This window comes from Streptomyces sp. NPDC020192 (genome assembly GCF_044388685.1).
In the GTDB taxonomy this organism is placed as follows: Bacteria; Actinomycetota; Actinomycetes; order Streptomycetales; family Streptomycetaceae; genus Streptomyces.
This window is the reverse complement of sequence record NZ_JBIRXG010000027.1, coordinates 56039-103003: the sequence shown is the minus strand read 5'-3', so window position 1 is coordinate 103003 and position 46965 is coordinate 56039. Positions and strand designations below refer to the sequence as shown.

General features: G+C 72.6%; 49 protein-coding genes. 20 read left to right on the top strand and 29 right to left on the bottom strand.

Annotated features, from left to right (window positions below; translation table 11 throughout):
* Nucleotides 1-182: 182 nt before the first annotated feature.
* On the bottom strand, nt 183-839 hold the full coding sequence (locus ACH47Z_RS37330; RefSeq protein ID WP_158925899.1) for a response regulator transcription factor: 657 nt from the start codon (nt 837-839) through the stop codon (nt 183-185).
* Between the two features lie 294 nt (nt 840-1133).
* The gene (locus ACH47Z_RS37325; RefSeq protein ID WP_399081879.1) at nt 1134-1811 is read right to left on the bottom strand and encodes a DUF3000 domain-containing protein; all 678 of its coding nucleotides are present in this window, start codon (nt 1809-1811) and stop codon (nt 1134-1136) included.
* A gap of 97 nt (nt 1812-1908) precedes the next feature.
* On the opposite strand from ACH47Z_RS37325, the gene hemE reads away from it, so the two are divergent.
* Nucleotides 1909-2976 (top strand): uroporphyrinogen decarboxylase, encoded by a 1068-nt coding sequence (gene hemE, locus ACH47Z_RS37320; protein WP_399081877.1) that lies wholly within the window; start codon nt 1909-1911, stop codon nt 2974-2976.
* Nucleotide 2977: 1 nt separating this feature from the next.
* Here the strand turns inward: hemE and ACH47Z_RS37315 are convergent, their stop codons facing one another.
* A complete protein-coding gene (locus tag ACH47Z_RS37315; protein ID WP_399081875.1) occupies nt 2978-3802 on the bottom strand; it encodes a rhomboid family intramembrane serine protease in 825 nt (274 codons plus the stop codon).
* A 91-nt stretch (nt 3803-3893) separates the two neighbouring features.
* Between ACH47Z_RS37315 and ACH47Z_RS37310 the strand changes: the two genes are divergently transcribed.
* Nucleotides 3894-4163: a hypothetical protein gene (locus ACH47Z_RS37310; RefSeq protein WP_399081873.1), complete on the top strand. Its 270-nt coding sequence runs from the start codon at nt 3894-3896 to the stop codon at nt 4161-4163.
* Here the strand turns inward: ACH47Z_RS37310 and ACH47Z_RS37305 are convergent.
* Together ACH47Z_RS37305 and ACH47Z_RS37300 are read right to left on the bottom strand one after the other, a co-directional pair.
* Nucleotides 4160-5566 carry an FAD-dependent oxidoreductase gene (locus ACH47Z_RS37305; RefSeq protein ID WP_399081871.1) on the bottom strand — a complete coding sequence of 469 codons (1407 nt, stop codon included), beginning with the start codon at nt 5564-5566 and terminating at the stop codon, nt 4160-4162. The genes ACH47Z_RS37310 and ACH47Z_RS37305 overlap by 4 nt on opposite strands.
* A gap of 27 nt (nt 5567-5593) precedes the next feature.
* Nucleotides 5594-6559: a DUF4349 domain-containing protein gene (locus ACH47Z_RS37300; protein WP_399081869.1), complete on the bottom strand. Its 966-nt coding sequence runs from the start codon at nt 6557-6559 to the stop codon at nt 5594-5596.
* Between the two features lie 157 nt (nt 6560-6716).
* Between ACH47Z_RS37300 and hemG the strand changes: the two genes are divergently transcribed.
* Nucleotides 6717-8171 carry a protoporphyrinogen oxidase gene (hemG, locus tag ACH47Z_RS37295; RefSeq protein WP_399081867.1) on the top strand — a complete coding sequence of 485 codons (1455 nt, stop codon included), beginning with the start codon at nt 6717-6719 and terminating at the stop codon, nt 8169-8171.
* Between the two features lie 5 nt (nt 8172-8176).
* Nucleotides 8177-8908: a hydrogen peroxide-dependent heme synthase gene (gene hemQ / locus ACH47Z_RS37290; protein ID WP_399081865.1), complete on the top strand. Its 732-nt coding sequence runs from the start codon at nt 8177-8179 to the stop codon at nt 8906-8908.
* On the opposite strand, the gene ACH47Z_RS37285 is transcribed toward hemQ, so the two are convergent.
* The 7 genes from ACH47Z_RS37285 to ACH47Z_RS37255 form a co-directional block, all read right to left on the bottom strand.
* Nucleotides 8905-10539 carry an alpha/beta hydrolase gene (locus tag ACH47Z_RS37285; protein ID WP_399081863.1) on the bottom strand — a complete coding sequence of 545 codons (1635 nt, stop codon included), beginning with the start codon at nt 10537-10539 and terminating at the stop codon, nt 8905-8907. The two genes, hemQ and ACH47Z_RS37285, sit on opposite strands and share 4 nt — an antisense overlap.
* Nucleotides 10540-10668: 129 nt before the next feature.
* Nucleotides 10669-11445, bottom strand: a complete 777-nt coding sequence (locus ACH47Z_RS37280) for a TIGR04222 domain-containing membrane protein (protein ID WP_399081861.1) — start codon at nt 11443-11445, stop codon at nt 10669-10671.
* A 93-nt stretch (nt 11446-11538) separates the two neighbouring features.
* Nucleotides 11539-12249 carry a DUF4142 domain-containing protein gene (locus tag ACH47Z_RS37275; protein ID WP_399081859.1) on the bottom strand — a complete coding sequence of 237 codons (711 nt, stop codon included), beginning with the start codon at nt 12247-12249 and terminating at the stop codon, nt 11539-11541.
* Between the two features lie 225 nt (nt 12250-12474).
* Nucleotides 12475-13809 (bottom strand): DUF692 domain-containing protein, encoded by a 1335-nt coding sequence (locus tag ACH47Z_RS37270; protein WP_399081857.1) that lies wholly within the window; start codon nt 13807-13809, stop codon nt 12475-12477.
* Between the two features lie 155 nt (nt 13810-13964).
* Nucleotides 13965-14573 carry a TIGR03086 family metal-binding protein gene (locus ACH47Z_RS37265; protein WP_399081855.1) on the bottom strand — a complete coding sequence of 203 codons (609 nt, stop codon included), beginning with the start codon at nt 14571-14573 and terminating at the stop codon, nt 13965-13967.
* A gap of 76 nt (nt 14574-14649) precedes the next feature.
* Nucleotides 14650-15288: a TetR/AcrR family transcriptional regulator gene (locus tag ACH47Z_RS37260; RefSeq protein ID WP_399081853.1), complete on the bottom strand. Its 639-nt coding sequence runs from the start codon at nt 15286-15288 to the stop codon at nt 14650-14652.
* A 9-nt stretch (nt 15289-15297) separates the two neighbouring features.
* The gene (locus ACH47Z_RS37255) at nt 15298-15990 is read right to left on the bottom strand and encodes a peptidyl-tRNA hydrolase (protein ID WP_399081851.1); all 693 of its coding nucleotides are present in this window, start codon (nt 15988-15990) and stop codon (nt 15298-15300) included.
* A gap of 43 nt (nt 15991-16033) precedes the next feature.
* On the opposite strand from ACH47Z_RS37255, the gene ACH47Z_RS37250 reads away from it, so the two are divergent.
* Both ACH47Z_RS37250 and ACH47Z_RS37245 read left to right on the top strand, forming a co-directional pair.
* The gene (locus ACH47Z_RS37250) at nt 16034-16906 is read left to right on the top strand and encodes an ATP-binding cassette domain-containing protein (RefSeq protein ID WP_399081849.1); all 873 of its coding nucleotides are present in this window, start codon (nt 16034-16036) and stop codon (nt 16904-16906) included.
* Nucleotides 16903-17574, top strand: coding sequence for an ABC transporter (locus tag ACH47Z_RS37245; RefSeq protein ID WP_399081847.1), 672 nt, complete (start codon nt 16903-16905; stop codon nt 17572-17574). Before ACH47Z_RS37250 ends, ACH47Z_RS37245 begins: the two co-directional genes overlap by 4 nt.
* Here the strand turns inward: ACH47Z_RS37245 and ACH47Z_RS37240 are convergent.
* The 7 genes from ACH47Z_RS37240 to zapE form a co-directional block, all read right to left on the bottom strand.
* Entirely contained in the window at nt 17566-17784 is a 219-nt protein-coding gene (locus tag ACH47Z_RS37240) for a hypothetical protein (RefSeq protein ID WP_399081845.1), read from the bottom strand. The two genes, ACH47Z_RS37245 and ACH47Z_RS37240, sit on opposite strands and share 9 nt — an antisense overlap.
* Nucleotides 17785-17805: 21 nt before the next feature.
* Complete coding sequence (locus ACH47Z_RS37235; RefSeq protein WP_399081843.1) at nt 17806-18354, bottom strand: YbhB/YbcL family Raf kinase inhibitor-like protein; 549 nt, start codon at nt 18352-18354, stop codon at nt 17806-17808.
* 10 nt (nt 18355-18364) lie between these two features.
* Entirely contained in the window at nt 18365-19309 is a 945-nt protein-coding gene (locus ACH47Z_RS37230) for a slipin family protein (RefSeq protein WP_399081841.1), read from the bottom strand.
* Between the two features lie 107 nt (nt 19310-19416).
* A complete protein-coding gene (locus tag ACH47Z_RS37225) occupies nt 19417-20913 on the bottom strand; it encodes a SulP family inorganic anion transporter (RefSeq protein WP_399081839.1) in 1497 nt (498 codons plus the stop codon).
* Nucleotides 20914-20921: 8 nt separating this feature from the next.
* Complete coding sequence (locus ACH47Z_RS37220; protein ID WP_399081837.1) at nt 20922-21500, bottom strand: carbonic anhydrase; 579 nt, start codon at nt 21498-21500, stop codon at nt 20922-20924.
* Nucleotides 21501-21609: 109 nt separating this feature from the next.
* Nucleotides 21610-21954, bottom strand: coding sequence for a hypothetical protein (locus tag ACH47Z_RS37215; protein WP_399081835.1), 345 nt, complete (start codon nt 21952-21954; stop codon nt 21610-21612).
* Between the two features lie 165 nt (nt 21955-22119).
* Nucleotides 22120-23223, bottom strand: coding sequence for a cell division protein ZapE (zapE, locus tag ACH47Z_RS37210; protein ID WP_399081834.1), 1104 nt, complete (start codon nt 23221-23223; stop codon nt 22120-22122).
* A 361-nt stretch (nt 23224-23584) separates the two neighbouring features.
* On the opposite strand from zapE, the gene ACH47Z_RS37205 reads away from it, so the two are divergent.
* From ACH47Z_RS37205 to ACH47Z_RS37185, 5 genes are all read left to right on the top strand, one after another.
* Complete coding sequence (locus tag ACH47Z_RS37205; RefSeq protein WP_399081832.1) at nt 23585-24379, top strand: pyrimidine reductase family protein; 795 nt, start codon at nt 23585-23587, stop codon at nt 24377-24379.
* Nucleotides 24380-24509: 130 nt separating this feature from the next.
* On the top strand, nt 24510-24983 hold the full coding sequence (locus ACH47Z_RS37200) for an indole-3-glycerol phosphate synthase (protein ID WP_399081830.1): 474 nt from the start codon (nt 24510-24512) through the stop codon (nt 24981-24983).
* 77 nt (nt 24984-25060) lie between these two features.
* Nucleotides 25061-26452: a UDP-N-acetylmuramate--L-alanine ligase gene (murC, locus tag ACH47Z_RS37195; RefSeq protein ID WP_399081828.1), complete on the top strand. Its 1392-nt coding sequence runs from the start codon at nt 25061-25063 to the stop codon at nt 26450-26452.
* Nucleotides 26453-26466: 14 nt separating this feature from the next.
* A complete protein-coding gene (gene msrB / locus ACH47Z_RS37190) occupies nt 26467-26874 on the top strand; it encodes a peptide-methionine (R)-S-oxide reductase MsrB (RefSeq protein ID WP_399081826.1) in 408 nt (135 codons plus the stop codon).
* Nucleotides 26875-27507: 633 nt separating this feature from the next.
* A complete protein-coding gene (locus ACH47Z_RS37185; protein WP_399081824.1) occupies nt 27508-28767 on the top strand; it encodes a PP2C family protein-serine/threonine phosphatase in 1260 nt (419 codons plus the stop codon).
* Nucleotides 28768-28788: 21 nt separating this feature from the next.
* Here the strand turns inward: ACH47Z_RS37185 and ACH47Z_RS37180 are convergent, their stop codons facing one another.
* Together ACH47Z_RS37180 and ACH47Z_RS37175 are read right to left on the bottom strand one after the other, a co-directional pair.
* Complete coding sequence (locus ACH47Z_RS37180) at nt 28789-30219, bottom strand: sensor histidine kinase (RefSeq protein WP_399081822.1); 1431 nt, start codon at nt 30217-30219, stop codon at nt 28789-28791.
* The gene (locus ACH47Z_RS37175) at nt 30216-30908 is read right to left on the bottom strand and encodes a response regulator transcription factor (RefSeq protein WP_399081820.1); all 693 of its coding nucleotides are present in this window, start codon (nt 30906-30908) and stop codon (nt 30216-30218) included. Before ACH47Z_RS37175 ends, ACH47Z_RS37180 begins: the two co-directional genes overlap by 4 nt.
* A gap of 150 nt (nt 30909-31058) precedes the next feature.
* Here ACH47Z_RS37175 and ACH47Z_RS37170 point away from each other — a divergent pair, with 150 nt between their 5' ends.
* The 6 genes from ACH47Z_RS37170 (at nt 31059) to ACH47Z_RS37145 (ending at nt 36119) form a co-directional block, all read left to right on the top strand.
* Complete coding sequence (locus ACH47Z_RS37170; protein WP_399081818.1) at nt 31059-32396, top strand: ferric reductase-like transmembrane domain-containing protein; 1338 nt, start codon at nt 31059-31061, stop codon at nt 32394-32396.
* A gap of 197 nt (nt 32397-32593) precedes the next feature.
* Nucleotides 32594-32830: an FMN-binding protein gene (locus tag ACH47Z_RS37165; RefSeq protein ID WP_399081816.1), complete on the top strand. Its 237-nt coding sequence runs from the start codon at nt 32594-32596 to the stop codon at nt 32828-32830.
* Between the two features lie 4 nt (nt 32831-32834).
* A complete protein-coding gene (locus tag ACH47Z_RS37160) occupies nt 32835-33554 on the top strand; it encodes an FAD:protein FMN transferase (protein ID WP_399081814.1) in 720 nt (239 codons plus the stop codon).
* A 122-nt stretch (nt 33555-33676) separates the two neighbouring features.
* Nucleotides 33677-34804 (top strand): ABC transporter ATP-binding protein, encoded by a 1128-nt coding sequence (locus ACH47Z_RS37155; RefSeq protein ID WP_399081812.1) that lies wholly within the window; start codon nt 33677-33679, stop codon nt 34802-34804.
* Nucleotides 34801-35454, top strand: a complete 654-nt coding sequence (locus ACH47Z_RS37150; RefSeq protein WP_399081810.1) for an ABC transporter permease — start codon at nt 34801-34803, stop codon at nt 35452-35454. Before ACH47Z_RS37155 ends, ACH47Z_RS37150 begins: the two co-directional genes overlap by 4 nt.
* Nucleotides 35451-36119 (top strand): ABC transporter permease, encoded by a 669-nt coding sequence (locus ACH47Z_RS37145; RefSeq protein ID WP_399081808.1) that lies wholly within the window; start codon nt 35451-35453, stop codon nt 36117-36119. The genes ACH47Z_RS37150 and ACH47Z_RS37145 overlap by 4 nt, the downstream gene beginning before the upstream one ends.
* A gap of 3 nt (nt 36120-36122) precedes the next feature.
* On the opposite strand, the gene ACH47Z_RS37140 is transcribed toward ACH47Z_RS37145, so the two are convergent.
* Genes ACH47Z_RS37140 through ACH47Z_RS37125 form a run of 4 tightly spaced genes read right to left on the bottom strand, consistent with a single transcriptional unit; the run spans nt 36123 to nt 40110 of the window.
* Entirely contained in the window at nt 36123-36722 is a 600-nt protein-coding gene (locus ACH47Z_RS37140; RefSeq protein ID WP_399081806.1) for a GTP-binding protein, read from the bottom strand.
* Nucleotides 36709-37119 (bottom strand): DUF742 domain-containing protein, encoded by a 411-nt coding sequence (locus ACH47Z_RS37135; protein ID WP_399081804.1) that lies wholly within the window; start codon nt 37117-37119, stop codon nt 36709-36711. Before ACH47Z_RS37135 ends, ACH47Z_RS37140 begins: the two co-directional genes overlap by 14 nt.
* 37 nt (nt 37120-37156) lie before the next feature.
* Nucleotides 37157-37633, bottom strand: coding sequence for a roadblock/LC7 domain-containing protein (locus ACH47Z_RS37130; protein ID WP_399081802.1), 477 nt, complete (start codon nt 37631-37633; stop codon nt 37157-37159).
* Nucleotides 37630-40110 carry an ATP-binding protein gene (locus tag ACH47Z_RS37125; RefSeq protein ID WP_399081800.1) on the bottom strand — a complete coding sequence of 827 codons (2481 nt, stop codon included), beginning with the start codon at nt 40108-40110 and terminating at the stop codon, nt 37630-37632. Before ACH47Z_RS37125 ends, ACH47Z_RS37130 begins: the two co-directional genes overlap by 4 nt.
* A 233-nt stretch (nt 40111-40343) precedes the next feature.
* Here ACH47Z_RS37125 and ACH47Z_RS37120 point away from each other — a divergent pair, with 233 nt between their 5' ends.
* Nucleotides 40344-41309, top strand: coding sequence for an ABC transporter substrate-binding protein (locus ACH47Z_RS37120; RefSeq protein ID WP_399081798.1), 966 nt, complete (start codon nt 40344-40346; stop codon nt 41307-41309).
* 143 nt (nt 41310-41452) lie between these two features.
* Nucleotides 41453-42829 carry an MFS transporter gene (locus tag ACH47Z_RS37115; protein ID WP_399081796.1) on the top strand — a complete coding sequence of 459 codons (1377 nt, stop codon included), beginning with the start codon at nt 41453-41455 and terminating at the stop codon, nt 42827-42829.
* A 43-nt stretch (nt 42830-42872) separates the two neighbouring features.
* Here the strand turns inward: ACH47Z_RS37115 and ACH47Z_RS37110 are convergent, their stop codons facing one another.
* Nucleotides 42873-43868, bottom strand: coding sequence for an Lrp/AsnC family transcriptional regulator (locus ACH47Z_RS37110; RefSeq protein ID WP_399081794.1), 996 nt, complete (start codon nt 43866-43868; stop codon nt 42873-42875).
* A 37-nt stretch (nt 43869-43905) separates the two neighbouring features.
* Nucleotides 43906-44361 (bottom strand): tellurite resistance TerB family protein, encoded by a 456-nt coding sequence (locus tag ACH47Z_RS37105; protein WP_067124402.1) that lies wholly within the window; start codon nt 44359-44361, stop codon nt 43906-43908.
* A gap of 169 nt (nt 44362-44530) precedes the next feature.
* Here ACH47Z_RS37105 and ACH47Z_RS37100 point away from each other — a divergent pair, with 169 nt between their 5' ends.
* Nucleotides 44531-44893 (top strand): ArsR/SmtB family transcription factor, encoded by a 363-nt coding sequence (locus ACH47Z_RS37100; RefSeq protein ID WP_399081792.1) that lies wholly within the window; start codon nt 44531-44533, stop codon nt 44891-44893.
* Between the two features lie 206 nt (nt 44894-45099).
* On the opposite strand, the gene ACH47Z_RS37095 is transcribed toward ACH47Z_RS37100, so the two are convergent.
* Together ACH47Z_RS37095 and ACH47Z_RS37090 are read right to left on the bottom strand one after the other, a co-directional pair.
* The gene (locus ACH47Z_RS37095; RefSeq protein ID WP_399081790.1) at nt 45100-45558 is read right to left on the bottom strand and encodes a DUF6114 domain-containing protein; all 459 of its coding nucleotides are present in this window, start codon (nt 45556-45558) and stop codon (nt 45100-45102) included.
* A gap of 5 nt (nt 45559-45563) precedes the next feature.
* Nucleotides 45564-46262: a DUF6230 family protein gene (locus ACH47Z_RS37090; RefSeq protein ID WP_399081788.1), complete on the bottom strand. Its 699-nt coding sequence runs from the start codon at nt 46260-46262 to the stop codon at nt 45564-45566.
* Nucleotides 46263-46965: the final 703 nt, after the last annotated feature.

The window sequence follows — 46965 nt, the reverse complement described above, 5'->3', positions numbered from 1 at the left end:
GGGGGGGGGGGGGGGCGGTGGGCGGGGTGGGGGGGGGGCGGCGCCACCCGGCCGTGGTTCGCGTGTCCCCGGGGCCCCCGGTCGACGGAACGTTCCGTCGACGGGCGCCGGAGGGTCGTAAACCGGTCAGCTCGGGGACACACGCACGTCGCGTGGGTGAGGCGTGCGCTGCTCCGAACGGCTCAGTGGATGATTCCGGTGCGCAGCGCCACGGCCACCATGCCGGCCCGGTCACCGGTGCCCAGCTTGCGGGCGATACGGGCGAGGTGGCTCTTGACGGTCAGGGCGGACAGGCCCATCGAGACGCCGATCGCCTTGTTGGACTGGCCCTCCGCGACCAGCCGCAGCACCTCGACCTCGCGGCCGGACAGCTCACGGTAGCCGCCCGGGTGGCTCGGGGCACCCGGGGGGCGGCGGTGCATCCGGGCGGCGCCGAGGGGAGTGGCGCCGGGCCGGGTGGGCAGTCCGATGTTGGTACGGGTGCCGGTGACGACGTAGCCCTTGACCCCGCCGGCGAGCGCGTTGCGGACCGCGCCGATGTCGTCGGCGGCGGAGAGCGCCAGCCCGTTGGGCCAGCCCGCCGCGCGGGTCTCGGAGAGCAGGGTCAGGCCGGAGCCGTCGGGCAGATGGACGTCGGCGACGCAGATGTCGCGGGGGTTGCCGATGCGGGGACGAGCCTCCGCGATGGACGAGGCCTCGATGACATCGCGCACGCCGAGCGCCCACAGATGGCGGGTGACGGTGGAGCGGACGCGTGGATCGGCCACGACCACCATGGCGGTCGGCTTGTTCGGGCGGTAGGCGACCAGGCTTGCGGGCTGCTCGAGGAGAACGGACACCAGGCCTCCTGGGGTGGGGGGACGGGGCCGGCTTGTGGGGAAGAAGCCGGGACGAACGGTGCTTTCAAGGTCACAGTCGTCTTCGGCAGCAAACTCGTCCGCCTTTAGGGAATGATCACGATCTAGTGAGTAACAATCCGTGCAATTCGGACACGCGATCGATCATCCGAAGATCGAGTCGGTTCAAGCGGGTGTCATTCGAGGTTCGAAAGTGGCCGTATCGACAAAGAGATGGTCAATGTGGCGGCCATGAGGGGGACACCCCCGGAGAACCGGCGGGATCGTGTGATCAGCTCACCGCGACTGCGGCCCTCTGCGCTGCGGCAGCGTCACCACCGAGGCGTCCCCCGGACCGGCCGGCGGCAGACCCGCGACCTGGGCCAGCAGATCGCACCAGGAGGCCAGGTGGGAGGCCGTGTCCGGGACCCCGCCGAGGCCCTCGCGGGGCGTCCAGGAGGCCCGGATCTCGATCTGCGAGGCGGCCGGGCGCTCGGCCAGCCCGCCGAAGTAGTGCGAACTCGCGCGTGTGATCGTGCCGCTCGGCTCGCCGTAGCCGAGCCCGCGCGCCTGCAGCGCCCCGGTCAGCCACGACCAGCACACCTCGGGCAGCAGCGGATCGGCCGCCATCTCCGGCTCCAGCTCCGCGCGCACCAGCGTCACCAGCCGGAACGTCCCCTGCCAGGCCTCGTGCCCCGCCGGGTCGTGCAGCAGCACCAGCCGCCCGTCGGCCAGCTCCTGCTCGCCGTCGACCACCACGGCCTCCAGCGCGTACGCGTACGGCGCGAGCCGCTGCGGCGCACGCGTCGGCTCCACCTCGACCTGCGGCCGCAGCCGGGTGCCGCGCAGGGCGTCGACCGCGGCCCGGAACTCCGGCGGACCGGACGTACTGGAGTGCCGGTCCGCCTCCTCGGTGTCCTTCACATCGTCCATTCCGCCAGCGCTGTCCGACATTCGTCCGTGAGCCGCAGCCATGCGGGGAAGAGTAAGGGGAACGGAGCGCTTGCGAGAGCATGACACCCCCTGAGGGCTGCGGCACTTCTCCGTTCACGGCCGTGCGAGACTTGCCGTCGTGAGTGCCAACGGAAGCCCCTCGGGCCAGCAGCCGACCGCGACGTACGACAGCGCTTTCCTCAGGGCGTGCCGGCGCGAAGCCGTCTCCCACACCCCCGTGTGGTTCATGCGTCAGGCCGGCCGCTCGCTGCCGGAGTACCACAAGGTGCGCGAGGGCGTTCCGATGCTCGAGTCCTGCACGCGGCCCGAGCTGGTCACCGAGATCACGCTCCAGCCGGTACGGCGCCACAACGTGGACGCGGCGATCTACTACAGCGACATCGTCGTCCCGCTCAAGGCCATCGGCCTCGACCTCGACATCAAGCCGGGAGTCGGCCCGGTCGTCGAGCAGCCGATCCGCACCCGCGCCGACCTCGCCCGGCTGCGCGACCTCACCCCCGAGGACGTCTCCTACGTCACCGAGGCCATCGGCATGCTCACCCGCGAGCTCGGCGCCACCCCGCTGATCGGCTTCGCGGGCGCGCCTTTCACCCTCGCGAGCTACCTCGTCGAGGGCGGCCCCTCTCGCACGTACGAGAACGCCAAGGCGATGATGTACGGCGACCCCGAGCTGTGGGCCGACCTGCTCGACCGGCTCGCCGACATCACGGCCGCCTTCCTCAAGGTCCAGATCGAGGCCGGCGCGAGCGCGGTCCAGCTCTTCGACTCCTGGGCCGGCGCGCTGTCCCCCGCCGACTACCGGCACTCCGTCATGCACGCCTCGGCGAAGGTCTTCGACGCCGTCGCCGGGTACGGCGTCCCGCGCCTCCACTTCGGTGTCGGCACCGGTGAGCTGCTGAAGCTCATGGGTGAGGCCGGCGCGGACGTCGTCGGCGTCGACTGGCGCGTCCCGCTGGACGAGGCCGCCCGCCGCGTCGGCCCCGGCAAGGCACTCCAGGGCAACCTCGACCCGACGGTCCTGTTCACCGACAAGAACACCGTCGAGGCCAAGGCCCGCGAGGTGCTGGACGCGGCCGCCGGTCTGGAGGGCCACGTCTTCAACCTCGGCCACGGCGTCATGCCGAACACCGACCCGGACGCGCTGACCCGGCTCGTGGAGTACGTCCACACCGCCACCGCGCGCTGACTCACCACGTGTAACGGGGCCGCGCCCGTCTGCCGAACAGCAGGCCGCGCGGCTCCGGCGGGGGCGGGGTGCCTGGCTTGAGCGGCCAGGCCAGCAGCATGCCCGCCACGAAGCCGACCACATGCGCCGCGTACGCCACCGTGCCCGCCCCGGACACGCCGTGCCCGGAGGAGTACACCGCCTGGAGCCCGAACCAGAAGCCCAGCACCAGCCAGGCCGGCAGCCGGAGCGGCAGGAAGACCAGGAACGGCACGAGGACCCAGACCCGCGCCCTCGGCCACAGCACGATGTAGGCGCCGAGCACCCCGGCGATCGCACCGGACGCGCCGATCAGCGGGTCGGACGATGAGGCGTTGAGCAGCGCGAAGCCGTACCCGGCCGCGTAGCCGCAGACGACGTAGAAGAGGAAGTACCGGACGTGGCCCATCCGGTCCTCGACGTTGTTGCCGAAGATCAGCAGGAAGAGCATGTTGCCCAGCAGGTGCAGCCAGCTGCCGTGCAGGAACATCGCCGTGAACACCGACAGGGGCGGCGACTTGTCGTAGGACGGCGGTGCCACGACACAGCCCGGGCCGTGCGGGCCGACACCCGCCTGGCCGGTCGGCACCAGCCGCGGCAGCTGATGGTGGATCAGCTCCCTGGGCACCGCCGCGTAGTGGTCCATGAACGCCTGGAGATGGCACAGCCGCGCCAGATCACCGCCGCCGGCCACCGAACCGGCTATTCCGGGCGTGGTGACGAACACGAGGACGTTGGCGGCGATCAGCGCGTACGTCACCCAGGGGGTGCGGCGCACCGGGTTCACGTCATGGACGGGGATGACCACACAGGAGTACTGCCCGGGATGCGGCGGGCGAACCGGTGAACGCCGGCGGGCGGGTGTGCGTATCTGTTCTCAACCGATGTGAGGACAGGCGATGAGCGAACGAATCACTCCTCCGATGCATGCTCTGCCCGACGGTGAGGCGGAGATGTCCCTGGTCGTACGGCTTCCCTGGGAGGACGTCGCGCGGCTCGGTCAGGAAGCGGGGCGGCTCGCCTCGCAGATGGGGCGGCCGGTGACGCTGGACGAGGCGGTGAGCTACCGGCTGCGGTCCACCCGGCCGACGGCGTCTCATGCGAAACCCGCCGGAGAGCAGCCGCCGGCAGCCGTGTCCGCTCTGCCACGCATCAGCGGAACCGCCTAGGAGACCCGCACCTTCGCCGTCGCCTTTCTCGCCGCCACCAGGACCGGGTCCCACACCGGTGAGAACGGCGGGGCGTAGCCCAGGTCCAGGGCCGTCATCTGCTCCACCGTCATCTGTGTGGTCAGGGCCACCGCGGCGATGTCCACCCGCTTGGCCGCGCCCTCCCTGCCGACGATCTGCACGCCGAGCAGGCGGCCTGTGCGGCGTTCGGCGAGCATCTTGACCGTCATGGGGGAGGCGCCCGGGTAGTAGCCGGCGCGGCTGGTGGACTCGATGGTGACCGTCTCGAACCGCAGGCCGACCCGGTGCGCGTCCTTCTCGCGCAGGCCGGTGCGGGCGATCTCCAGGTCGCAGACCTTGCTCACCGCCGTGCCGACCACGCCCGGGAACGTGGCGTAACCGCCGGCGGCGTTGCTGCCGATGACCTGGCCGTGCTTGTTGGCGTGGGTGCCGAGCGGGACGTACTGCTCCTGGCCCGAGACCAGGTTCAGCACCTCCACGCAGTCGCCGCCCGACCAGATGTTCTCGTGGCCGCGCACCCGCATCGCGAGGTCGGTGAGCAGGCCGCCGCGGGTGCCGAGGGGCAGGCCCGCGGCCTCGGCGAGCGCGGTTTCCGGGCGGACGCCGATACCGAGGACCACCACGTCCGCCGGGTACTCGGCGTCCTGCGTGGCGACCGCGCGGGCCCGGCCGTCCGCGCCGGTGAGGATCTTGGTGACCTCGGCGTCGTTCACCATGGTGATGCCGAGGCCCTCCATGGCCCGGTGCACCAGCCGGCCCATGTCCGGATCGAGCGTCGACATGGGCTCCTTGCCGCGGTTGACGACCGTCACCTCGAAACCGCGGTTGATCAGCGCCTCGGCCATCTCGACGCCGATGTAGCCCGCGCCGACGACCACGGCCCTACGGCCACGCGCGCGTGCCAGCGTTTCCAGCAGGGCCTGACCGTCGTCCAGGGTCTGCACGCCGTGCACGCCCGGGGCGTCCGCGCCCGGCATGTCCGGCCGGACGGGACGGGCGCCGGTGGCGATCACGAGTTTGTCGTACGACGTCCAGGACTCGTCCCCGGAATCGACGTCACGCGCGCGTACCCGCTGTCCGGCCACATCGATCTGCGTGACCTCCGTCCGCAGCCGCAGGTCGATGTCCCGCGCGCGGTGCTCCTCGGGCGTGCGGGCGATCAGCTCGTCCCGCTCGGGGACGTCGCCGCCCACCCAGTACGGGATGCCGCACGCCGAGAAGGAGGTGAAGTGGCCGCGTTCGAAGGCCACGATCTCCAGCTCGCGGGGCCCCTTCAGCCGGCGTGCCTGCGACGCCGCCGACATGCCCGCGGCGTCACCGCCGATGACGACCAGCCGCTCCGTCCCGCCGCCCGTACCGCCCCGCCCACCGCTCATGGTCATGGGAACACGCTACGGGGCCATGGCATGTCAGTCCCGGTCGGGCTCGGGCGCGTCCGGGTCCGGCACCGCGCGCGCGTGCGGCAGCGGGCCCAGCGCGGTCATCGCAGGCGCCGGCTCCGGGCGGCGCGGCAGCCGGGGCCGTACGACCCGCAGCCACACCAGCGCCGGCAGGGCCGCGAAGGCCGCGAACGGCAGGGCGGCGCCGAGCGCGAGGACGATCCAGCGCAGCATCGTGACGAACACGTGCCAGCCGCCCGCGAGCGCGTCCACGACGCCCGGCGAGTCGCCCCCGGCGGCCTTGCGCACGGGCTTCTCGGACAGCGACAGGGTGATGGTCGCGAGGCTCGTGCGGTCCTTCAGGGACGCCTGCTGCGCCAGCAGGGCCTCCAGGTCGGCCTCGCGACTGCTCAACTCGCCTTCCAGGGAGACGACATCGCTCAGCTTGTCCGCCCGGCCCATCAGCGCGCGGATCCGGTCCACGCTGGCCCGCTGCGACCTGACGCGGCTGTCGACGTCCACGACCTGGTCGGTGACGTCCTCCGCCTTCGCGGTGCGCTCGACGAGCCTGCCGGTGCCCTGGAGAGCGGTGAGCACCTCGTCGTACGTCGCGCTCGGCACGCGCAGCACGACCTGGGTCCGCTCGTGCCCGTCGGCTTCGCGGCTGGTGCTCTCCTGGCCGACGTAGCCGCCCGCGCTCTCGGCGGTCGTACGGGCCTCGGCCAGGGCCTTGCCGGCGTCCTTGACCTCGACGGTCAGGGAGGCGGTGCGGATGATCGCGTTCTGGGTGAGCCTGGGCGCCTGCCGGGGGGACCTGGCGGCGCCCGCCGCGCCACCGCCCGCGCCCTGCTGCCGGGCCCCGGTGTCCGCGGCGGACTTCGAGGAGGCGCCGCCGGAGTCGGCCGCGCCGCCGCATCCGGCGAGCGCGAGGGAGGCGGCGAGCAGGAGACCGGCGAGCGGCCGGACGGAGCGTCGTGCGGATCGTGGTGTGCGCATGGGCGGTACCCCCGGGGCCGGTGATCTGGGACGCTCCTTCGACGCCGGGGCGGCCGGGAACGTTGGGGGAGCCCGGTCCCGATGCGGTCACGGTCCGGACTCGTCGCGATCACCGGGCCGCGGCCGGAGTGTCAGTGGGGTCTGAGAGAGTGGGGGCATGAGCGCAACGGGTACGCGTACGGGGCATGTCGTGGTCGTCGGAGCCGGGATCGCGGGGCTGGCCGCCGCCCACCGGCTGCTCGGGCGCGGCGCGCGCGTGACCGTGCTGGAGGCCACGGACCGGGTCGGCGGCAAGCTGCTGCCCGGCGAGATCGCGGGCGTGCGGGTCGACCTCGGCGCCGAGTCGCTGCTCGCCCGCCGACCCGAGGCGGTGACCCTCGCGCGCGAGGTGGGACTCGACGGGCGCCTTCAGCCGCCCGCCACCGCCACTGCCTCCCTCTGGACCCGGGGCGCCCTGCGGCCCATGCCCAAGGGCCATGTGATGGGTGTGCCCGGCACCGCCGCCGCCCTCTCCGGCGTCCTGTCCGACGAGGGCCTCGCCCGCATCGAGCGAGACGCCGACCTGCCGCGCACCGAGGTGGGGGACGACGTGGCCGTGGGGGAGTACGCGGCGGCCCGGCTCGGCCGCGAGGTCGTCGACCGTCTGGTCGAGCCCCTGCTCGGTGGGGTCTACGCGGGCGACGCGTACCGCATCTCGATGCGTTCGGCCGTCCCCCAGCTCTTCCAGGCCGCCCGCACGCACGCGTCCCTCACGGAGGCGGTCCGCGAGATCCAGGCGAAGGCGGCGGCGAACCAGCAGGCGGGCCCGGTGTTCATGGGCATCGAGGGCGGTGTGGGCACACTGCCGCTCGCCGTCGCCGAGTCCGTTCGCGCGCGCGGTGGCGAGATCCTCACCGGCGCCTCCGTGAGCGAGCTGCGGCGGGAGGCCGACGGCGGCTGGCGGGTGGTCGCCGCAGAGCGCGTGCTGCGCGCCGACGCGGTGATCGTCGCCGTACCGGCCCCGGTCGCCGCCCGGCTGCTGCGCGCCGAGTCCCCGGAGGCCGCCGCCGAACTGCGCGCGATCGAGTACGCCTCGATGGCCCTGGTCACCCTCGCCTACCGCCGCGCGGACGTCACCCTTCCCGAGGGCAGCGGCTTCCTCGTGCCCCCCGTCGACGGCCGCACCGTCAAGGCGTCCACGTTCGCCTCGCAGAAGTGGGGCTGGATCGCCGAGGAGGACCCGGACGTCCTCGTGCTGCGCACGTCCGTGGGGCGGTACGGCGAGACGGAGATCCTCCAGCGGGACGACGCCGGCCTGGTGGAGGTCTCCCGGCACGACCTGCGCGAGGCGGCCGGCCTGGACGCCGTGCCCCTCGAGACCCGGGTCACCCGCTGGACCGACGGCCTGCCGCAGTACCCGGTCGGGCATCACGCGCGCGTGGCCCGCATCCGCGAGCACGTCGCCAAGCTGCCCGGACTCGCGGTGTGCGGCGCCCCGTACGACGGCGTCGGCGTCCCGGCGTGCATCGCGAGCGCCTACGCGGCCGCCGACCAGCTGGACGGCGACCTGAGCGGAATCCGGGAGCTGACGGCCAACCCGGTGCAGAGCCTCCACGGCGGAGCGGGAGAATAGGGATTATGAGTGACGACGCCCCCACCACCGAGGCCGGCAGGATCCCGAATAAGGGCAAGCTGGCCAAGGACCTCAACGAGGTCATCCGCTACACGCTGTGGTCCGTCTTCAAGCTGAAGGACGTGCTGCCCGAGGACCGCGCGGGTTACGCCGACGAGGTCCAGGAGCTGTTCGACCAGCTCGCCGCCAAGGACGTGACGATCCGCGGCACCTACGACCTCTCCGGCCTGCGCGCCGACGCCGACCTCATGATCTGGTGGCACGCCGAGACCAGCGACCAGCTCCAGGAGGCGTACAACCTCTTCCGCCGCACGAGGCTGGGCCGCGCGCTCGAGCCCGTGTGGTCCAACATGGCGCTGCACCGCCCGGCCGAGTTCAACCGCTCGCACATCCCGGCGTTCCTCGCCGACGAGACGCCCCGCAACTACGTGAGCGTCTACCCGTTCGTGCGCTCCTACGACTGGTACCTGCTGCCCGACGAGGACCGCCGCCGCATGCTCGCCGACCACGGCAAGATGGCCCGCGGCTACCCCGACGTGCGCGCCAACACGGTCGCCTCGTTCTCCCTCGGCGACTACGAGTGGGTCCTGGCCTTCGAGGCCGACGAGCTGTACCGCATCGTCGACCTCATGCGTCACCTCCGCGGCTCCGAGGCCCGCATGCACGTCCGCGAGGAGATCCCGTTCTTCACGGGCCGCCGTAAGGACATCGGGGACCTGGTGGCGGGGCTGGCCTAACGCGGCAGCTTCGCAGGGCGCTTGGCGCGGCCGGCCGGAGTGTCCGGCTTGGGCTCCTGGTGCGGCGCACACGACGCGCGCCGCCCGGGAACCCGGCCCTCCAACAGGTAGGTCTCGAAGTAGCCGTTGACGCACGCGTTGGCGCCGCCCCCGATGCCGTGCGTGCCCGCGTCCCGCTCGGTCACCAGCACCGAGCCGGACAGCCGCCGGTTCAGCTCCAGCGCCCCCGCGTACGGCGCGGCAGCGTCCCGCTCGGCGGAGAGGATCAGCACCGGCGGCAGCTCACCCGGCCCGGTGCGCACGTCCAGCGGCTGCTGCCGGGGCGCCGGCCAGTAGGCGCACGGCAGGTTCATCCACGCGTTGTCCCAGGTCTCGAAGGGCGCGACCCGGGCGAGCCGGGTGTTGTCCCGGTCCCATGTCGTCCAGTCCGTCGGCCAGGGCGCGTCGTTGCACTCCACGGCCGTGTACACCGCGCTGGTGTTCTCCGCCTCCTTGGCGGTGTCCGTGTCCGGCGCGGCCAGCCGGACCAGCGGCTTCGGATCGCCCTTCAGATAGGCCGAGAGCGCGGCGGCCCGGCTCGGCCAGAAGTCGTCGTAGTACCCGGCGGTCAGGAACGCGCTCTGCAGCTGGCCGGGTCCGACCGTGCCGCCGGCCGCCTTCCCGGCCAGCCGCTCGCGCGCGGTGTCGTAGCCGCGCTGCACCTTCGCGGCGGTGTTCCCGAGCTTGTAGACGTCGTCGTGGCGGGCGACCCAGTCCTTGAAGTCCCGCCAGCGCTCCTCGAACGCGGCCGACTGGTCCAGGTTGGCCCGGTACCAGATCTTCTCCGGGTCCGGGTTCACCGCCGAGTCCAGCACCATGCGCCGTACGTGCGTGGGGAACATCGAGGCGTACAGCGTCCCGAAGTAGGTGCCGTACGACGCCCCCACGAACGTCAGCCGGTCCTCGCCCAGCGCGGCCCGCAAGACGTCCAGGTCACGGGCGTTGTTCAGGGAGGTGTAGAAGCGCAGCCTGCTCCCGGAGCGCTGGGCGCAGCCGCGTGCGTACGCCTTCGCCCGCGCGATGCGCTGCCGCTTGTAGGCCTCCGACGGGTGCTCCGGGGCCGCGGTGGGCGCCTTGAGGAAGTGCTTGGGGTCCTCGCACGACAGCGGCGCCGAACGGCCCACCCCGCGCGGGGCGTAGCCGACGAGGTCGTAGGCGGCGGCGATGCGCCGCCACTGCGGGACGGCGCCGATCAGCGGGAAGTACATGCCGGAGGCGCCGGGGCCGCCCGGGTTGTAGACGAGGGCGCCCTGCCGGGGCACCCGCCGCTTGCTGTTGTGCGGGTCCTTCTGGGTCGCCCGGGTCCGGCTGACGGTCAGCTTGATCTGTGTGCCGTTCGGGTGGGCGTAGTCCAGCGGGACGGTCACCGTGCCGCACCGCAGGCTGCTCGGCGCCTCCGGGACGTCGGCCGGGGAACACGCCCCGAAGCCGATGCCGGCCGCGCGGGCCCGGGCCGCGGCCACCATGGTGCCGCGCAGCTCGGCCGTGCCGGGCGCGGCCGGCACGGCGCCGAGAGCCTGTCCCGCCGGGGCGGCGGCCAGGGTGGTCAGGAGCAAGGACCCGGCGGCCGAGTACACGGCGGCAGCTCTCATCGCGTATCCCTTCGGTGCGGCGACAACAAAAGGGATATTTCGTTCCGTCGGAGGAGAAGACAAGCACCACGCGGCCGATGTCGGCGTCAATGCCCCCGATGCGCCCCCTGAAGCCCCTGGAAGCCGCCCTCACTCCCGCCAGGGCTGGTCGCGGTGGGTGAAGGCCGCGCGCAGCTCCGGCTCGCCGATCGCGCGGATGCCGCGGAGGGCGACGGAGGTCAGGAACGACCGCTCGTCCCCGGCGGGCCTGCGGGTGAGCGCGCCCAGCAGCCGTAGCCCGGCGGGGGAGGCCCAGCGGGAGTACGGATGTACCTCGAAACGGGCGATGACCAGGCAGCTCAGGCAGAGCGTCACGGGCAGGGCGAACCACAGGCCGACCAGCAGCCGCGGGGTTCCGCTCGGGAGGGGCAGCAGCAGCGCGGTCACTCCGAGCGCCACCACGGCCAGGCCGGCGGCAGCGACCTGGCGGACGGCCGCCGCCACCGTCGTACCGGCGCCGTCGGCGACGGCGAGCCCGGCGCGCTCCAGCCGGTCGGCGAGCCGCCGTACGGCCGCGGCACCGGCCGCGCGCGCCCGCACGGGCGCGATCCGCTCCTGTCCTTCCGGCCCGATGGCCCCTATCACGGACTGCTCGATCTCGTCGCGCCCCCGCGGGTCCACGACCGTGGCCCAGCCGGTGTGCGCGAGCAGCAGCCGCCGCTGCCGGGCCATCGAGACCATCGTCACATCGGCGACCCGCGCGGGGCCGCCGGAGAGGAACGCCGCCTCGTACAGCGTCAGCGTGACAGGAGCGGCATCCGGGACATCGGTGTCCAGTGCTGCCGCGCGGACGGCCGCCAGGCACAGCCGGGCGCACGCCGTACCGGCGAAAGCCCAGGCCAGGAGCAGGAGAAGGACCCAGAACATGACGTGTTTCTATGTCAGAGGTCCGGGGGAATGCCATGCCCTGTTCACTATCCGGACGGAGTGTGGCCGGTATGTGACGTTCCGTTTCTCATGTCACGGCGACGGCGTCACCGGGACGGCGGCGCTCGGGGCGACCGAAGGCGGGGTCGGCACGGGGGTGGGGGAGACGGCCAGTTCCTTCGCCAGCGCGGCGAAGTCGACGTACCCCGTCGCCTCCATGACCTTGATGTGATCCAGGACGGTCGCGTTGGCGTCGTCGGCGAGATCGCGGACCAGGGAGTTCTGGGTGTCGGACCGGACCTGGGCGGTCAGTGTGAAGACCCGGCCGTGCGCGAGCCGCAGGATGCTCGCGAACCGGCGGTCGAAGTCCTGTCCCTGCGCCGCGTTCAGGGTGGCGAGCCACTGCTTCTGCTGCTCGTTCGGCTCGTTCGGCAGCGGTGTGCCGAGCTGGGTGGCGACGGTGCGGACATGCGCGTCCAGCGAGGTGTGCCCGGCGACCAGGTGCTGGCCCGCGGTGCGTACGGCCGCCGTGGTGCCCTTGCGCTCCGCCAGCTCACCGGCGGGCAGCTCCCAGAGCCCCGCGAGGCGGACCTTGGAGATGAAGTCCTGGTCCTGCGCCGACAGCGGGCCGTAAGGGGTGGTGACGGTCTGGGTGCTCAGCGTGCTCGCGTTCACCGTGTCCTGCCGGTCGGTGTAGGACCAGAGCGGGTACAGCAACGCCGCCGCGGTCGCCGCGAGGGCCGCGATGACGAGCCCGGTTCCGCTGAATATGCCTCGGCCCTTGATCGGGGGACGCGGTCGCATGGTGCCTCCTGTGCCGCACCGCACGCGTGTGCATGGGGGGTGTGGTGCGGGTTGGCATATTACTGGCGACGGTTCCCTCCGGGGTGGGCAGTACGCATCGTCGCCGTTCGGATACGGTGCGTTGACGACCGCGGATGTGTGGCGGTTGCTCGCGCAGTTCCCCGCGCCCCTATGGAGTTGCAGCGTCCGTCGGCTGAGTGGTTCCGCCGCCGTCCAACCCCCTGCTCAGCCCCGGTGCCGTAGCAGCACCCTCCGTGCCGTACGGGCCACCCGCCCCCCGGGCCGCCTCGGCGCAGGCCCCGCCCGGTCCAGCCACCACTCCCGCAGTGCCCGTCGGGCCTCCGCGGGCTCCGGTCGGCCGGATCGCAGCAGGTGGCCGGCGAAGTTCAGGGCGTCCCGGCGATAGCCGCCGCTCATCGGGCGCTCGCGGGCGTACTCCAGGAACAGCGCCCGGTATCCCGTGCCGAGGATCACCGGCAGTTCCGGGGCCACCTTCGCCACCACGTCGGCCCGCTTGGCCGCGAGCGCTCGGGACTGGACCCGCATCCGGGCCCGGTCGAACCCCTCGGGCACCGGTGTGCCGGCCACCAGTGAGGACAGCACGGCGGCCTGGGCCACGGCGACCCGTTCCCGTGCGTCGACCGTGGGGCGCGTCAGTACGGCGACGGAACCGCCCGCCGGCCCGGCGACGATGGCGGCCCCCGCGCCGCCACCGGTGCCGGGGCCGACGCCCTCCCGGCCGGCCGTCACCGCCTCCCGGATCAGGGTCAACTCCCGCTCCAGTTCCGCCGGTTCGGGGAAGTTCTCGTCCCGTTCCAGCAGCACCCCGGGCGGTGAGGTCCGGGTGGCGAGGTCGGTCAGGATGTCCAGGACCGGGCGCGGCACCGGATGGGCGTGGCTGTCGTGCCAGACTCCGTCGCGCTCGAAGCCGCCCGCGACATGGACGTAGGCCAGCGCCTCCAGCGGCAGCTCGGTAAGCGCCTGAGCCGGGTCCTCGCCCCGGTTGACGTGGTTGGTGTGCAGGTTGGCCACGTCGATCAGCAGGCGTACGCCGGTACGCTCGACCAGCTCGGACAGGAACTGCCCCTCGGTCAGCTCCTCGCCGGGCCAGGAGAACAGCGCGGCGATGTTCTCCAGCGCCAGCGGCACGGGCAGGGCGTCCTGTGCGATGCGGACGTTCTCGCAGAGCACGTCCAGGGCGTCCCGGGTGCGCGGCACCGGCAGCAGATGCCCGGCCTCCAGCGGCGGGGACACGGTGAGCGCGCCCCCCGCGCGGACGAACGCGATGTGCTCGGTGACCAGCGGGGAGCCGAGGGCCTCCGCGCGCTCCGCCAGTGCCGTCAGCCGGCCCGCGTCGGGGCGGTCGGCGCCGCCGAGGCCGAGGGAGACACCGTGCGGGATCACGGTCACCCCGCGCTCGCGCAGCCGCAGCAGCGACTGAGGGAGGTGGCCCGGGCAGACGTTCTCCGCCACGACCTCCACCCAGTCGATCCCCGGCATCCGCTCCACGGCGTCCGCGATCTCCGGCCGCCAGCCGATCCCCGTGCCCAGTCGCCGCATGGTCCCACCCCTCCTTCGAGTGAACCCCTCCCTCGAATGACGGAGGTATCGCCCCGGCGGGCGGCCCGGAATCCCCTCACTGTCGTGTTCAGAGCAACATTTGAGCTTCGGCCCCGTCGAGCTTCGGCCCCGTCGAGCCTCAGCCCTGCCGAGCCTCAGCTCCGCACCGGCCACCGCCCGGGGCTGCGGCCCAGCAGACGCAGCGCCTCCTCCAGCGGGCCGGAGCCCTCGGCTACCTCCAGCGCCGGCGCGAAGGCGAAGCCGGGGCCGCGCCGGCCGGGGTCGGTCGGCACCGCACGGGCCACGGCGAGCGCGGCGACGAGGACGTGCTCGGGCAGGTCCACCGTGGTGCCGAGGGTGGCGGCGACGTCCCAGGCGTGCACGACGTAGTCGATGAAGTGGAAGCCGACCGCGCGGCCGCCCGGGAAGCCGCCGCCCAGCTCCGGCAGCGTGAACTCCCGCTCCGTCACGCCCGGTTCGGCGAACGTCGCCAGCACCGAGGCGGCTGCCGACCGGTGGACCCGGGCGGGCTCGCTCATGTCCTCGGGCTCCCGCCAGTGCTCCGGCTCCCGCCCCGCTCCGCGCGCCGCCGCGGCGAACCCGACGTGCTGCGCGGTCATGTGCGCGACGAGCCTGCGCAGGTCCCAGCCCGCGCAGGGGGTGTCCCGCGTCCAGTCCGCGGCCGTGGCGAGGTCCACCAGGCGTACGGCCTCCTGGACGGCGATCCGGTCGAGTTCCACGATGTCCGTTCCGGTCATGGTCATGGCCGGAGCATAAAACAAAGCGAACGGTCGTGCTCATTTTTTGGCGACCCGAGCCGATCCCCAACCGGACTCCGGCTCAGGGGACTTGAGGACGGGGGACGCCTTCCGCGGCGACCCCCGCCAGTCGCGCCGCGATGCCCACCCGCGCCCTGCGGTACGCGGTCTCCTCGTCGTGCAGCACCGACAGGGCGTTCGCCGTCTCCAGCAACGCCACCAGCTCGAAGGCGAGTTGGCCGACATCCGTGCCGGCGCGCAGCTCACCCGCCGTACGGGCCCCGTCGATCGTGCGCTCCACGTACGCCGACCAGTCGCGCTGCGCGCGGACCACGGCGTCGTGCACCGGCCCCGTCCGCGCGTCGAACTCGGCCATGGCGCCGTAGAAGAAGCAGCCGCCCGGGAACACCCGGCCGCGCGAGTACTCCAGCCACAGCTCACACAGCCGCCACACCCGGCCGAGGCCGGCCGGGGTCTCGGCCGCGGGCCGGATCACCCTCTCGGTGTAGATCCGCGCGGCCTCCCGCACGGTGGCCAGCTGCAGCTCCTGCTTGGAGCCGAAGAGCGCGAACACCCCGCTCTTGCTCAGCTCCAGCTCGGCGGCGAGGCGGCCGACGGTGAGCGCCTCCAGGCCCTCGACCGAGGCGATGTCCACCGTGCGGCGGAGCACCAACTGCCGGGTGCGGTTGCCCCGTTCGACCCGGCCGTCGACCCGCGTCATCCCGCCCTCCTAGCGCAGCGCGGGGTGGTCGGCGACGACCGTGCAGCTGCCCGGCGCGATCTCCGTGAAACCGGCGTCCCGGACGACCGGCAGCCCGCTGCCGGTCAGCCCGGCCCAGTCGGCGGGGTCCGCCGTACGGACGGCCAGCGCGAAGCCCGCGTCCCGCCACGCCGTGCGCTCCGCCGCGGACAGCGCCCACCAGGCCAGCTGGGCGCCGTGCCCCGCCTGCGCCATGGCCTTGCCGGCCGACATCTCCAGCTCCGGGTTCAGCCACAGCACGGGCTCGGCGGAGTCGGCCGCGACGGGCGGTTCCGGGTCGTCCAGCTCGGTGCCGGACACCTGGAGCTTCGCGAGGTCCTTGGGCCAGCCGTCGAGCGGGACCGGCGGGAAGACCCGTACCTCCGTGGACTTGCCGGTCACCGTGATCCCGGGCAGTGCCTCGGCCCGCCGCCACTCGGCCCCCCGGGCCCGCCGCACGACCTTCCGGATGCGCGCGTCCTCCCAGCTCCGCACCGCCTCGGCCCACTCACCGTCCCCGTTCGCCCGCTCGTCCCCGAGCAGCATGAGCACGCCCCGCGCGGCCGTCTCCAGCGCGTCGGTACGGGCGGGGGGCGCGCCGCGCTCTATCCGTACGACGAGGGGGAGGACGAACTGGGGGGCTTCGTCGCGAGGATCATTCGGCGGTGTGGAATCAGGGCTCACAGCAGCCAACCTTAAGGGGCGCGAAATCGATCACAATTGCCCCATGCAACGTGACCTACGACTGATCGCCGTAGGCCGCCGCTACGGCATTCGCGGCCCCTGGGTGTTACGAGGCGTCGACCTCACCATCACCCCCGGCACCCTCATCCGCATAGAAGGAGCGAACGGCACCGGCAAGTCCACCCTCCTGCGCCTCCTCGCCCGGCTCGACGCACCGACGGAGGGCCGCGTCGTCGGCCGCCCCCGCACCGCGTACGTCCCCGAGCGGTTCCCCTCGGCGCTGCCCTTCACCCCCCTCGGCTATCTCACCCACCTCGGTGCCATCAGCGGCCTCTCCCGCACGACCGCGCAACGCGCCGCGGGTACCTGGCTGGAGCGGTTCGGTGCGGGCGCCTACGCCGACACCCCGATGGCTCGGCTGTCCAAGGGCAGCAGCCAGAAGGTCGCCGTCGCCCAGGCCCTGCTCGGCGCACCGGAGCTGCTGGTGCTGGACGAGGCCTGGACCGGGCTGGACGCGGCGGCGCGGGCCGAGCTGGAGCGGGCGGTGGCCGAACGGACCGCCGCCGGGGGTGCCGTGGTGTTCGTCGACCACGACCCGCGCAGGCTGGCGGGTGCGCCGGACGCGACGTACACCGTGCGCGACGCAGGCCTCGAGCGCCGTACGGCGGACGGGAGTTCACCAGCCGGGCCGCTCGCGCTGATCGCCGTTCGGGGACCGGCGGGCGGCGGGCTGCCGCCCGACGCGGCGCGGACCGTCGCCTCCGTCGAGGAGACCGGCCCCGGCAGCTACCGCCTCACCGTCCCCGCCTCCCACTCGGACGTCCTGCTGCGCGCCCTGCTCACGGCCCACCCGCCCTGGCACATCGTCAGCGTGACCCCGCCCCCCGAACCCCCCGACCCCGAAAGCCGCCCATGACCGCACTCCTGCGCTACCAGACCGAGCTGCTGGTGCGCTCCCAGCGCTGGCTGCCGCCGGTGATCCTGTACGCCGCCTTCCTGGGGATCGGTGTGCAGAGCGGCCAGCCCGTCCTCGACTCGCTCGGCTACACGGCCGCCGGTCTGCTCCCGGTGGCCGCCTGGCTGGTGCGGATCTGCGTCACCGGCGAACCGGACGCGGCCCGGGCCTGCGTCGCCGCCGCCCGCGGCCCCGCCCGGGCCCACCTCGCCTGTCTGCTGACCGCGCTGTGCGCGGCGGTGGCGCTCGGCGTGGTCGCGACCGTGGTGGTGACGCTGATCAGCGCCCCGGCCAGCAACGACCACCAGATCCACGTGGCCCCGCTGAAGGCCGGCGCGGCCGGCCTGCCGGCCACGCTCGCCTGCGCGCTGCTCGGCGCGGCCGTCGGCGCGCTCACCAACCGGCCGGTGCTGCGCTCCACCGGCCGCGCGGTGCCCGCGATGCTGCTGGGCGCGCTGCTCGCGGTGGTGCTCAGCGGCTCCCCGGCACAGGCCGCGGTCAGCGGCCTGGTCACCGGCTCGCAGACCGGCCGGGCGCCGATACCGCTGCTGCCGCTGGCCGGCGCGGCCCTGCTCACGGCCGCCGCCTTCGCCGCGGCGAGTGGGCTCACCGCCCGCCGCTCACCCTGAACAGGCGGTGCGCTGCGCCTCCTCCCATTCACAGCGCGGGCAGAGCGTGATGCCCTTGTACGACTCCGGGTACTCCGTCGGCTCCCGGCACAGCACACTCCCCCACTCTCGGCTGCGCTCGAGCGGGGGGACCCCCATGGCGTACGGCGGCCCGTCGGCCTTGGGCGGTTTCGCCGTCCGCACGACCGTGCAGTAGTCCTCGTCGCTCATGCTCCCGGCGTAGGACGGCGCTCAGCGGCCGTAACGGCCGGTCAGAGTCCCCGTCGCCAGGGTGCGGCCGGACAGGGCCTTCAGGAGGGCGTCCGGGGTGGTGTCCGGGGAGAGCGACAGGTGGCCGGCGGTCGCGTACGCCGTGAGGACGTAGTGGTGCGGGCGGTCGCCCCGGGGCGGGCAGGGGCCGCCGTAGCCCGGCTTGCCGAAGCTGTTGCGGCCCTCGGTCGCGCCCTTCGGGCTCTCGCCGGCGGACAGGCGCGTGGTGTGCGGGTCGATGTCCCACGCCAGCCAGTGCGTGAAGCTGCCGTGCGGGGTGTCGGCGTCCCGCAGGAGCAGGGCCAGGGAGCCTGTCCGCACGGGTACGCCGGAGAGGGCGAGCGGGGGTGAGACGTTCTCGCCGTCGCAGGTGAAGCGGCGCGGGATCGTGCCGCCCTCGGTGTACGCGGTGCTCGTGACCGTGATCCGGGCGGTGGCCGCGGGTGAGGCGGCGCTGTCGCTCCTGCCGCCGCCCCCGCAGCCCGTGACGCCGGTCAGTACGGCCACCAGGGCCGCAACGCTCTTGCGCATGCCCGGCACGCTAGCCGGAACGCGCCTCTCCGTCACCGTCCGGCCCGAGCTGCGGCGTGCCGCTGTCCGGCGCGAGCTGGGGCGTCACGGTGTCCGGTACGTCCGGTACCTCCAGCGGGGGGCCATGGTTCAGCGCCTGCTGCGTACTGCCGCCGTCCGGTACCTGTTGCCGGCTGCCGCCGTCCGGTGCCTGCGGCTGGGCGCCCCGTTCCAGGAAGTGCAGCAGCTCCACCGGGATCGGCAGCACCAGCGTGGAGTTCTTCTCGGCCGACACCGCCATCACCGTCTGGAGCAGCCGCAGCTGGAGCGCGGCGGGCGTGTCGGCCATCTGCTGGGCGGCCTCGGCGAGCTTCTTGGAGGCCTGGAACTCGGCGTCGGCGTTGATGATCCGGGCCCGGCGTTCCCGGTCGGCCTCGGCCTGGCGGGCCATGGAGCGCTTCATCGTGTCCGGCAGGGACACGTCCTTGATCTCGACCCGGTCGACCTGGATGCCCCAGCCGACGGCCGGGCTGTCGATCATCAGCTCCAGGCCCTGGTTGAGCTTCTCGCGGTTGGACAGCAGGTCGTCCAGGTCGCTCTTGCCGATGATCGACCGCAGGGACGTCTGCGCCATCTGCGACACCGCGAACTTGTAGTCCTCGACCTTCACCAGGGCGCTCGTCGGGTCGATCACCTTGAAGTAGACGACCGCGTCCACGCGAACGGTGACGTTGTCCCGGGTGATGCCCTCCTGGGCCGGGATCGGCATCGTCACGATCTGCATGTTGACCTTCTGCAGCCGGTCCACGAAGGGGATGATCAGCGTGAAGCCCGGCGTCCGTGCGTCACCGGCGACGCGCCCGAGCCGGAAGAGGACGCCTCTTTCGTACTGCTTGACGATCCGTGCCGCCATCGCCAGATAGATGACCCCGGCGGATCCCGCCGCCGCGATGGCGCCCAGCAACTCCGAGAGCATGGTGACCTCCTCACGGAGAGGTCCGCTTTTGTCCCCTGCTGCAACCATAAAGCGGTTGGGCCGGGATGCCGAGGGGCGTCGGCACCCCGACCCGGGGTCAGCGGCCGTCAGACGGCCTGGGCCGCCGTGACCTTCACCGGTTCCGTCCCGGCCGCGCTGTGGCGTTCGGCCCAGTTCTCCAGGGCCGTACGGCAGGCGTGGTCCAGGTGGTGCAGGCCGGTCAGGTCCAGGCGGACCGGGCGGTCCTGGGGGAGGGACTCCAGGCTGTCGAGGATCTTCGGCAGCCGCAGGAAGGTCGCGTTGCCCGAGAGGTACGCGTCCACCGGGCCGGCGCCCTTGTCGATGACCTCCAGCTTGATGTGCGAGGCCTCCCAGGCGGTCTTGACCACCGCGAGCGCCAGGCCGATCAGCACGCCCTCGAACATGCTGACCGCCACGATCGAGACCGCCGTCACGGCCAGGATCAGCGCCTCGCCCCGGTGCTCCCGCCACAGCCCGGCGAGCGCCCGGACCGGCACCAGCTTGGCGCCCGAGTGGATCAGGATGCCCGCGAGCGCCGGGATCGGGATGTAGGCCAGCACACCGGGCAGCAGCGCGGCGAACAGCAGCAGCCATACGCCGTGCAGGATCCGGGAGGCCTTCGTACGGGCGCCGGCCTGGACGTTGGCCGCGCTGCGCACGATCACCGCCGTCATCGGCAGCGCGCCCAGCAGCCCGCACACCGCGTTGCCGGTGCCCTGGGCGACCAGCTCCTTGTCGTACTCGGTGCGCGGCCCGGAGTGCAGCCGGTCCACGGCCGCCGCGCTGAACAGCGACTCGGCGGACGCGATCAGCGTGAAGGCGACGACCGTGCCGAGCACCCCGACGCCCGCCAGCTCGCCGAAGGCGCTCAGCGGCGGCGGCTGGACCGCGCCCAGCAGCCCCCGCACCTCGACGGTGGCCACGGGCAGGTCCAGCGCGAACGCGGCCAGGGTGGCGAGACCGACCGCGGCCAGCGGGCCGGGGAGCGTGCGCACCCTCGCCGGGGCGTGCTTCCACAGCAGCAGGACCGCGATCGTGCCCGCGGCCACGGCGAGCGAGGCGAGGGCCGTGCCGTCGCCCAGGGCGTCCCAGAACGCCATGGGGAGCACGGCTATCTTGCCCAGGCCGGAGTCGGGGGCCTCGGCCGCCAGCGCCGGATACATCTGCCCGGCGATGAGGACCAGACCGATTCCGGCCAGCATGCCCTCCACGACGGAGACCGAGATGGCGCGGAACCAGCGGCCCAGCTTCAGCAGGCCCATGGCGATCTGGATCAGTCCGGCGGCGAGCACGATCACGCCGAGGACCGGCAGCCCGTACTCCTTGACCGCTTCGAGGACGAGCACGGTCAGGCCGGCGGCCGGCCCCGACACCTGCAGGCTGCTGCCGCGCATCAGCCCGGTGACGAGGCCGCCCACGATGCCGGTGACCAGGCCGAGTTCGGCCGGGACCCCGGAGGCGACGGCCACGCCGACGCACAGCGGCAGCGCGACCAGGAAGACGACGAGGGAGGCGGCGACGTCCTGCCGCGCGTACGGGAAACGGGATATGAACGGGTTGCTGTGGGTCTTCTCGCTGGTCATCGGTGTGCTCACAGGGACTCGAAGGTGTCGGTCTGCGGGCGGTGCGCCCGTACGGCGCCGGTGTGCACCTCGTAGTACCAGGCGTGCAGGCCGAGCTGACCCTCCGCCAGCTTCCGCTCGACGCACGGGTACGAGCGCAGCCGCAGCAGCTGGGTCAGGACGTGGGCCTGTACACCCTTGGCGACCTCCGGGTCCTCGGCCTGGCCGGCCGGGCGCGGAGTGGCGTGCGCCAGCCAGTCGCGCACGGCCGGTACGGCGGTCAGGTCGTCGCCGCGCACCAGCGCGCCGACGGCCCCGCAGTGCGAGTGGCCGCAGACCACGATGTCGCGGACGCCGAGCACCTCCACGGCGTACTCGATCGTGGCGGCCTCGCTCGTGGGGTGCCGCGAGGTGTGGGGCGGGACGATGTTGCCCGCGGTGCGCAGCTCGAAGAGCTGGCCGGGGCGGGCGCCTGTGATCAGGGCCGGGACGACCCGGGAATCGGAGCAGGTGATGAAGAGCACCTGCGGGGACTGGCCTTCGGCGAGCCTGGCGAACTCCTCAGGGCGCTGTCCGAAGGTACGGGCGTTGTCGATGAGGGGCTGCATGTGTATGGGTTCCTCCTGGCGCGCCTGCACGGGCGCGTCGGTGTTGAACGGGGAATATGGGGGGAGTTGCAGGAATCGGCCCGGTGACCGGGCCGGCTCCGGCCGGCTGTCAGCAGCGGAAGACCTCGAGCGCCGCCGGGGTGTGGGCTCTGGAGGGTCTCGGGGCGCACCGGTCCACCGCGCCGGGGGTGCCCGGCGTGTCGGCACCGGCGGCCCGGCCGGCTATGAGCGGGTGCTCCTGCGCGCAGCCGGAGGGGGAGGGGGAGCTGCGGACCATGTCCGCCCCCTTGCGCACCGGCTGCGGGGAACAGGGGGTTCTGGCCTCAACCGTGGCCTTCGCTTCACTGAGAGTGTGCGCGGATGTGAAGGTTTCCGCGGGCGTGAAGTACAGCAGGGCGAGCAGGGCGACGGCACACGAGGCCGGCACGGACCGGGCCGTCGTACCTCGGAACATGCGCCCTCCTCCCGGAAGTTCACGCCTCTCGGCCATGCCAAACATTGGTCAATGGATGGTCAAGAAACACGTTAACCCTGCAAAGTCCTTTGCAGGGTTAACTACGCGTTACGCGCGCAAGAGAGCGTGAAAAGTGCCGGTCGAGTGGCCTGATCTGGCTCTTGACTACGAGCCGACGAGCCCCTTGGCGTCGCGGGCCAGGGCGGTGAGCCGGGAGATCGCGCGGAAGTACTTCTTGCGGTAGCCGCCGTTCAGCATCTCCTCGCTGAACAGCTTGTCGAAGGGCAGCCCGGCGGCCAGCACCGGGACCTCGCGGTCGTAGAGCCGGTCCGCGAGCACCACGAGCCGCAGCGCCGTCGACTGGTCCGGCACCGGCCGCACATCGGTGAGGCACACGGCCGTCAGCCCGTCGGTCAGCGCGCCGTACCGGCTCGGGTGGACCCTGGCCAGGTGCTCCAGCAGGTGCGGGAAGTCGTCCAGCGAGGCGCCCTCGGTGGCGTACGCCGCCTTCGTCACCTCTTCGTCGGTGAACGGCTGGGGGGCCTCGGGCAGACCGCGGTGGCGGTAGTCCTCGCCGTCGATGCGCAGGGTGCGGAAGTGGGCCGACAGGCCCTGTATCTCACGCAGGAAGTCGGCGGCCGCGAACCGGCCCTCGCCCAGCTTCCCGGGCAGCGTGTTGGAGGTGGCGGCGAGCGCGACACCCGCGTCGACCAGCTTGCCGAGCAGGGTCGACACCAGGACCGTGTCGCCCGGGTCGTCCAGTTCGAACTCGTCGATGCACAGCAGGCTGTGGCCGGAGAGGGTCTGCACCGTCTGCTGGAAGCCGAGGGCGCCGACCAGGTTCGTCAGCTCCACGAAGGTGCCGAACGCCTTGCGGGACGGCTCGGCGGGGGTGGCGTGCCACAGGGAGGCGAGCAGATGGGTCTTGCCGACGCCGTAGCCGCCGTCCAGGTAGACCCCGCGCGGGCCGGCCGGGACCTTGGGCGCCCTGGCCCTGCCGAAGCCGAAGAAGCCGCGCCTGCCGGCGCCGGAGGCGTGCGCCCCGCCGAGCCCGCCCGCGAAGCCCTCGAGCACCCGCACGGCCTCGGTCTGGCTCGGCTGGTTCGGGTCCGGCATGTACGTCGAGAAGCGGACCGAGTCGAAGCGCGGCGGCGGCACCATCTCGGCGACCAGCCGGTCCGCGGGGACGTGCGGCTCGCGGGCGCACAGGGAGAGGGGGCCCGCGTCGGTCACAGGGCTGGATCCGGGGGCGGTGGTGGAGGACGACACGGTTACCCATGCTAAGCGCCGTGTCACACTGCACGACATGCGACGCCTGTTCCCTGTGACCTACGAAACAGCAGCCCAGGCCTCCGGGGGCCCTGGTGGAGGAGCGGGGGGTGAGGGGGGCCTGGGGCCCGGCGGCGCCGAGGGTCTCACGGGGGCCGGCGGGACGAGCGGTGCCCATGGCGCCGACGGCGCTGTCGGGGGCGACGCTGTCTGCGGGGCCGGCCGGGTCTCGGGGGCCCCGGAAGCCGACCGGGCCGCTGCCGGCGGACGAGGTGGGGCGGCTGGTGGGGCGACCGGGGTCCAGGGTGCCGAGGGTGTTTCCGGAGGCGTCGGCGCAGGTGGAGCCGGCCTGGCTGCCGGGGTGCGCGAGGCCGGAGTCGCCGAGGGTGCCCGGTTCGGCGGGGCCGGAGCCGATCCGTTCGCCGACCGGGAGTGGAGCCTCGCCGAACTGGCCGCCGCCTACGCCTATCCGGAGCCCGTGCCGGGGCGGTCGCGGCCGTGGCTGCGGGCCAACATGGTCTCCACGCTGGACGGTGCCGCCCAGCACGACGGCCGCTCGCAGCCCATCTCCTGCGCCGCCGACATGCGGATCTTCGGCACCCTGCGGGCGCTCGCGGACGTCGTCGTGGTGGGTGCGGAAACGGTACGCCAGGAGGGATACCGCCCGGCACGCGCGCGTGCCGAGTTCGCCGACGCCCGCAAGGCCGCAGGGCAAGGTCCGGCACCGGCGATCGCGGTCGTCACCGCGAGCCTGGACCTGGACTTCTCGCTCCCGCTGTTCACCTCGCCCCTGGTGCCCACGCTGATCCTGACCGGAGCCACGGCCGCCCCGGACCGCGTCGCGGCCGCCGAGCGGGCCGGCGCCCGGGTGATCGTCGCCGGTGACGGCAGCGGCATCGACCCCGCGCGCGCGGTACGCGCTCTCGCCGCCCTCGGCCACACCCGGCTGCTCACCGAGGGCGGGCCCCGGCTGCTCGGTCAGTTCATCGCGGCGGACGTGCTGGACGAGATGTGCCTGACCCTCTCGCCCATGCTCACCGCGGGCGACGCCCAGCGCATCGCCGGGGGTCCGTCGGTCGCCGTACCGCACCGGTTCGCACTCGTTTCCCTCCTCGAAGAGGCCGGATTTCTGTTCGGTCGTTACCGTCGGTCCTGAAAACGGCGGAATCTGTCGTTCCGTTTAGCTTCCGGAGGGCAGACTTACTCCGGCACAACCCGTGCGATCACGGGGCAGGATGGTTTCCGCAGAGGCCTGGTCCGGGCCCACGGAGGAGAAGAGGCGTTTGGTGTTCACAAGCGTTCTGATGATCGAGAAGGCCCTGACGTCCGCCGACGTGGAGTTCGTCACCACCTTGCACGGGGACGAGCCGGTCACCTTCCACGTACTCCTCCAGCCGCGCGGCGACCAGGCCGACCGCCTGCTGCGGGCCATCGACGACATCGCGCTCGGTGAACTCGACGAGGCGGTACGGGAGGGCGAGACGCCGGAGGGCGCGGAGGCGAAGGACGTCGGGGAGCGGGCCCTCGACGTCTCCGTGCAGGCCCTGCGGGCGGCCGGGAGCCAGGCGGAGGGGCGGTTGGTCGAGGATCATCCGTTGGACGCGCTGAAGTCCCTGGTGGGTGAGGTGTCCGCCGACGAGGTGATCGTGCTGACCGATCCGCATTACGTGGAGGAGTTCTTCCACCGGGACTGGGCTTCCCGGGCTCGGCACAAGGTGGGCGTGCCCGTGCTGAAGCTCTTCTCGCACAGCAAGGTGTAGCTCGCTGTGAAGAGCCCGGTGTCCGAGCGCATAGGCTAGGCGCGCTCTAGTACGCACCGTCCTCTGGGGAGAACCACATGGCACCCGGCCTTCCTACCGCCATGGACCGACCGCACTTCATCGGCATCGGCGGCGCCGGGATGTCGGGGATCGCCAAGATCCTCGCCCAGCGCGGGGCGAAGGTGGCCGGCAGTGACGCCAAGGAGTCGGCGACCGTCGAGGCGCTGCGGGCGGCCGGCGCCACCGTGCACATCGGGCACGCGGCCGGGCATCTGGCCGACGACGCCAGCTGTGTCGTCGTGTCGTCGGCCATCCGGGCGGACAACCCGGAGCTGGCCCGCGCCGCCGAGCTGGGCATCCCGGTGGTGCACCGCTCCGACGCGCTCGCCGCGCTGATGGACGGGCTGCGCCCGATCGCCGTGGCCGGTACCCACGGGAAGACGACGACCACCTCGATGCTGGCCGTCTCCCTCTCCGAGCTGGGCCTGAAGCCGTCGTACGCCATCGGCGGCGACCTGGACGCGCCCGGCTCCAACGCGCTGCACGGCGAGGGCGACATCTTTGTTGCCGAGGCCGACGAGTCGGACCGCAGCTTCCACACGTACGCGCCCGAGGTCGCCATCGTCCTCAACGTCGAGCTGGACCACCACGCCAACTACGCCTCGATGGACGAGATCTACGAGTCCTTCGAGACCTTCGCCGGGAAGATCGTGCCGGGCGGCACGCTGGTGATCTCCGCCGACCACGAGGGCGCGCGCGAGCTGACCCGCCGGCTGGCCGGGAAGGTCAGGACCGTGACGTACGGCGAGGCCGAGGACGCCGACGTGCGGGTGACGGCCGTCGTACCGCAGGGGCTGAAGAGCGAGGTCACCGTCCTGTTCGAGGGGCAGGAGCTGACCTTCACGGTGTCCGTGCCCGGCCGGCACTACGCCCTGAACGCCGTCGCCGCGCTCACCGCCGGCGCCGCGCTCGGCATCCCGGCCGACGGGCTCGCGCCCGCGCTCGCCGCCTACACCGGGGTCAAGCGGCGTCTGCAGCTCAAGGGCGAGGCGGCCGGTGTGCAGGTCATCGACTCCTACGCCCACCACCCGACCGAGATGACCGCCGACCTGGAGGCCATGCGCGCCGCCGCCGACGACTCCCGGATCCTCGTCGTCTTCCAGCCGCACCTGTTCTCCCGCACCCAGGAGCTGGGCAAGGAGATGGGCCAGGCGCTCGCCCTCGCCGACGCCTCCGTGGTCCTCGACATCTACCCGGCCCGCGAGGACCCGATCCCGGGCGTCACCAGCGAGCTCATCATCGAGGCCGCGCGCGCCGCCGGCGCCGACGTCACCGCCGTGCACGACAAGGCGGAGATCCCCGCCGTGATCGCGGGAATGGCGAAGCCCGGTGATCTCGTTCTCACCATGGGCGCGGGCGACGTGACCGACCTGGGCCCGCTGATCCTGGACCGCCTGTCGCAGCAGTGAAGGAGCTGAGGCTCATGTCGTACGACGTCGAGAAGCCGGACGAGCAGTGGCGGGCGGAGCTGAACCCGGCCGAGTACGCCGTACTGCGCCAGGCCGCCACCGAGCCGGCCTTCACCGGTGAGTACACGGACACCAAGGCCAAGGGCGTCTACTCCTGCCGGGCCTGCGGCGCCGAACTGTTCACCTCGGACACCAAGTTCGCGTCGCACTGCGGCTGGCCGTCCTTCTACGACCCGAAGGACACGGACGCCGTCGAGCTGGTCGAGGACCGCTCGCACGGGATGGTGCGGACCGAGGTGCGGTGCGCTCGGTGCGGGTCGCATCTTGGGCATGTGTTCGAGGGCGAGGGGTATCCGACCCCGACCGACCAGCGGTACTGCATCAACTCGATCTCGCTGCGCCTGACGCCCGAGGAGAGCTGAGCTCCGACGCGGGACACGCCGAATCTCGGGAGCGCGGGGCGACGAGGCGCGGGGACGGACGACCACGACGATCCGGGCACCGCACTCGCCTGGCTCCGCCGCCGCGCGGGCCACTTCGCCGAGGCCGAGCACTTCGCCCGGCTCGGCGCCGCCGCGGGCGCCCCCCGTGCGTTGGCACGGCGCGGCGAGTACCACGAGGCCGTAGGGCTCGCCCTGCTGGTCCCGATCAGTTCCGGACCACGTCCCACGCACCGCCGCATCGGGCCCCACTCGGGCGGCCGTTCGGGAGCCGCAGAACCGGACTACCGCCCGGCCACCCCTGACCAAGGCCGCCCTCGACGCGGAGCCGCTTCGGCATCCTCGACCAGGGGCCGTCCCGGCACCCCCGCCCCCGCCCGTCCCGGGACCCCGGATCTGGGGCAGGCTCGGTCGGCCTCGCCCCGTGTCGTGCACCTGGCCGGGATCGTCGAGCGGCTGTTGAATGCCGGGGACCGGGAGGGGGCCGAGTGGTTCGCGTTGCAGGTGGAACGGTCCACCGGCGCGGTCGATAGGGCCGGTGCTCTGTTCGCTCCGGTTTGAGATTCTGTGAGGGTGTTGGGTGTGGCGCGCTGGATCCGGTCTCGTCGTAGGCCCGTGCCTGCCGACAACGGTCACCGTCGCGCCGCCGCGGGCGACGAGGAGCCGCTGACGACCGCGAAAACGGCGGATGCCGTGTCGGCCGGTGCGCGGCTCGCCGCGCTGCGCGACGCCCTGGCCGGGATCGGTACCACCCTCGACGAGTCCACCACCTGCGCCGAACTGACCCGGGCCGCCGTACGGCTCGCGGGCGGGACCGCCGCCGTGCTGCGCCGCACCGGGCGGACGATCTCCGGTTACGAGGAGATCACCGGGGACGCCGACGTGCTGCCCGACGCCCGCTGGGCCACCGCGGTCGCCCGTGAGGCCTGCGCCCCGGCGCTCGACGCGACGGCGGAGCCCTGGCTGGAGCACGCGGGCGCCCCCCGCACCCGGGCCGCCCTGTGCGCCCCGCTGACCAGCGGCGAGGACACGTACGGCGTCCTGGTGTGGGCGCGCGCCGGACAGCCGCCGCACCCGGGGGAGGCCGAACTGCTCGGCCTGCTCGCTGAACGCGCCGCGTCCCACATCCGGCACGCCCGCGCCTACGAACACGTCAACCGCACCGCCGGCGATCTGCAGCGCGCCCTGCTCGCCGAACCCGGCCGCCCGCACCCCAACCTCGACGTCGCCATCCGCTACCTCCCCGCAGGCCGGCACGCCGTGGTCGGCGGTGACTGGTGCGAGACCGTGCGGCTGCACTTCGGGCGGACCCTGCTGGTCGTCGGCGACGTCATGGGGCACGGCCTGGAGGCCGCCGTCGACATGAACGCCTACCGCTCCTCACTCCGCTACATCGCCTCCGCCGACCTGCCCCCGCACCGCGTGCTGCGACAGATGGACGAGATCGCCTCCCGCGAGGCCGACCGCCGGCCCGCGACCTGTCTGCTGGCCGGCGTCGACCCCGGCCGGCGCCAGGTCACGCTGTCCAGCGCCGGCCATCTGCCGCCCGTGCTCATCAGCCGCGACGGCGAGACCACGCTGCTGCCCCTGCCGGTGGGGCCGCCGCTGGGCACCGGGCTCGGCGGGTACGAGTCGGCCACGCATCCGCTGACCGAGGGGCAGACGCTCGTGCTGTTCACCGACGGGCTGGTGGAGCGGCGGGGTGAGGACATCGACCGGTCGCTCGACCGGCTCTCCGCTCTCCGGTTCCCCGGTGGGGAGGGGCTCGACCAGGTCCTCGACACCATCCTCAGCCGGCTGGACGCGCGGAACGCGGAGGACGACGTCGCCGTGCTCGCGGGTCGGCCGTACAGCCGACAGGCGGTTGCGCCGTAGGCCGTACAGCTCCGCGCCCCTCTACGCCGGCAGTCGTACCGCGAACACCGTCATACCGTCCTCCCGCTCCCACACCAGCCTCCCCCCGTGCGCCTCCACCAGCGCCTGCGCCACCGACAGCCCCAGCCCGCTGCCGCCATGGTCCCTGCTGCGGGCCTTGTCGACGCGGTAGAAGCGGTCGAAGACCCGGCCCCGGTCGGCGGCCGGGATGCCGGGGCCCGCGTCGGCGACCCGGACGCATGCCTCGCCGGCGTCGGCCGTCAGCGTCACGGACACCTTCGTCCCGGGCGGGGTGTGCACGGCCGCGTTGGTCAGGAGGTTGTCCAGGACCTGACGGATCCGGACCGGGTCCAGGCGCAGCCGTAGCGGCTCGGTGCCGGTGTCGACGGTCAGGGGGTGGCCGGGGCGGGCCGCGCGGAAGGCGTCCGCGGCCTCGCGGACCAGTTCCGTCAGGTCGGTGTCCGCGCAGCGCAGCGGGGCCTCGACCTCGGCGGCGTCCAGCCGGGCGAGCAGCAGCAGGTCGTCCAGCAACACGCCCATGCGGGCGGCCTCGGCGCGCAGGCGGACCAGGTGGCGGTCGCGTTCGGCGGGCTCGTTGGCGGCCGCGTACTGGAACAGGTCGGCGTAGCCGCGTACCGACATCAGCGGGGTGCGCAGTTCGTGGGAGGCGTCCGCGACGAACCGGCGCAGCCGCTGCTCGGCCCCGGCGCGCACCGCGAGGGAGTCGTCGATGTGCTCCAGCATCGTGTTGAAGGCCGTGCGCAGCTCCTCCACCTCCGGGCCGCCGCCCTTGCGGTCCGCGCGCAGCGGCAGCCGGGCCGCCGGGTCGGTCAGATCGTGCGAGGCGATGCCATGGGCGGTGTGCGCCATGTCGCTCAGCGGTGTGAGGCCGCGCCTGAGCATCCTGCGGCCGAACACCACGAGGGCCAGCAGCGCCAGCCCGAAGGCGATCACCTGGACCGTGACCAGCCGCCGTACCGTGTTGTCGATGTCGTCCATGGGTGCGCCGCTGACCAGGACCACACCGGGCTCGACCTCGCAGGCACGCAGCCGGTACTCCTGGCCCGCGAGGTGCTCGGTGCGCAGTACCTCGGCGCCCGTGACGACCTGCGCCTTCGCCAGGGCGGTGAGGCCGGCGATGTCCCCGGGCAGGTCGGAGGTCTCCTCGGGCTTGCGGAGCACGGGGGTGCCGTCCGACACGTCGTAGACGGCGTAGTACCAGCGGTAGTACTTCTTGCCCTGGAGCGTGCCCTGTTGCGCGATGCTCTTGGACTGGGCGACCTGGGCGAGCCCCAACTGGGCGTCGAGCTGGTCCGACAGGTAGTCCCGCATGTACGCGGTCAGGGCCGTGCCGACCACCGCGAACACCACCAGGGACAGCGCGCCGAGGCCCAGCGCCAGCCGGGTGCCGAGGCGGAGTCTGCCGTACGTCCGGCGCAGCCGGCCGATCATCTGGCCGCCCGCCGGACCACGTACCCGAAGCCGCGCACGGTGTGGAGCAGCGGCTCCTCGTCCGCCCCGTCCAGCTTGCGGCGCAGCCGGCTGACCACCAGCTCCACCACGTTCGAGCGGCCGCCGAAGCCGTACTCCCAGACGTGGTCGAGGATCTGCGCCTTGGTGAGGACCGACGGCGACCTGCGCATCAGATAGCGCAGCACCTCGAACTCGGTCGGGGTGAGCTGGAGCAGCCGTTCGCCGCGCCGGACCTCGCGGGTGTCCTCGTCCAGGGTCAGGTCGGCGACCCGCAGCACGGACCGCTGGAAGCCGGGACCGGCGCTGCGCCGCAGCACCGTGCGCAGCCGGGCCATCAGTTCCTCCACCGCGAACGGCTTGACCAGGTAGTCGTCCCCGCCCCGGGTCAGGCCCGCGACCCGGTCGGCGACGCCGTCGCGCGCGGTCAGGAAGACCACCGGCACCATCGCCCCCGAGCGGCGCAGCCGGTCCAGGACGCCGAAGCCGTCCACGTCGGGCAGCATCAGGTCCAGGACGACGATGTCCGGCCGGAACTCGGCGGCTCGGCGCAGTGCCTGCTCGCCCGAGTAGGCGGTGACCGCCTCCCAGCCCTCGTACCGGGCGACGGTGGCCACCAGGTCGGCGATCGGCGGGTCGTCGTCCACGACGAGCAGTCGTACTTTCTCCACCCGCCCATCCTGCGGCACCCGTACGGACCAGCGTGAGGTGCCGGCCCCCACCGGCTGTATCGATACTCAAGTGAAAGTCGTCCGACAGGAAAACGACAGCATCCGCGGGCGAAGCTCGTCACCCAGGACCCGATCAAGGAGCTGTTGTCCGTGACGACCCTCCAGACCCGTCCCGCGCCCCCCACGGCGATACGTCCCCGGCTCGTGGCCCGGACCGGGCTCTACACCCTGCTGGCCGCGAACGCGGCGGTGGTCGCCTGGTTCTTCGTCCAGGCCGGCTTCGCCTCGAACACGCTGATCGTGCTGGGCCGCCTGTGCGGTCTGTACGGCGCCCTCCTCATGGCCTTCCAGCTGCTGCTGGTGGCCCGGCTGCCCTGGCTGGACCGCCGGATCGGCATGGACCGGCTGACCTCCTGGCACCGCTGGACCGGCTTCGGCGTGCTGTGGACCCTGCTCACGCACGTCGTGTTCATCACCTTCGGCTACGCCCAGGCGTCCTCGATGGACCCGGTGAACCAGCTGGTGAACCTCGCCGAGACCACCGAGGGCGTGCTGCGGGCCATCGTCGCGCTGTCGCTGATCACCGTGATCGGCGCGGTGTCCGCCCGCTGGGCCCGGCGCCGACTCGCCTACGAGACCTGGCACTTCATCCACCTGTACACCTACGTCGCCGTGGTCCTGGCCTTCACCCACCAGGTCGCGGCCGGTACGACCTTCACCTCCTCGCCCGTCGCGAAGACGTACTGGTACACGCTGTGGGGCGCGGCCCTCGGCGCGGTGGCGCTCGGCCGGCTGGTGCTCCCGCTGTGGCGCAACCTGCGGCACCAGCTGCGCGTCGAGGCGGTCGTGCCCGAGTCCGACGACGTGGTCTCCGTGTACGTCACCGGCCGCGACCTGGACCGGCTGCCCGCGCGGGCAGGCCAGTTCTTCCTGTGGCGGTTCCTCACCAGGGACCGCTGGTGGCAGGCCAACCCGTTCTCCCTGTCGGCCGCCCCCGACGGCCGCACCCTGCGCCTGACCGCCAAGGCGGCGGGCGGCGGCAGCGCCGCCCTGCGGCACCTCGAGCCCGGCACGCGCGTCTTCGCCGAGGGCCCGTACGGCGCCTTCACCACGCTGCACCGCACCCGCCCGGACGCCGTGCTGATCGGCGGCGGCGTGGGCGTCACCCCCATCCGCGCACTGCTGGAGGAGCTGGAGGGCCACGCCGTGGTCATCTACCGCGTGGCCGTCGACCGGGACGCCGTCCTCTACGACGAGCTGCGCGACCTCGCCCTCGCCAAGGGTGCCGAGCTGCACCTGGTGACCGGACCGGCCGCCCCCGACCGGCTCGCCCCGCGTGAACTGGCCCGGCTGGTCCCGGACATCACCGACCGGGACGTCTTCCTGTGCGGGCCGCCCAGGATGATGACCGCCGTGCTGGGCAGCCTGGGCGACCTGGGCGTGCCGGGGCGGCAGATCCACTTCGAGCGTTTCAGCCTCGCGGGCTGAGAGAGGGCACCACCGTCGTGAAGCGAGCCATCCCCGTCCTCGTCCTGACCGCCCTGGGTCTGGTCCCCGTGTGGCGGTACCACCCGTCGACCGGAACCGTCGACACCGCACAGCCCGCGTCGACACCGACTCCCACATCCTCTTCTTCGGCTTCATCATCGTCCTCGTCGGCCTCGAAAGTCGTCCAGGGCACCGCGGTGAGCACCTCGAAGGGTGTCTTCCAGGTGGAGGTGACCTTCCGGGGCGACCGGATCGCCTCCGTGCGGATGCTTCAGGCGCCCCACCATCCGCAGACCCGGTGGGCCGTACCGGAGCTGATCACCGAGACGCTCAAGGCGCAGAGCGCCCGCATCGACGCGGTGTCCGGGGCCACGATCACGAGCCAGGGGTACAAGCAGTCCCTCCAGGCCGCGCTCGACGCCAAGGGGTCGTGAGCACGTGCGGCGCGTCGAGCACGTCATGGGCTTCCCGGTCTCGCTGCGGATCGACGACGAGGGCGAGTTCACCGAGGCCGCCGACGCCGTCTTCGCGTGGCTGCGCGAAGTCGACGCCCGGTTCAGTCCGTTCATTCCCGGCAGCGAGGTGTCCCGGTACGGGCGGGGCGAGCTGGCGCAGGACGAGCTGAGCGCCGACCTGACGGAGGTGCTCGGCCTGTGCGAGCAGTACCGGGCCGCGACCGGCGGTGCCTTCGACGTACGGCTGCCCGGGCGGGGGTTCGACCCCTGCGCGGTGGTCAAGGGCTGGTCGGTGCAGCGGGCGGCCGGGCTGCTGGCGGCGGCCGGGGCACGACGGTTCTGCCTCAACGGCGGGGGTGACGTGGTCGTCTCCGGCGGGCCGTGGCGGGTCGGGATACGGCATCCGGAGCGGGCCGACCAGGTCGCCGCCGTGCTGGAGGTGACGGACGCGGCGGTGGCGACCTCCGGGCGGTACGAGCGCGGCGACCACATCCTCGACGGCCGTACCGGACGCCCCGTGACCGGACTGCTCAGTCTCACCGTGCTGGCCCCGACGCTGACCGAGGCCGACGCGACCGCCACGGCCGCCTTCGCGCTCGGCACCGACGGCCCGGCCTGGGCCGCCGCCCGCCCCGGCTGCGAGGTGTTCGCGGTCGACGCCGGCCGGAGCGTCCTGCGCACCCCGGGGATTCCCGTGACCTAGCCGTTCGCCCGCCAAAGCGCTGAAACACTCGCGGTCTAGACTCTCCCCGCAGCGGCCTGCGCACCGACGAGCTTGGCCGAAAGCGGGCGGAAATCTGCCAAACCCGAAGGGCATTCGGCGTTTTGATACGGATAGATTCAGTCACGAAGCGGTACCCGGACGGCACGGTCGCGGTCGACCGGCTGTCCCTGGACATACCGGACCGCGCGATCACCGTCCTCGTCGGGCCCTCGGGCTGCGGCAAGACGACCACCCTGCGGATGATCAACCGGATGGTCGAGCCCACCGAGGGCAGCATTCTCCTCGACGGCACGGACATCCGGCAGCAGCCGGTCAACACCCTGCGCCGCTCCATGGGTTACGTCATCCAGAACGCCGGCCTCTTCCAGCACCGCACCATCATCGACAACATCGCCACCGTGCCCCGCCTGCTCGGCACCCCCAAGCAGCAGGCCCGCGCCCGCGCCGCCGAACTGATGGAACGGGTCGGCCTCGACGCCTCGCTCGCCAAGCGGTACCCGTACCAGCTCTCCGGCGGCCAGCAGCAGCGCGTCGGTGTGGCCCGGGCGCTCGCCGCCGATCCGCCGGTGCTGCTGATGGACGAGCCGTTCTCCGCCGTCGACCCCGTGGTGCGCAAGGGACTCCAGGACGAACTGCTGCGCATTCAGGAGGAGTTGGGCAAGACCATCGTCTTCGTCACGCACGACATCGACGAGGCGATCAAGCTCGGCACGATGGTCGCCGTGCTGCGCACCGGCGGCCGGCTTGCCCAGTTCGCCCCGCCCGCCGACCTGCTCAGCGCGCCCGCCGACGCCTTCGTGGAGGACTTCCTCGGCGCCGACCGGGGCATCCGCAGGCTCTCCTTCTTCGCGTCCGACGAGCTGGAGTTGGAGACCGAGCCGATCGTGGGCATCGACGCCGACGCGGCCGAGTTCACCGCCCGCGCCTCCGCGCCGTATCTCCTCGTCACCGACGAGGGCGGCAGGCCGCTCGGCTGGAGCGAACCGGACCGGCTCGCCGCCGGTGCCGTCGACCGGGCCCAACTCCTCGACCATGGACGCCCGTTCGTGCCCGGCACCGACTCGCTGCGCACCGCGCTCGACGGCGCCGTGCTCTCGCCGACCGGCTGGGCCGTCGCGGTGGACGGCGAGGGGCGCGCCGTCGGCGTCGTGTCGCAGCAGGTCATCGGGGAGGCGATCCGGGCGGCCCATGGCCGGGTCGCGGAGCAGACCGAGAAGGCCGGGCGATGAGCGGCTTCTTCGACCTGCCGAGCGACCTCCAGCACAGCTACCTCGGGCTCGTCGGCCTGCATCTGCGCGAGGCCCTGCTGCCGGTGCTGGCCGGACTGATCCTCTCGCTGCCCGTCGCCCAGGTGTGCGTGCGCTTCCGCTGGATCTACCCGCCCGTCCTGGGTCTCACCAGCGTCCTCTACTCCATTCCGTCACTGGCCTTCTTCGTCGTGCTCATCGACTACTTCGGCCAGAGCGAGACCACGATCATGATCCCGCTCGCGCTCTACAGCCTGGTGGTGCTGGTCCCGGCGATCGTGGACGGAGTCCGCTCGGTGCCGCCGGAGACCCTGGCCGCCGCCCAGGCCATGGGCTTCGGCCCCGTACGCCGTTATCTCCAGGTCCAACTGCCCATCGCCGTACCCGCGATCATCGCGGGCCTCAGGGTGGCCACCGTGTCCAGCATCTCCCTGGTCAGCGTGGGCATGCTGATCGGCAACCAGGGCGCCCTCGGCAACATGCTCTGGGACGCCCAGACCTACCACCGGCCCGCCCTGGCCGTGACGTCGGTCGTGACCATCGGTGTGCTGGGCATCCTCGCCGACGCGGCGCTGGTCCTCGTCCGTCGTCTGCTCACTCCCTGGATGCCGCGGAAGGGTGCCGCCCGGTGAACGTCCTCGATTTCGCACGCGCCTTCTTCAGCGACAGCGCCCACTGGCACGGCTACGACGGCATCCCCACCCGGTTCGCCGAGCACATCGGGTTCTCGCTCGAGGCCCTCCTGATCTCCGCCGTGATCGGCCTGCCGGTCGGCCTGCTCACCGGCCACTACGGCCGGGGCGGCAACGCCCTGGCACTGATCGCGACCGCCGGCCGGGCGCTGCCCACCTTCGGCCTGCTGGTGCTGATGTTCATCTGGCTCGGCTTCGGGCTGGTGCCCGTGATGATCCCGCTGGTGGTGCTCGCCGTACCGCCGATCCTGGTCACCACCTACGAGGCGATCAGCTCCGTCGATCCGTCCCCGGTGGACGCCGCCCGGGGCATGGGCATGTCCGAGACGCGGGTGCTGTTCCAGGTGGAGGTGCCGGTCGCGCTCCCGCTGATCCTGAGCGGCCTGCGCACCGCGGCCATCCAGATCGTCTCCACCGCCACCATCGCCGCCTACGTGGGCCGCGGCGGTCTCGGCCGCTACATCATGGACGGCCTCGCCCAGAAGAACTACGAGAAGGTCGTCGGCGGCGCCACCCTGGTCGCCGGACTCGCCCTCGTCACTCTGGTGGTGTTCTGGGCGGCGTCCCGGCTCACGGTCTCGCCGGGGGTACGGCGCAGCAGCTGACCGCTACAACTCGGTGCGGGCCAGCGCCAGTTCGAGGACGACGAGCAGCGCGTCCCGCACCGAGCCCCGCTCCCGGGCGTCGAACACCACGACCGGCACGCCGTCGGAGACGTCCAGGGCCCAGCGGACCTCCTCCAGGGTGTGCTCCACCTTCCCGTCGAAGGCGTTGACCGCGACGGCGAACGGGATGTCCTTGTGCTCGAAGTAGTCGACGGCCGCGTAGCAGTCGTCCAGCCGGCGGGTGTCGACGATGACGAGCCCGCCGACCGCGCCCTCCACGATGTCGTCCCACATGAACCCGAACCGTTCCTGGCCGGGCGTGCCGAACAGATACAGCTTCAGCGTCGGGTCGATGGTGATGCAGCCGAAGTCCATCGCCACCGTCGTCGTGGTCTTGCGCGGGGTGTGTGTGAGGTCGTCCACGCCCGCCGCGACCTCGGTGATCGACGCCTCGGTGGTCAGCGGCTCGATCTCCGAGATCGCGCCGACCGCGGTGGTCTTGCCCACGCCGAAGCCGCCCGCGATCACCATCTTCACCGGCAGCGGCGGCCGTACGGCGACGGGTGCGGCCGCGCCGCGCGCGAGCGGTTCAGTCGGTGTCACTCGATACCCCTCGGGAGTCGGGTATGGCCCTCAGGCCATCGATGAGCCTGCGCAGGACGGATGCGTCGTGGGTGGCGCCCGCGTCGGGCACGTACACCGCCAACTGCCCCGCCTCGCGCAGGTCTTCGGCCAGGACGCGGACCACGTTCAGATGCAGCCGCAGCCGGGCCGCGAGCTCCGCGAGGGACTGCGGCAGCCGGCAGGCGGCGACGATGTCGTGCCGCTCGAAGGAGAGCCCGGCGAGCGCGTCGAGCCCCTCGGCGGTGGCCACCACCTGGGTCTCCAGGGGCAGCGCCCGGCCGGAGCCGGCGTCCGCGACCCGGCCGGCGGTGACCAGGAACGGCCGTACGGCGGGGGCGGGGCCGACAGGGTCCGGGCCCGGGATGCCGTCCGCCATACCTGTACCTGTCCGCTCTTTCTCTGTGGGCCGGTGCTCAGCGGGCCGACGCGGCGCCGACGCTGTTCTTCAGCTCCAGCACCAGCTGCGGGCTGAGCGCGGCACCGGCGCGGTTGGCGAACAGGGTCATCTCGTAGGCGATGTTGCCGAGCTTGGCCTCCTTGTCGGTGACGACACCGAGCACGGCGCCGCTGCCGATCGCGGAGACGATCACATGGCCGCCCTCCAGATCGATGATGACCTTGTTGAGACCGCCCAGGCCGTAGTTGCCGGAGGCGCCCGCGGCGAGGCTGGTGATGCCGGACACGATGGCCGCGAGCCGCTCGGAGTCGGCGTGCTCACGCAGCTCCGACACCGCGATCAGCAGGCCGTCGGAGGACACGGCGATCGCGTCCACCACGCCCGCGGTCTCGGTCGCGAAACGGTTCAGCAGCCAGGTGAAGTCGGCCGCGGCCGCCTGCAGATCGGCCGGCGCGCCGCCGCCCGTCGGGGTCTCACCAGTCGACGTGCTCAACTCTCGGCTCCTTCGGGGAGGGGGGTGTGCGGGGGGTCGGGGAGGGGTGCGGGTGGCCCGGGCGGTGACCCGGGGTCGTCGTCGTGCCCGGGGTGCGGGGGACGGGGGTGGTTGCCGGTGTCGCGATGGGCCTGGGCGATGGCCGCTTCGAACTCCTCCAGTGCGGTGCGCTCGGCCTCCGCGTCGCGGGTGCGGGGCGCCTCGGGCACGGAGTGCGTCGTACCGGTGGTCGTGGCGAGGGTGGCGCCACGGACGCGACGGCGCAGGGGGCGGGAGGCGCCGGAGCCGGACGGGGCGGGTGCGGCCGGGGTGGGCGCCGGCTCGCGGCGCGGCACCCGGCGGGGGAGTGGGGCGTCGGCTTCCGGAGAGGCGGTGCCGTGCGGGTCGTAGCCCGAGGCCACGGGCTTCGTGTCCCCGGTGGCCGCCGTCCGCGCCGGCGTCGGTCCGCCCGGCGCCGCCGTGTCGGCCGGGGGCGCGGCAGCGGCCGGCGTCACCGTGACCGGCGTACCCGCCACCGGGCTCATGGTCAGCAGGAGTGCGGCCGGCAGGGTCACCTCCGCCGTCACACCACCGCCCGGGGTCCGGGTCAGCTCGATCCCGATCTCCCAGCGGCGGGCCAGCGCACCCACCACGAACAGACCGAGCACCTTGGTCGGCACCAGGTCCAGGCGTTCGCGGCGGATCAGCCGGGCGTTCTCCTCGGCGAGCCGCTCGGCGCTCATGCCGAGGCCGTGGTCGGTGACGGCGACGTGGGCGCCGTCGGCACCCGAGCGGACGGTCACCTCCACCGGGCTGCCCTCGGGCGAGAACGACACGGCGTTCTCCAGGAGTTCGGCCAGCATCAGCGTGAGGTCGCCGATGATGTCCGGCTCGACCATGGCGTCGGAGGCGGCGTACAGCCGTACCCGCTGATAGCCCTCGATCTGCCCGAGCGCGGCCCGCACCACGTTGGACAGCGCGGTCGGCCCCCCGTCCAGCACGGTCTCGCGGATACCGGCCAGCAGCATGAGACTGTCGGCGTTGCGACGCAGTCGTACGGCGATGTGGTCGATGGAGTAGAGGCGTTCCAGCAGGGCGGGGTCCGTCTCGCCGCGCTCCACCGCGTCGATCAACGCGAGTTGACGACTCGTCAGGTTGCTGACGCGGCGCCCCACGTTGCCGAACATCTCGGCGGTGTTGCGCCGGCTGAGCACCTGCCGTTCCAGCAGCGCGCCGGCGGAGCGCTGCACCCGGTTGAACGCCACGGCCAGCTCGCCGATCTCGTCGCGCGCGGTGACCGGCACGTCCCGCAGCCGGGGCGGCCCGTCGTCCTCGGCGTCGTCGTCGGCGACCCGGGCCAGTTCCCGTCCGGCCACCTCGGCGACCTCGCGCGCGGCCCCGGTGAGCGCCTGCACGGGCCGGATCACCGAGCGGCGCACCAGCACCGAGAAGGCGATCCACAGCGCGAACGCGAGCAGCGCGCCGCTGAGCAGCAGCCCGGCGCGCCAGCGCGCGGAACCGGCCGATTCCTCGGCTCGGTCGGCGATCTCACCGATCAGCCCGGTGGTGATCTTCAGCCGGGCGGCGGCCTGTTCGGGATAGGCCGGGTAGTTGCCCAGCGCGGTCTGCACCGCCTGCCGGATATCCCCCTGGCCGTTGGCCTGGAGCTGTCCGACGTCCACCTGCAACTCTGCGTAGGACTGGGCGATGGCACGCTGCGCCGGGGTGTGCTCGACGCCGGAAAGCCGCTCGGCCTGTGCGTCGGTGGCGAACCGGGTGAAGCGGTCGGCCTGGTGGCTGTAGAGGTCGTAGGCGCCGACCGCGTTGGTGAACTCGATCAGCGCGTTGGTGTCGCCCGTCGTCGCGGCGAACACATTGGTCTCGAAGGCGCCGTGGGCCGCGTCCGCGCGCAGCAGCGAGTCCAGCAGGTTGCCCGTGAAAGTGTCGGCGAGGTCCGCGTTGCGGTCCAGACCGAGCCCGTCGATCACGCCCTGGGCGGCCCGGGCGTAGGCCGGGTCGATGTTGTCTGCGGGCATGTACGACTGCTCGACCGAGAGGCGCAGGCTGGACAGGCCCTCGACCTCGCGCAGCGCTTGCGCCTCACGGGCGGGCAGCCGGCCGCCGAAGGCCTCGCGGACCTTGGCCACCTGGGCGTCGACCGCCTCCTGGGCCGCGTCGTAGGCTGACGTCGAGGACTGGGTGTACCCGGCCTCGTAGTTCGCCGAGAGCAGGATGGCCTGCTGGTGCTCGGCCTCCACCCGGTCCACCAGCCGCGCCACCTGGGCGCTGTCGCGCACCAGTCGAGCCGCCGAGGAGGCGCTGTTCCACTGCTGCACCAGGTCGGTGAAGACGTACGACAGCAGGACCGCGATGACTGCCAGCGGGATTCCGACCAGCAGGTTCAGCTTGCGTCTGAAGGGCCAGCGGTCGGCGAAATCGCTTCCTCCGCCCAGCGCGGGGGCGTGCCGGGCGGGCGCGTCCACCTTGTTCGTGGACACACGGGCCTCCTTCTCAGGTGTGTTTCCGAACACCGAAGCGGGCCCCGTGCACCGCCGTGGCCGAATACCAACGGTCCCGAGACTATCGTCTTCTTGAAGGATCAATCGGCGCGCCGTGCATCACGAATCCATGACGAAGACAGCGCTCTCCGTTCACAACTGGCCGAAGATCGAGGCCAATCGGTGATCTATTTCCCTTGACTGACCGAGAACTGGCTGGATTGACTCAATGCGTGACTTACACCCACCGCATCAGCAGGTCCATCCGAAGGAACCGAGGCGCGGCGGCCGTCGTGCTCGTGGCGGCGACGGCTCTGCTGGCGGGCTGTGGCTCCAAGGACGCCAAGTCGGGCAGCAACCCCCTCACGGACGGCGGCAAGGCGAGCGGCGACACCGTCGTCGTCGGCTCCAACAACTTCCCCGAGAGCACCCTGCTCGCCGACATCTACGGCGAAGCCCTCAGGGCCAAGGGAATCAAGGTCAGTTACAAGCCGAACATCGGCAGCCGCGAGACCACCTACGGGCTGATCAAGAACGGCTCCATCTCGGTCCTGCCCGAGTACAACGGCGCGCTGCTGGCCTACCTCGACCCGAAGGCCAACCCGGCGACGGCCGACGCCACCACCACGGCCATCGAGGCCAAGCTGGACTCCAAGCTGACCCTGCTCAAGCTGGCGGCGGCCCAGTCCAAGGACTCGGTGACGCTCAACGCGGCCACCGCGAAGAAGTACAACCTGACCGAGAAGTCCTCCATCGCCGACCTGAAGGGCATCGCGAAGGACCTGGTCCTCGGCGCCTCGCCGGAGTTCCAGACCCGCCAGCAGGGCCTGGTGGGCCTGAAGTCCGTCTACGGCCTGGAGTTCAAGTCCTTCCGGGCGCTGGACGCCGGCGGCCCGCTCACCCAGGCGGCGCTGAAGAAGGACGCCGTGCAGGCCGCGGACATCTTCACCACGGACCCGACCATCTCCAAGGAGAAGTTCGTCGTCCTGCAGGACCCGAAGAACCTCTTCGGCTTCGAGAACGTCCAGCCGCTCGTCTACAAGAGCGCCCTGTCCCAGAAGGGCGTCGACGCGCTCGACGCGGTCTCGGCCCAGCTCGACACCGCGACCCTGCTGGAGCTGGACACCCAGGTGCAGGCCCAGAACAAGGACCCGCTGGACGTCGCCAAGGCCTGGCTGAAGACCAAGGGTCTCGTCTGACGCTTGTCGGAATTCCCCACGGAGTGGGGCTCCCATGGCAGAAATCCGCAACCTTCCTGCTCTCGATGGAGTCCCCCTCCCTCCTCCTCTCACGCTGGCCCGTGACCGGTTTCGGTCCCGTAGCGAGCGTGAGAGGAATGTTCATGACCACGGAACACGTGGCTGTCGCCACCCCCTACCGCAGGCGTTGGCCGGCCCTGGCGGCCCTGTTGCTCGGCGAGGCGATGAACCTGCTGGACGCGACCGTCGTCCAGGTGGCCGGGCCGGCCGTGCACGCCGATCTGGGCGGGCCGGTCTCCGACGTGCAGTGGTTCGGCGCCGCCTACACCCTGCCGTTCGCCGTGCTGCTGATCACCGGTGGACGGCTCGGTGACCTCGCGGGCCGGCGCCGGATGTTCGTCCTCGGTGTCGCGGTGTTCACGGCCGCGTCCGTGGCCTGCGCGCTCGCGCCCTCGCCGGGAGTGCTCATCGGCTTCCGGGCCGTGCAGGGGGCCGCGGCGGCGCTGATCATTCCGCAGACCATCGGGCTGATCAAGGCGATGTTCACGGGGGAGGAGACGGCGAAGGCGCTCGGCGCGATCGGGCCGGTGATGGGCCTCGCCGCCGTCTGTGGGCCGGTCGTCGGCGGGGTGCTGACCCACGCCGACCTGTTCGGCTCCTCCTGGCGGGCCGCGTTCCTGGTCAACGTGCCGGTGGCCGCGCTGGTGCTGGCCCTCGCCCGGAACCTCCCCGAGAACCGCGCCCCGCACCGCCCCGCCCTCGACGCCACCGGCACCGCACTGGCCGCCCTCGGCACCGGGCTCCTCGTGTACCCCCTGATCGGCGGAGACCTCGGCCAACTCACCCGGCGCGACTGGGCGTTGCTGGTCACCGGCCTGCTCGTACTCGCCGGATTCGCCCTGCACCAGCGCCGCTCGGCCCGGCCCCTGGTGGAGCCCAGCCTGTTCACCCGGCGCGGCTTCCCGGCCGCCCTCGTCACCTCCACGGCCTTCTTCGCGGTGACCAACGGACTGACGGTCGTGGTCGTCCTGCACCTCCAACTCGCCGCCGGGGAAGGTGTATTGACGTCCGGGCTGAGCCTGCTGCCCTGGTCCGCCGGGCTCGCCCTCGCCTCCTGGGCGGCCGGCTCCCGGCTGGTACCGCGCCACGGCCACCGGGTCATGCCGTACGGCCTCGGGGTGCTGCTGGCCGGACTGCTCGCCGCCGTCGCCGCCTACCGTACGACCGACCCCGGGCACTACCCGGTCGCCCTGCTGCCCGCCCTCGCCCTCGTCGGCCTCGGTGCCGGCCTGTTCACCCCCGCCTTCTTCACCCTCGCCCTACGGCCCCTGCGCCCGCACGAGGTCGGTTCGGCGGCCGGACTCCTCAACGCCGTCCAGCAGTTGGGGGCCACGCTGGGGGTCGCGGTGCTCGGCAGCGTGTACCTGACGGGGACGGGCTCACCGCAGGACGCGTGCTGGGTGGCGGTGGTGCTGTTGGGGGTGGCCTGGGCGGCGAGTGGGAGGGTCGCAACCCCCTAGGGGCGCGGGGCCGTGTTCACTGTGCGGCTCCGTCGCGTGGGCGCTACGCGGTGCCCGGCTGTCGGCGTCGTACGCGCGCCAGGTCCGTCAGGACAGGACTCGCCGCCTTCAGCGTGCGCAGCACCGGGCTCGTCTCCAGCGTGTCGATCTGCCGGAGTGACCCGAGCCGTCGCGTGAGGTACCGGTGCAGGTCGGCCGGGTCGCGGCACAGGGCCTGGGCGACCAGGTTGGTGCGGCCGGTGGTCGCCGCCACGAAGGCCAGCTCGTCATGGCCGGCCAGCGCGAGCGCGACCGTCTCCAGGTCCGCCGGCCGCACCGACAGCCACAGCAGCGCCCGGGTGCGGACACCGAAGAGGGCGGCGTCCACCTCGACGTCGAAGAACAGCGCGCCCGCCGCCCGCAGTCCGTCCAGCCGACGGGCCACGGTCGTCGCCGACCAGCCGGTCGCCCGGGCCAGCTCCCCCTGCCCGGCCCGCCCGTCCCGCTCCAGCGCCGCGAGCAACTCGGTGTCGTCCGGGCCGAGTTGCCGTACCTCTTCCGGCTCGCCGCGGTACGCCAGCGCCGCCTGCTGCTCCTGGTCCAGGGCCTCGGCGCTGCGCCGCCAGTTGGCCGGGCCGCCCAGGTAGGTGTGCAGCAGGCAGTGTGCCGAGACGGCCGTGATGCCGCCGGTGCGCGGCACGTCGTGCAGCAGCAGGGAGCCCGGGGAGGCGTCCTCGGCCGGGGCGTGGATCACCGCCGTGATCTCCGTGCCCCCGGAGGTGAGTTTCACCCAGGACGTGTCCGGCCGCCGTACCAGCGCCCCGGCGATGTCCTGCGCCGAGCGTGCCGTCGCCGTCAGCCGGACCAGCCACTGGGCGCGGCCCGCCCGGTCCGGGTCGGCGAGGCCCACCACGCGCAGTCCGGCCCGGTCACGCAGCCTGCCGTACCGCCGGGCCACCGTCTGTGCCGAGACCCCGAGCACCTCGGCGATCCTGCTGAACGGCGCCCGGCCGTCCAGGTGCAGGGCGTGGATGAGGGCGCGGTCGAGAGTGTCGAGCATGCCCCCATCCTCGCCCGACCGGTACGGACCGTACGGCTCAGAGGTCGAACTCGTGCGGCGGCAGGTCCAGCGTGTAGCACGCCTCGCGCACCACGGCCTGCTCGGTCTTGTCGAAGTCGCCGTCCGCGCCGCCGATCACGATGCCGATCTGGACGACGGCCCGCGCCTCGGCCGGCTTCTTCTTCGCCTTGGCGATCTCCTGCAGGACGCTCACCTTGCCGAAGGCGAAGTCGGTCGTCAGCTTGTTCAGGTTCTCCTCGAAGCGGCGCCTGAGGTCGTCCGCCGGGAAGTTCTGCAACACCTCGTTCGTCGCGATGAGCTGGGCCACCCGCTGCCGCTCCGACGGGTCGACGGTCCCGTCGGCCGCGGCCACGAGCGCGCACATCGCCATGCTCGCGTCCCGGAAGGCGCCGCTCTTCAGGTCGTTCTTCTTCGCCACCAACTGGGTCTGCATCTGCGACGCCGACTCCTTGACGCGGTCCCACAGGGCCATGCGCACTCCTCGTGTTCGGCAGCCGGGCGCTCCCACGACACACCGGCAGCGACTTCTACAACACCGTAGAAACTCATGGGACGGCCGGGAAGTTCCCCCACACCTAGACTGAATCCCCGTACAGGGACCGAACACAGGACGACGCAGCGGAAAGCAGAGGAAGGCGACAGTGGCTTCAGCGCCCGGCACCGGCTACCAGGACCCCTCCGCCGAGGTGCTCGAGCAGGCGGCGGCCGCCTTCGGGCTGCTCGCCTCGCCCGCCCGGCTGCACATCGTGTGGGCGCTGATCCAGGGCGAGAGCGACGTCACCGGGCTCGCGGAGCGGGTCGGCGGCGCGCTGCCCGCCGTCAGCCAGCACCTGACCAAGCTGAAGCTCGCGGGACTCGTCCGCTCCCGCCGCGAGGGCCGCCGCCAGGTGTACTTCGTCGACGCCGCCGGACAGGCCGCCGTGGTGGAGGTCGTACGACTCCTCGTCGGCCGCCTCACCGAACGGGACACGGCCGCCCCGGCCCGCCGCCTGCGCGGCCTCTGACCACACCGGCTTCCCTCAACCGCCGGACGCCGTACGGCGGTTGGTCAGCCGTCCGACAGAGCCGAGGCCGTCCGGCGTACGGCCGGCCTCGGCCTCCTCGGTGTGGTGCGGGTGGATGCGGCGTTCGCGGTCACCGGCACCACGGGAAAAGGGCTGTGCGCCGGGGGCCGGCAGCGCCGGGCCGGTCCCCGGGCCTCGGGCGGGCCTCAGGCCGTCGTCCCCTCCGCGTGCTCCGGCACCGCGCGTGCCGCGGCCGCGGCACGGGCCTGCCTGCGGCGGCTGCGGCGGCTGACCCGCGGCTCCTGGTCGGGCAGCCAGCCGAAGGCGAGACAGCTGCCGGTGGCGCCGAGGAGGAGGCCGATGAAGAAGCCGCCCAGGTTGGACGTGAGCCAGGTGCCGAGGGAGACCAGGATGCCGATGATGGAGTAGAAGAGCCGCTGGGAGGGGTTGAAGAGGATCAGCAGGCCCAGGATCACCATCACCGTCGGCAGCAGATATCCGGCCAGGCCCTGCATGCCGACGTGCATCACGACCTTCAGCGAGGCCTTCTCGGTGAGCAGGATCCAGCCGCCGCCCAGGGCGAGCAGCAGCCCGCCCCAGAACGGCCGGCGGGCCCGCCAGCCGTGGAAGGCCGCTCGTGCTCCCTGACGTGGTCGGTCCGGCATGGCCATCAGCAACCCGAGCTGCTGAAGCCGAGATGGAGACCCGGCAGCTTGAACACACCCGCCGTCGTCGCGTAGTTGGTCTGCCGCAGGTTGTCGATGTGCACGTGGTCGGCCTGCTGGCTGAAGACGCCGATCGGGCCCTTCACGCCCGCCTTGGTCAGCGTGCTCGCGTCGTTGCCGATCTCGATGTTCTTGAACGCCGCCTCGCCCGACAGCTGGGTGGAGTCGGTGGTGAGGTCGGTCGCGGTCACCGGTGTCTTGCCGCCGCCCGCGGTGATCAGCAGGTTGATGCCCCCGAGGTCGACGCTCTGGCACAGCTTGGTGAGCGTGGCGTCCTTGATCGCGGAGGTGACGATGAGCTCCTGCCCACCGGTGTCCCCGGCGTTCGGGCTGCCGTCCGCCATGTTGTCGAGCCCGCCGAACTGCTCGAATCCGTCGCCGTCGAGGCTGGTCGCGGTGACCGTGAACGGCATGCCGGAGATCGCGAACTGCACACCCAGCGCGCCCTGCGCGGTGAGGACGGCGAGGCCGGCGGCGACAAGGGTGGCGGGCACGGCCATCACCGCGGCCCGGCGTGCGCGGACCCGCCCTCGTCTCTCACCGCCGGCGGTGGCCTGGGCGGTCTGTGGTGCTTCGGACGGTGAACCGGTTCCCGGGTTCTCGGGGGTGTTGCCGTCGGACGGGACGTCCGGGGACGTGGCCATGTGTGCTCCAAGGGGCATGGATCCATTGCGGTAGGGCATCAGGTGGCGCGGTGTCCTGGCGCGGACAGCGGCCGCCGCGCACGCCTCCTCGCACTCCCGGCGGGCAAGGGCTTTCTCGTTACGCGGCAGTAGCCTGCGAGGAAGTTACTGCCGGTTACATTGGGGGGTCAAGGGAGATGTGAAAAAAGGGTGTCGAATCTGTTCGAGCCTTGATCACATGCCACAACTACCCTTGCGAACCTTGACGTTGACGGTTGATCAGGTCTACAACTTCCCCTGTTTCACGGATCCGTGGCGCCGGATCCGCCGAGCTGCAGCGGCCGTTCATCCGGCCCTTTCCCGGCAGCCGCTCATGTCGGCTCACGGCAACCGCTCACGCCGGCTCGGCGCACGGTCCTATCCCCCAGGCCCGTGTGTCCGGCCGTCCCCGCCCGGCCCGGCCGGAGGGCTTCCCCCGAGCCCTCCGGCCGGTGACCGGCCCGCCGCCGTCGCCGGTCCGTCGCGTAGGGAGAAGGCGCGCCGGGCCGCGTCGGCGGCACCCACGTCCCCTGCCCATGCGTGCCGCGATCACCGTGGCACGCCCCGACCCGCGCCGCGGCCGGTCGCGCCATGTGCCCCGTGCACCCCGTGCCCTCCGCGTCGCGCCCAGCTCCGTCACGCACCCCCCGCGCCGCCGCCACCGGCGCGCCCCGCGCCACCCGCG

Excerpts from the sequence above, each read along its gene's own strand:
- ACH47Z_RS37325 (WP_399081879.1), bottom strand. The coding sequence starts at position 1,811 with ATGGCTGCGGCTCACGGACGAATGTCGGACAGCGCTGGCGGAATGGAC.
- ACH47Z_RS37310 (WP_399081873.1), top strand. The coding sequence starts at position 3,894 with ATGAGCGAACGAATCACTCCTCCGATGCATGCTCTGCCCGACGGTGAG.
- ACH47Z_RS37305 (WP_399081871.1), bottom strand. The coding sequence starts at position 5,566 with ATGACCATGAGCGGTGGGCGGGGCGGTACGGGCGGCGGGACGGAGCGG.
- ACH47Z_RS37300 (WP_399081869.1), bottom strand. The coding sequence starts at position 6,559 with ATGCGCACACCACGATCCGCACGACGCTCCGTCCGGCCGCTCGCCGGT.
- hemG (WP_399081867.1), top strand. The coding sequence starts at position 6,717 with ATGAGCGCAACGGGTACGCGTACGGGGCATGTCGTGGTCGTCGGAGCC.
- hemQ (WP_399081865.1), top strand. The coding sequence starts at position 8,177 with ATGAGTGACGACGCCCCCACCACCGAGGCCGGCAGGATCCCGAATAAG.
- ACH47Z_RS37285 (WP_399081863.1), bottom strand. The coding sequence starts at position 10,539 with ATGAGAGCTGCCGCCGTGTACTCGGCCGCCGGGTCCTTGCTCCTGACC.
- ACH47Z_RS37280 (WP_399081861.1), bottom strand. The coding sequence starts at position 11,445 with ATGTTCTGGGTCCTTCTCCTGCTCCTGGCCTGGGCTTTCGCCGGTACG.
- ACH47Z_RS37275 (WP_399081859.1), bottom strand. The coding sequence starts at position 12,249 with ATGCGACCGCGTCCCCCGATCAAGGGCCGAGGCATATTCAGCGGAACC.
- ACH47Z_RS37270 (WP_399081857.1), bottom strand. The coding sequence starts at position 13,809 with ATGCGGCGACTGGGCACGGGGATCGGCTGGCGGCCGGAGATCGCGGAC.
- ACH47Z_RS37265 (WP_399081855.1), bottom strand. The coding sequence starts at position 14,573 with ATGACCATGACCGGAACGGACATCGTGGAACTCGACCGGATCGCCGTC.
- ACH47Z_RS37260 (WP_399081853.1), bottom strand. The coding sequence starts at position 15,288 with ATGACGCGGGTCGACGGCCGGGTCGAACGGGGCAACCGCACCCGGCAG.
- ACH47Z_RS37250 (WP_399081849.1), top strand. The coding sequence starts at position 16,034 with ATGCAACGTGACCTACGACTGATCGCCGTAGGCCGCCGCTACGGCATT.
- ACH47Z_RS37245 (WP_399081847.1), top strand. The coding sequence starts at position 16,903 with ATGACCGCACTCCTGCGCTACCAGACCGAGCTGCTGGTGCGCTCCCAG.
- ACH47Z_RS37240 (WP_399081845.1), bottom strand. The coding sequence starts at position 17,784 with ATGAGCGACGAGGACTACTGCACGGTCGTGCGGACGGCGAAACCGCCC.
- ACH47Z_RS37235 (WP_399081843.1), bottom strand. The coding sequence starts at position 18,354 with ATGCGCAAGAGCGTTGCGGCCCTGGTGGCCGTACTGACCGGCGTCACG.
- ACH47Z_RS37230 (WP_399081841.1), bottom strand. The coding sequence starts at position 19,309 with ATGCTCTCGGAGTTGCTGGGCGCCATCGCGGCGGCGGGATCCGCCGGG.
- ACH47Z_RS37225 (WP_399081839.1), bottom strand. The coding sequence starts at position 20,913 with ATGACCAGCGAGAAGACCCACAGCAACCCGTTCATATCCCGTTTCCCG.
- ACH47Z_RS37220 (WP_399081837.1), bottom strand. The coding sequence starts at position 21,500 with ATGCAGCCCCTCATCGACAACGCCCGTACCTTCGGACAGCGCCCTGAG.
- ACH47Z_RS37215 (WP_399081835.1), bottom strand. The coding sequence starts at position 21,954 with ATGTTCCGAGGTACGACGGCCCGGTCCGTGCCGGCCTCGTGTGCCGTC.
- murC (WP_399081828.1), top strand. The coding sequence starts at position 25,061 with ATGGCACCCGGCCTTCCTACCGCCATGGACCGACCGCACTTCATCGGC.
- msrB (WP_399081826.1), top strand. The coding sequence starts at position 26,467 with ATGTCGTACGACGTCGAGAAGCCGGACGAGCAGTGGCGGGCGGAGCTG.
- ACH47Z_RS37180 (WP_399081822.1), bottom strand. The coding sequence starts at position 30,219 with ATGATCGGCCGGCTGCGCCGGACGTACGGCAGACTCCGCCTCGGCACC.
- ACH47Z_RS37150 (WP_399081810.1), top strand. The coding sequence starts at position 34,801 with ATGAGCGGCTTCTTCGACCTGCCGAGCGACCTCCAGCACAGCTACCTC.
- ACH47Z_RS37135 (WP_399081804.1), bottom strand. The coding sequence starts at position 37,119 with ATGGCGGACGGCATCCCGGGCCCGGACCCTGTCGGCCCCGCCCCCGCC.
- ACH47Z_RS37115 (WP_399081796.1), top strand. The coding sequence starts at position 41,453 with ATGACCACGGAACACGTGGCTGTCGCCACCCCCTACCGCAGGCGTTGG.
- ACH47Z_RS37110 (WP_399081794.1), bottom strand. The coding sequence starts at position 43,868 with ATGCTCGACACTCTCGACCGCGCCCTCATCCACGCCCTGCACCTGGAC.
- ACH47Z_RS37105 (WP_067124402.1), bottom strand. The coding sequence starts at position 44,361 with ATGGCCCTGTGGGACCGCGTCAAGGAGTCGGCGTCGCAGATGCAGACC.
- ACH47Z_RS37095 (WP_399081790.1), bottom strand. The coding sequence starts at position 45,558 with ATGCCGGACCGACCACGTCAGGGAGCACGAGCGGCCTTCCACGGCTGG.
- ACH47Z_RS37090 (WP_399081788.1), bottom strand. The coding sequence starts at position 46,262 with ATGGCCACGTCCCCGGACGTCCCGTCCGACGGCAACACCCCCGAGAAC.